We start from the raw sequence: 57,671 nt of genomic DNA, 5'->3' as shown, positions 1-57,671 counted from the left end.
AGCAGCAACCGATCGCTCATGACAGCGGCCTCTCCGAGAGGGTGGCCCAGAACGCCGGGATGCCGAGCTCGTGCAGGCGACCCTCTCCGAAGGTGTCCTCATAGCAGGCGATAAGGCGCAGACCCGCCTCGAGTTGACCGCCGATCTGCTCTTCAAGCGTGTGCGAGAACTGCACGCCATCGTCGGCGGCCATGAGCTCTGCCATCTGCCCGGGGTTTTTGAGCGGGTTGAATGGAAGGCCGTTGACGATCCGCTCCTCATCTTCGTCGACGATGTAGCTGATGCCGTTGTCAAGACCCGCCATCAACCGGCCTCCGGGCGCGAGCACGCGGGCGCATTCACGCCATAGCGGGCGGACCTCCTCGATATAGCAGTTCGAGACCGGATGGACGATGAGGTCGAAGCTCTCGTCGGCAAAGGGGAGCGGCCGCGTCATATCGGCGCGAACGATCTCGATCTCATATCCCTCACGGGCCGCCACCATGCGCTCGGACTCAAGCTGGCGCTGGGAGTAATCGAGCACGGTGCAGCAGGCCCCAGCTGCTGCGAGGATCGGCATCTGCTGGCCCCCTCCAGCGGCGAGGCCGAGCACGCGGACGCCATGCAAGTCCTCAGGGAACCATGATCGCGGAACCGGCTTCGTCGGTGTCAGCACGATCTCCCATGATCCGCGCCGTGCCCGGGCGACATCCCCCGCGCTCACAGGACGACCCCACTCCCAGCCGGCCTCGACCCAGAAATCGACCGTGGCCGCGTTCACATCCTGATACCTCATGCTATTGACATCCATCGGTTCCACTCTCTCATCTCGAAGCGTCTCCCAGCAGCCGCTCGAAGGCGATGCGCGTGCGGCTTCCCTCCCCATGCGTGCTGAGCTCGAAGCGTCCAAGTTCCTGAAAATCCCGGGACCTGAGAAAAGCGCGCATGGGCGCGTTGCCCGGATGCGTGTCCACACGGATGCTCGCGCACCCAAGCGCCGCGGCACGCGCAGCGGCATAGCCGAAAAGCCTTCTCATGACACCGTGGCCCTGCACGCGGGCCGCGGTGGCGACCCGGTGGATGGAAGCGTAGACCGCCCCTGCCTCGGTGAGCCAGGGGACCGGTGCCGGCTCGTAATCGGGGTCGGCGCCGACGACCAGGACGAGCGTACCCACCGGATGCCCTGCTGCATCAAAGGCGATGCAACAGGAGCCACGGGCCAGGTCGCCCTCGACGACAGCTTGATCGGGGTAGCCCGCCTGCCATTGATCGATGCCGAGACGGGCGATCGAACGGCGCCCGTCCTCAAGCACGCCAAGGACATCCATGATCTCATCGACGCGCGCCCGCCTGATCTCGAGCACGGGCCGATCGGCCTCAGTACTGGCTCTCATGCTTCCGGAAGAAATCGAAGCGCGGCGGCAGCGGGACCACCGCGTGCTCTCCTGGAACCTCGCCCGCCGCAGCGCTGAGCTCGTCCAGAGTCTCGAAGATATGCTTCCAGCTGAAGAAGAGATCCTCGTCGAAGGCGAAGTGCTCGGCGATGAGCTCGCATCCAGCCGGCACGATGCCGTGCATGAGCACGGTGCCCACGCGCAGCTCGTGGAAGGCATCGCGCAGGGCCACCGTCATGAGCTCGTCGGCGCGGTCGGGATCCTCCTCGCCTCGGGCGCGCTTGCTCGCATCGCTCCACCGCTTGTTGGCGGCGCGCAGGTACTCATCGCAGATCCCGAGGGCATGGTGGAGCTCGAAGGTGTGCATGGCCCGCTCGAAGGCGATGATCGCGTCCTCAGCTGCGGAGATGACCTCCGTTGTGGGCACGCCTGCGGGGATGCAGCCGGTCCTCGCGGATGAGAGGTCGCCTTCCTTCGGGGCGACTGCGTAAAAGCAGGATCGTGCCAGGCGGTTGAAGACGCCCGTGAGCATCGCGCCCTCTTTCAGGACCGGGTCGATCACGCGCTTGTCGTCGCGGGCGAGCAGCGGGGTGCCGTCGGCCGCCTTGCCGGTCTCGCGCAGGTCGAAGGCCTTCGGTGAGAAGCTCACCGGTTTCTCGCCAAGCCCGAGGGAGAGCCAGTGCGCGCGCAGCTGCTCGGCCGTGTAGTGGTCGAGCAGCTCCCTGGCGGGCGGTGGCGGGGTCTTTGAGCTCGAGCTTGCCTTCTTGCCCATGTAGAGGATGTGGTAGTTGGCGGCGATGGTGGTCTGGCGCAGCCCCCACCCGAGCGCCTCCCACAGCGCCGTCTGGGCGATGCCATAGAAGTAGATGTTGTCCTGGCCGATGAACTGGTAGACCCGCGCGTCCTCGGAGCACCACCAGTCGCGCCAATCGGAGGCGCTATGGTGCTCGCACGGGTGCGGCATGGGCTCCGTCGCACCAGAGAAGTCGGCGATCGCCGCATCGGCGCGCGCGGGCTCGGCGGCGCCGGGCGCGGACGCCTCGCGGGCGAGGGCCGTCCGCGAGAAGCTGATGGGCGCCCAGAGGCTCTCCGGCCACACCCAGCAGGTGAGGCCCTGCGTGCCCGCGAGGTCGGGCACGGGGACCCCCCACGAGATGTTCCCGGTGATACGGAACGGCACGAGCGCCTTGCCGGAGCGGAAGCGGACGCCGGCACGGTTGAGCGCCTCGTGCGCAGCATCCCGCTCCTCCCAGCTCGGGAAGGAGACGGTGAACGAGCCCTTGCCATCGGGAGACTCGGTGACGGAGTGCTCGGGGAGCTCCGGGCGGATGGACTCGAAGGCATCTCGGAACTTCACCTGGATATAGAGCTGGGCAGGGCGAAGCCACTCCTCCATGGTCTTCGTGACCACGGCCCGCACGGTCTCATCGGACGCCGTCTCGGCGACATGGGCCTTGACGGCGCCGAAGTAGGCAGGGAGAGTGAAGTAGAGGTTGTCCACCGGGACGAGTTCGGGCACCTCGCCGGTGAGCGCGCTTCGCGGAGCGATGAGCTCCTCTGGTTCGAACTGGTGGCCGAGATCGCACTCGTCGGCGTACGCCTTCTCAGATTTGCAACCCTGGATGGGGCAGCGCCCGAGAACTTGACGGCCGTTCAGGAACTGTCCAGCAACCGGGTCGAAGAACTGCTTGGATGAGCGCTTCTCAAGCGCACCCTGCTCATAGAGCCGGTTGATGACCTCGGCGGTCATGCGCTCGTGAATCCGAACCGCGGGCTCGAGCGCGGATCCGCCGTACAGGTCGCACGAGATCTCAAAATCGGCCAGGGTGGACGCCTGGCGATCGTGGTTCTCGCGGACGTAGTCGGTGATGGAGCCCGTGTACCCTTCCGTCTCCACGCGCTTGCGGAAACCCTCCATGATGGGTGAGCCGTAGCAATCCGTGCCGGAGACGAAGAGCACGTTCTCGGCCCCCAAGCGGTCGCGGAGGAACCGGGCGTAGCAATCAGCGGGAACGAAGACACCGCCCACGTGACCGAAATGCAGCCCTTTGTTGCCATAGGGCATGCCGGCGGTGACGACGGCGCGCCGGGGCCAGGTGGGACGGGATGCGCGCGAGGGATGAGAGGCCATGGGGCTCGTTCCTTTCCGCGAGGATGGTTTCATACTCAATCCTTTCATTATGGCACAGCGGCGCCAAGCGGCGGCGAGGTCGGGCTGCACGCGCGCGGCAGCAGACGCCTTGCGGACGAACCAGTCTCGGCTGCTTGGCGCGATGGGGTATGTCGAAGCGCAGGTGAGCGTAGACGACCCACCGGCGTCAGGAGCCGCGGCTGTTCCTCCAGATCTCGCGACCGAGCCCGAGGGCGAGGGCCAGGGCGCTGGCGTACCCGAGGAACCCGATCACGGGGATGCCGAAGATGACCGGCTCGATCTTGGCGTAGTACACCACCGACGACCCGATGAACAAGCCCGCGATGACGATGGCCATCGAGAGACGGTCGACGATGCCGCCGATGTTCTTGAGCACCTGCTCGCTGCCGAGGACCTGCGTGTTGATCTTCAGTTGGCCGCGGGTGAGCATGCGGCTCGCAAGCCCCAGGTGCTCGGCCGCCTCGAGGCTCCCCGTGAGGGCGCGGCGCGACTGACGGGCGACGGATTCCGCCGTCTCCTTAAGGTGACCCACGCCGGCACTCTCCCGACGCACGTGCGCCGAGATGATGTCGACCATGTTGACTTCGGGCATGTGCTCAGCGAGCAGGCCCTCCAGGGTGACCATGCCGCGGGCGAACATCGTGACCACGCTCGGCAGCTCGACGTTGTTCTTGCGCGCGAGAGTCACGAGCGAGGTCAGGAAGGCGCCGATGTCGAGGTCTTTGAGATCGGTGCTCGCAAAGTCCGCCACGATGAAGTCGAGGTCCGAGAGGAAGGTCGTGTGATCCAACTCGGAGACGTCGCCCCGGGACACCGCAAAGCGCATGAGGGCGTCTTTGAGCTTCGGGGTGTTCCCCTCCCCCACCGCGAAGATGATGTCCTTCAGGATCGCCCGGTCATGACTCGAGATGCGGCCCACCATGCCGAGGTCGATGAAGTAGATCACATCCCCGTGGCAGATGATGTTGCCGGCGTGCGGGTCAGCATGGAAGAAGCCGTCGTCGAGAACCTGGGTGGCGTAGTCCTCCACGATCTCAGACCCGATGCGGCGCATATCGAAGCCGGCGGCCGCCAGCCGATCGGGTGCGTCGATCGAGATGCCGTCGATATAGTCCATGACCACGACATGCTCGGTGCAGTACTCGATATGGGGCTGCGGACAGGAGATGTTCGGCACCTCCCGATGGAAGGCGTGGAACTCGGCGAGGTTGCGCGCCTCCATGAGGAAGTTCGTCTCCTCGCGGAAACTCTGCCACAGCTCCTCGACCACGTCTTTGAGGTCGATGAACTGACCACCCTTCATGAAGCGGGCGGCATGCCGCGCGATCGAGCGCATGATGTCGATATCCTGCGCCATGACCTGCTGGGCGCCTGGTCTCTGCACCTTCACGGCCACGTCCTCGCCGGTGACGAGACGGGCACGGTGCACCTGGGCGAGGGACGCCGAGCCGAGCGGCCTCTCCTCGAGCAAGGCGAAGACCCGCTCGACCGGTTTGCCGTACTCGGCCTCAAGGCAGTCCCGCACCACGGAGAACGGGACCGGCTCCACGTCGGTGCGCAGATGCCGCAGCTCATCGCAGTACGCCTGGGGCAGGAGCTCGGAGCGGTTGGCGAGAATCTGGCCCATCTTGACGAACATGGGGCCGAGGTCCTCCAGGAGGGAACGGAGGCGCTCGGGTGAGAGACCGCGCCAGACCTCATAGGTGCGTGCGAGATGGANCGCTGAGGGACCGGGGCGGGCGGCATCGGCCGGAGCGGTGCCCGGGTGCTCAGGTGCCCGATTGGGCTGCGTCCCGCCCGCCATGACGGGCGCTACTCGCCGTCCGCGTCAGAGACGGACTGGCCGCCGTCTGCAGCCTCATCCGCGGAGCCGGCCTCGGAGCGCCCCTCCGGCTCGACGGACTCAACCTTGACCCGAACCGTCTCAACATCGGCGTTCTGGACGATGTCGGTGAGATGGGCGATGAGCGCTGGACGGTCCTCAGGCTTCACGCCACGGGCGCGCAGGAGGACGAGCTCGTCGAGGACCTTCTCGGCGAAGGTCTCCCCCTTGGTGCTCAGGCGCTCGGTCACATCGCTGATGCGACCACCGGCTGCCGAGAAGGCGTCAGACACCGAGCGCGCGAAATCAGGCGCCTCGGCCTCGCCGCGCACCTGCTCACCGCGGGAGTTGAGGTCGTCGATGACCTCCTTGCCCTTCTCAGCGGCGAGCGAAGCCGCTCCGATGCCCACGTTGATCATGCCGTTGATGATGTCCTCGAATGTTGTTGCCATGGGTCCTCCCGTCATCGGTTTGTCGTATACCTCATATACCCGATCCCTCTCGTGAGCTGGCAGATGGCCAGCGGTCCCGCACGCAGCCGCCATCGCCCTGGCTTCGCGCAGGGTCTCAGCGCTCGTTGTCGCTCATCGAGAAGCCGTTCCCCATCGCGCAGCTTGTGGTGTAGAGCACCTTGGCGAGAAGGTCGTCGGTCGCGCGTTTGAGCGCCGCGACCATGCGCTCGTTCGCCGCCGCAAGACGGGCGGGAACCTCCGAAGCTCCCGCATCCGCAAGTGAGGCGTCCGTCTCCCGGAGGATCTGATGCCCGAGTGCCCCCATCTTCTGCTGGTAGGACTCGACGGCAGCGGAGCTATCGTGGAAACGGGCATCGGCGAGGGCGGCGATCAGGCGGTTCGCCCAGTAGAAGCTCTCGCTCGTCACACGGGCCGTGGTGTTGCACAGGTACTCCGGCAGCCCCTCGACGTTGCCGTACAGCGGAAACAGGGCGTTGAAGGGATTCGAGCCGAACGCCATCCACTGGACCGCGGCGTTCTGGGCCGGCACATCCGGACGCAGCTGCAGGACGGCGAGCTGCCCGGTGCGGTTGATGCCGATGGGGCGGTAGGCGCCACGCGACTCGCGCGTACCCTTCCAGCCATAGCAGTCGAAGGGGGTCCCCTGGTAGTGGGCTGAGAGCACGTATTTGACATCCTCGATGGTCAGCTTACGCTCCGGCACGCGGCACCACGGGATGTCATCCGACTCGGGGGTGAGGGCCGCGTCGGGGCCGTCCCATGATTCCGATGGATTCAGGCAACGCTGCATATACCAGGCACGCGGTGTGTTGTACACGTGATCTGCATCTGAGTGGGAACCGAAGGCCTCGCGGGGGTTGAAGGCGGACCCTCCCCCGTTCAACGTGAGATCAAGATGGTGCTCGGCCATCCAGCTCCTGAGGTCGGCGCTCGCCATGAACTCGCGGCGCTCGCCCTCGGCGTCGTCAAGATCGAAGCGATCGATGCCAAGCTGATTGGGCATCGTGACATAGGCATCATCGGGCACGCGCCGGGCGATCCAGTGATGACCGCCCACGGTCTCAAGCCACCAGATCTCGTTGACATCCGAGAAGGCGATGCCGTTCATCTCGTAGGTGCCGAACTCCTCGAGCAGGGCGCCGAGACGCTCGACGCCCTCACGGGCGCTGGTGATATAGGGCAGGGTGATGGTGACGAAGTCCTCCTCCCCCAAGCCGCCGCGACGCGCCGGGACATATCCCGGCTCGCCCTCGACGCCCTCAGCGGGCTCGTACTCGACGAGCGGATCGGCGCCGAGGACGCGCTCGTTCGAGGTGATGGTCTCCGTGGCGGACATGGCCACGTTCGCCTCGTTGAAGCCGGCTGCCGCCCAGATCCCGTGCCCCAAAACGGCATCGGGCACCGCGGTGTAGCGCATAGGGTTCGGCGGAAGCTTGAAGGAGAAGTGCGAGGCGGTGCTCGTGTACGTGCTCGGCTGCTCGCTCGGGTGCACCACCTCCATGCGTTTGGGCTCGAACTGGCCGTTGGGCGAGTCCTCGTTGCGGGCGATGATGGTGGAGCCGTCGTAACTGGCCGCTTTGCCGATCAAGATGGTGGTGCAGGGCATAGGTCCTCCTCGCCGCCGCCTCGTGTGGCCCGAGGCGGTCTCTTGTCCTCTTATCGGTAGTGTAGCGCCCCATGCGGACATTATGTGCTCAGACCGCTCCCGTCCATCATCCGGCCTCAACCTCGCCCCCATGCGCGGGGTGCGGCGGGCGCATTCCTGCCCGCCGACGAAACGATCCGGAAATCCCCCGTAAGGGCTTTGCCGCAAAGCCCATTTCTCGCCGGATATACGGGAATGAAGGGGTAACATAGCAAGTCGATGCGCTGGATTCTCAGCGCCCGGTGATCGTCGCCTCCTCGGGCGGCAGAAAGAAAGGGTTAGCATGGCAACCGGTACTCTCAAGAAATCGTTCTTCCGCGAGAAGGGCTTCGGCTTCATCACCCCGGATGAGCCCATCGAGGGCTCCAACGGTGACGTCTTCGTGCACTTCAGCGCCATCCAGATGGACGGCTTCAAGTCCCTCGACGAGGGCGACCGCGTCGAGTTCGAGGTCGGCCCCGGCAAGAAGCCCGGCGAGACCCAGGCGATCAACGTCGTCAAGATCGGCTAGGTTACAGTCGGCGTTCACCGTCGTCGAAAAAGGGCCCTGCGGGGCCCTTTTTCATCGGTGTTTCAACCAACCCGACCAGCCCATAGATCAGCCAGTCTAGGCCCCACAAGCGGACACAGAACACGATCCCCGCAGAGCTTCCCGCCACCGCGGGCACCGTGCCCATCAGCCTCAGCCATGGCCCCATGATAGGGTTTCATCTGCTGTGGATGCCCCGTACCAGGCTACCTGGTCCACGACAGTATGCCGCCCTGCGAAGCGTCCGCACGACATCCCCAAGCGCGCCCGGCCGCTACGACGTGGCGGGAGGCTCCATGCCCAGATGCTCGAAGGCGGCGACGGTACCCATGCGCCCCTGCGGGGTACGCACGATGAGGCCGCATTGCAGTAGGTAAGGCTCGTACACGTCCTCAAGGGTGGAGGGGTCCTCCCCCACCGCGCTGGCGAGGGTGGTGAGCCCCACGGCGCGGCCGCGGAACGTGCGGCACAGAGTCTCGAGGATGCGCTTGTCCATCCAATCGAGTCCGAGCTCATCGATCTCGAAGAACGTCAGGGCCTCCTGCGCGATCATGAGATTGATGGCGCCGCCGCCACGGACCTGGGCGTAATCGCGCACGCGTTTGAGCAGGCGGTTAGCGAGGCGCGGGGTGCCGCGCGATCGCGAGGCGATCTCCACGGCGGAGGCCCTGTCGATCTTCACACCGAGGATCGCCGAGGACCGGGATACGATCTCGGCCAGATCATCGACGGAGTAGTAATCCAAGCGGAACGAGATCCCGAAGCGGTCGCGCAACGGACCGGTGAGCATGCCCGAGCGCGTGGTGGCCCCCACCAGGGTGAACCGTGGGACATCCAAGCGGATGGATCGGGCAGCAGGCCCCTTCCCGATGACGATATCGAGAGAGAAATCCTCCATGGCGGGGTAGAGGATCTCCTCAACCGTACGATTCAAGCGGTGGATCTCATCGATGAACAGGACATCCCCCGGCTGCAGGTTGGTGAGGATGGCAGCGAGGTCTCCCGTGCGCGCGATTGCGGGACCGGATGTCGTCTTGATCTGGGCTCCCAGCTCGTTGGCGAGCACGGTGGCGAGCGTCGTCTTGCCGAGACCGGGAGGGCCCGAGAAGATCACGTGGTCCAAGCTCTCGTTGCGCGTCTGAGCCGCCTGGATGAGGATGCGCAGGCTCTGCTTGATATGCTCCTGGCCGCAGTAATCATCGAGGCGCTGCGGGCGCAGGCCGCGTTCAACGTCGAGGTCATCCGAGGTCAGGTCGCCCGTCACGAATCGGTTGGCGCCGTGATGGGAGCGCGCGGCGGCAGATCCCGCCCAAAGGTCCTCGTTCTCATCAGCTTCCCACATCATGCATCCATCCCCAGGCGTTTGAGGGCGGCCGCGAGGAGGTCCTCCACGCGCATATCCCGCCCATCATATCCGTTGAGCGCCAACTCGACCTCCTGGGGGGTGAAGCCCATGGAGAGCAAGGCCGTGCGCGCCTCGTCTACCGGTGTGATCATCTCAGCGGGCTTGAGCCCCTGTTGACCGGCAAGCACCTCAGGCGCGCCAAAGGCGACGCCGCCCTTGGCGAAGACGCTCTTGAGCTCCAGGATTAGGCGCTGGGCCGTCTTCTTGCCAACCCCGGGCACCGTGGACATCCCCTTGACGTCCTCGGCCATAATCGTGCTGTAAAGTTGCGAGGAGCTGAATTTAGAGAGCACGGCCAAGGCGAGCCGAGGACCGACGCCCGATACGGCGACCAGGCGATCGAACATCGCCCGCTCCTCCTTGGTTGCAAACCCGTAGAGGGTGAGCGCGTCCTCGCGCACCACCAGGCGGCAGAACAGTCGGCAGTCCGCCTCTACAGCGGGAAGCTGGGCAGCCGTCGAGGCGGAGATCCCAAGCTCAAAGCCAATGCCGGCCACATCAAGCACGGCGACGCTCGGCGTCGCCTCGACCAGGGTTCCACGAAGCTGGGAGATCATGCGTAGGGGTTTCCCTTCTCTTGGACGAAGGCGCCGGCGCTGAGCAGATCCGTCCTCCGCAGATGGGCATGGCAGATCGCGCACGCGAGGGCATCCGCCGCATGATCGGGCTTCGGATCGTGATCGAGGCGGAGCAGGTTGCGGACCATATAGGTAACCTGCGCCTTGTCGGCTGCACCGGTTCCCACGACAGCTTGCTTGATCTGCATCGGAGTGTACTCGCCCACCTCGACGCCCGCGAGCGAGCAGGCCACCAGGGCCGCGCCGCGCGCATGCGCCGTGGGGATAGCGGAGCGAACGTTCGCACCGAAATAGACGCTCTCGATAGAGGCCTCTCCCGGATGATACCTGGCCACGACCTGCGCGAGATCGTCCGCGATATGGCGGAGGCGCACGGAGAGCCCGCTTCCCGCCGAGGTCTGGATGCACCCGTAGGCACGGCAGCGCACCTCGCCGAAGCGCTCCTCAACGATCCCCCAGCCGGTGTTCGCGAGACCCGGATCGATACCCAGGATGACCATTGCCCTCCTCTCGCTGACGAACATCTGTTCTGATATCATAGCGCACCGTTCAAACGCTGTGAAGCCCGCGGCGCCCCGCGATCAGTTGCGTGAGAAGAACGGATACGTTGTGCGGGAGTCCATGATGCCGTCGAGCAGATCGGAAGCGTCCGTAGAACCCCCATCACGACGACGCTGCGAGCCTCGGAGACGTTCCTGCAGGTGCTGGAACTCCTGGACGATCCGCTCCTCCGAGCCCTCCGTCGCGATGGAGTCAACCTGCTCCGAGCTCATTCCCATCATCCCACCGATAAGCCCGATGATCTCCCGGCGCATCCTGCCCATCTCACCCTCGCTGGACTCCTGGTACCGCTCAACGGCGGCGTCCGCGAGTTCATCGGCCGTCAGCGCCTCGGCCCCACGCCGGCCCAAATCGGACCACGCCAGCTGCTCGGGCCAGAGGAGCTCCGAGAAGGAGCGCGCCGAGACGATCGGATAGCTTGGCATACGCCGACGCTTCGCCTCTCCACGGCGCACCAGGAGAAAAAGCATGGCGACGGGGGCGTTTCCGTCATCCGCATGGGGCACCTCCTCCAGAGCCAGGCCACGGTCGACGTGCCCTTCAAGAGCGGCGTCGACCTCGCTCGGCTCGAGGCTCCGCAGCAGACCGCCAACGCGATCCGCATATGCCGGATCACGATACGATCCCTCGACCGCGCGGTCGAGTAGCTCCCCCATGGCCTCGCGCACGGCCGCGAGACCGAGCACGAAGGGCGGGAGGACCGCCGAAATTCGATTGCGATACCGTGCGAGAAACTCAAGCTCTGTCAGGTAAACATCGCCGAAGGGGGCGATCATGCCGAACCCCGTGAGGGCGCCATTCCCCACAGCGAGGGCGTAGTCGGTCTTCGTGAGGGCGGAGATGGGAAAGGCCCCCAGCTCGGCTGCGGTGTCCTCGAGGCACAGGCCCTCGGTGCCCTCGCGCAGCCGCCGCGACGAGGCCCGCTGCTCCGGCGTATCGCGATCCGGAAGCTCCGCGGCCCCCTCAACGGTGCGCTCGACGAGGCGAATATGCAGGGTCGACGCGATCTCGCGAACGTGGGCGGACCGGCGGGACTCGGCAGCCTCCTCAGCCGGGGTCCTCGCGCCCTCGTTCCCCATATGGACTCCGATCACATTGCGTGGCCCCAGCGCATCGACAGCAAGCGCCGCGACAAGGGATGATGGCAGATCGCCGCGAAGATGGACGATGCTCCGATTCGCGCCGCTTGCGAGCACCGTGTCCCTCAGATGGAGCCGCAGGGCCTCCCAAAGCCACTCACGGCGATCAAAGTGCGGGAGCAGATGCTCATTGAGGGGCTCAGACGGAAGCCCGCGCTGAACCTCGTGAACGAGAAGACCCTCCTCGAAGCAGGGGGCGGCTGCGACCACCTGCCCCATCTCATCAAGGAGGAACGATCCCCCTGTGTAGGCAGCCCCGTCGAACCCGCCGATGGGCATCATATGGGCGATCCACACACGGTGCTCGCGCGCAAGATCCGGGAACCCGCTCTCAGACATCCCCGCAACGCCACTGCTCGTCGGATCTATGATGTTGAGGCCGCCCACTTGGAAGGACAGAATTAGATCGCAACCTGGTGGAATATCCTCGATATCGCGTGCGAGATCGAAGGTCACGGCGATCCGAATGTCCCCGATATCGAAGACGGGCGGAGTCCAGGGGGCGAAGGGCGACCCTTCCTTGAATTTCATGAAAGCCAGGCGCATCGGGCTGACATGACCATCGCGCAGCAGCGCAACCTCAAAGACCGAGCCCTCCCCCACGGGCACCACCATCGGAATGAGGCAGCTGATTCCATGCAGCGCACGCGAAACAGAAAGATCCTGCAGCGCGGAAAGCATCTGATGCTGAAAATTAGGTGCGTCGACGAGCGCGCCGGGCATGATCCCCATGAGCAGCGGGGCGGGGGTGATGAGCAGCGTCGCCCCTTGACGACGGGCGAGATGCGCCTGCTCCTCGATACGCGAGCAGATCCCCGGGATATCCCCGAGTCTCATATCGATCTGCGCCATGGCGAGTTTCATCAAACCCCTCCCTCGGTACTCATGTGAACCAGATCCCCATATGAAAAAGAGGGCCGTCCGCTTGCTGCGAACGGCCCTCGGATGCGTCTGTCGTTCGACTAGAACGTGGCCTTCCAGAGGCCGTGGAGGTTGCAGAACGCGTACACGGTACCCGACTTCGCACCACCGGCGAAGAAGGTTGCCGGCGTCTGCCCGGGCTTGAGGTAGTGGACCTCCAAGCGCCCCTCGGCCTCAAGCGCGATCCACTCGATGTAGTGCTCCTCGGTCATCGGGTGCTCGACCTCACCAACCGTGACATGGATGATGTGGCCGTCGCGCTGAAGGTCGACGACAGGGACGTGCTTCTCAACGGCGGCATCAACGGTATTCGCCTCAACAGCCTCATAACCCTGCGGAGCCTCGACATCCTCAGCGGAGATCAGGAACGCACCGGTCTCGGTGTTCTTCAGAAAGACAGACATACAGGCATCCTTTCGATTCAACGGTGTGCAGACACGAAATGATTATGCCCCCGCCAGGCGACGGCATACCGAGAATGCATTGAAATCAACAGGAGCCCAGGACCATGGATCTTCCACCCAGCTGAGCTTAAAAACAAGGAGTCAAAGATAAGAGAAAAGGGCNTACGCGCGCTTTACGCCCAATGAATCCGGATAACGCTCGCCCCCTACGTATTACCGCGGCTGCTGGCACGTAGTTAGCCGGGGCTTCTTCTGCAGGTACCGTCTTGTCTCATCCCTGCTGAAAGCGGTTTACGACCCTAGGGCCTCCATCCCGCACGCGGCGTCGCTGCGTCAGGGTTCCCCCCATTGCGCAAGATTCCCCACTGCTGCCTCCCGTAGGAGTCTGGGCCGTGTCTCAGTCCCAATCTGGCCGGTCGGTCTCTCAACCCGGCTACCCGTCGCGGGCACGGTGGGCCGTCACCCCGCCGTCTACCTGATGGGCCGCGGAGCCATCCCCTCCCGTCTGGGCTTTGCCCGCCCGGCCATGCGGCCGGGCGGGGTCATCGGGTATTACCCGCGGTTTCCCGCGGCTATCCCCGGGGTGGGGGCAGGTTCTCCACGTGTTACTCAGCCGTTCGCCACTCGCCTCCATCCGAAGATGGGTGCCGTTCGACTTGCATGTGTTAGGCGCGCCGCCAGCGTTCATCCTGAGCCAGGATCGAACTCTCCGTCCAAGAGGGGCCGCTCGGGGCGGCCCCTTAGTGGGCGCGGGAGCCCGTCCGGCCGGCGATGACGCCGATCGGATTCCATTCGTTGTAAAGATATCCGCCGTTCTGTCCTCAAGAAAGGAATATCACAGGGGGCCGCCCCGACGGGGCGTCCCTCGTCCATTCGCTTGACTTGGTCACATCACTGCTTATCTCTTCTGAAGTGGTATCTCTCCACCTGTTCCGTGTCCCGGGGGTCTCCCCCCGGGCCCTCGCAGTATCCGGTTCTGAAGGTGCCCGCCGCCGCGTCCCCGGACCCCCTTTCGGGCCCGCCCGGCTCCGCGCGGCAAGGAGACATAATGCCAGACCCCGGGCCCGCCGGGGTCGGGGATCGGGGTCTCCACGGGACCGACACAAAAGGGGGGTAGTTTAATTGAGGATTCTGACTCTGCTCCGTCTGCAATCGCGGCATTACCTCCCTTTGATTTCTCTAGGCGACCTTCTGTAACAACTTGCGACGAATGACTTGATTACCATGATTGACATTGGCGTCAATATGCAATGGAACTGTGCCATATCTCATGCGTAACTGATCCCTTCCCCGCCTACGGGGCAGTTTCACCTACGCGGGTCTCTATCTACACTTTCCCGACAGCCCTATCGATCAGCTACGACAAGATGTACCGCTGGCATTGGTTGATCACTAGGTGGATCGAGCCGCTGTGTCCTAAATCACTCAATCGACCCGACCTTTGCCCGCCTTTATGCTGTTTCAACGTCCCAGCATCTTTCTATCCCCCGCCATCCGCACCTGAAATCCCCGCGTGAGTCAAAACTAGAGGCCCACCATCAAGGCGGCGTGAAAAGCGGAGCGTCCTTTCGAACGCCCCGCTTAGGTGCAGACGGTAAACACCGAGCAGTTTTTATGCGCCCTGCTTGGCCTGCAATTTCGGAAGGAATGCCCTTATGCTTGCTAACGGTTGACCCATGCTAGTCTTTGCTGCAGCGCTTCCTTCTTCACATAGCGCTTCCTTCTGCACACATACGCACACGTTGCGTCCTCGCGATCTACGCTGCAAACACTCCGACGGCGCAGCCCAAAATGCAAACCGCAAATATGCCTAAGATGATCCAGATTGTCCTGACACCCCTCTTATATAACCAAAGGCAGATAAAGGTCGCCGCCAGAGGAAGTGCCCCTTGGAAGATTTCGTCGAGGATCCCTTGAATCGAAATCTCGGCTCCGCCAAGATTGAACACCAGTGATGTATTCAGCACGACCATGGTGGCGATCATGGCGCCAACAACTGTCATGCCCAACACGCCAGCAGCATCCGTCACCCTACCCATCAGATTATCCTGAGCAGATTTCTCGAGAAACTTAGTCCCCATATCATAGCCAAACCGTGCCGTTATCACGCGTGTTGCAATATTAATCACCGAGTAGATGAGAGCGTAGACAACCGGACCTAGGGGATTTCCGGTAGCAGCAAGTCCGATGCCGATGCCCGCAGCGACAACGCGAAACGTCCCCCAGTAAAACGAATCGCCAATGCCAGATAGTGGCCCCATCAAGCCCACCTTCACAGCATTAATGGTTGAAACATCGAACATAGGGTCTTTAGATGCCTGTTCTTCCATGGAAATTGACAGACCCGCCACAAATGGCAAAATATGAGGAGTCATGTTGAAGAATTCAGTATGGCGATCGAGAGCACTGTAATACTCATCATCGTTCGGATAGATTTTTCGCAACGGCTTCTCAAGGGTATACATGAAACCGTACGCCATCATCTTGTCGTATGACTGGGAGCATTGACTCGTGAACTGACGTAGGAATACACTTCGATACATATCAGACGTCATAATTGAGCCTGTATTTGCGTCCGAACCATCTACACCCTGAACTACATTCCTATTGTTGTCGATCATTAGAAATCATCCTCCTCAACAAGCTCGGCGGTTTCCGTGACCGGACCTTGCTTGAACATATTGAGCGCAGCGACACATGCAGCAAGGATGGCAACGCTAATCACATCCATCCCAAGGTAGGTCACAAGGATGAATCCAATAAACAGGTACGGGAGCAGTTTGTTGTTTGACATCGTACGAATTAGAAGTGCAAAGCCGACACAAGCCATCACACCTGAGGCAACGTTCAAGCCGTCCATCACAAACTGAGGAATCATCGATAAGGCGTTGTTGATGAGATCAGCTCCGAAGTAAAGCGAGCAAAACACCAAAAGCGCAGATGGAATGCCAATCGCAAGCGGAACAATAGTTAAATGGTATAGGTTAGCTCTACCGAGGTCATGCCTTGCAAGCGCGACGTCAATCTTCTTGCTCGCATATGCACCGGGTACGGCGTAACAGAAATTTCGCCAAACCTGAAGAAACACAGAAACAGGAAGCGCGAGCGCGACTGCAGCAGCTGCGCCAGCACCCGTTGTCACAGCAAAGGCGCAACCAAGAACTCCCGAGGCATATACCTCGGGCGGAACTGCAGCCCCAACCATCACAGAACCCATGAACATGGACTCAAGGACGGCGCCAACCATAACTGCTGACTGAACATCCCCCAGAATGAGTCCAACGAACAGACTCGTGAACAGGGGGCGCCCCAGCATGGTAATGCCGAGCAGCTGTTCGTCAAGCGAGGCCATGAACGCAACCAATGAAATCAAGATGAACTGGACAACCATGGTAGGTCACCTTCTCTTAAAACCGAAGCAAATCGATCTGAGCCACCTCGAACAACCGGTATATACAGTCCGAACCTAATAGTTCATCTGATGATAGTAGCGACGTGTGGTAAGCGGGTGATTGCGCACATTTGCGAGATGGCAGCTCAAACGTTCTGTGATGGTGTATATCACCATCGGAGACACGATTTTGCGAAACTCAGGATCGCTGAAGGGCAATTCAACCTCAGCGGTATCAAACTTGTTCACGCGAAGCTGAATGCCTTTCTCATCAGCAAGCAAATGTGTGAAGTTGTCAACGCGATCCATGAGATTGCGGGTGTCATCTTCGCCGTAAAGCATGATCAGGCTCGTACCTTCCTCACACAGCTCGATAGTGCCGTGAAAGAACTCGGCAGCGTGAATAGACTTGGTTTTAATCCACTGCATCTCTTCAAGGATACACATGGCGTAGTCGTAGGCCTCGCCCCACAACATGCCTGAGCCTAGAACCATGTGGTAGTCCAAATCCTTGAAATCCTCTGCCATGGCGGCGCAGCGCACATCCTGATCCTGTTTGGCCTTCAGAAGATACGGCTGAATCTGGCCAAACTCGTCCATGAATACGTCGTACTTGGGAAACGCGCCAGCGTTTTTAAGAAAGCGAGCAACCAGCGGGATCTGATAAGAGTAAATAGCTTCGCACAGCACGTCATCCTCAGCGAAGCTATAGAATTTGTAATCTGCAAACTCGGTGGCAGGGGTACCGTCGTTGGAAACATACATCATAGTGCGGGCACCGCTAGCCTGACAGTATTTTGCCGCTTCGATGATCTCGGGCGTTGTACCAGTGCGCGTGGAAAACACGCAGATGGACTCTTTTCCAAATGCTTTGGGCGGGCAGGCCAGGAACTCCGAAGCAATTTCGCAACGGACATCAACAGCTGCTGTTGTCGTATCGACCCAATACTTCATCGGAAGTGTGTGCGCCCACGTACCTCCGCAACCAATGAAGAAGATATTGGAGTAGCCCCGCTCACAAATTTCATCAACAGCCGTCTCAATCTGAGGTCGAAGCGCCAGCGCATCGCTGACAACCTTTGCGTAACGAGGTTCGTCGAAATTGAACATTGTCTTTCCTCCTTGGGTCGTTCCCCTTATTGAATCCCTATCTAATTTATTCTGATAGGTATTTCATATTTGTATATTATGTTCTATAACATTATATGTCTAGAAAAGATTTCCCGTACCGGTGAACGGTAGAGATTAGCAATCGATAGTGCTATTTACCTGATATTTTGATTACGTGGTGTGGCCGGTGAACGGTACTATGGATATAAACGAGTTCTGCGCTATCTTCATTTTCCATCTCAAAATCTAAGCGGGTAGGTACGGACACAGAAAAGCCGCAGGCATCTAAGCAATGTCTGCGGCTAACGCTGCGAGTGCACATCAGGAGGACGCTCAGCTTCTCTACAGTAGCTTACTCACGTTGATTTTTTCATCACCTGGAACCTGTCTAATTTCAATCTCAATTCCCTCATTTACAAGCTCTTTGAGGAGCTGCATGTCACACTCGGAAACAGGGGTGGTCACAGAGAGTTTGCGCGTGCAATCCTTCTGCGGCTTTGCACCCCCAAAATTGATGCTTCGTATGTTTCGATATCCCTTCGCGAGTCTGTAGGCATCTTCAACAGACTCAACAATGATGAATAGGTTATACGGATCAGTCACGCCGCTGTTAAGAGCCGTAATTGAATCCTCGACACTTTTGATCACAAGCTTACAGCCAGCTGGGCGCGCCAATTTCAGGGTCGTTATACGCATGCTGTCCTTGCTAACCGCATCGTTTGCCACCAAAAGGCAATTGGCGCCAATTGCTGACGTCCAGGCCATTGCAACCTGGCCGTGAATGAGACGATAGTCAATTCTCATAAGTTTAATCATGACAGTGGCCTTCCCTCGCCTTTGCCCAGTTTTGCTACGCGAAATGAAAGAAACGGATAGCCTGCAATCAGAACTCCTCATCCTCCCCACCTGCTGTGGCAAGGTTGTTGCAGAATACGATGCCCGCACGAGACTGCTCCACAGACTGTTCAACGTTTTCGAGGCTAAGTCTGTCTAGCCCACACGCCAACTCGATGACCAATCCCAAATTCATACCGGCGATGAGCATGAAGCCGCCATCCGCCATTCGAACCATGAATTCATTGTTCACCGATCCACCAAAAATATCCGTGATCACAACCCATCGGTCGTTTACGTGGCGCGACGCCAACCAAGCATCAATGAGCACGCCTACATCCATAGACGCCTCATCAACATAGGCGCATATGCTTTCGATCCTATCTGTCGGTCCAGTAAAAAGCTCTGCCGCCGCTTTCATTGCAGTCGCAAGAGGACCATGGCTCGCAAGCAGTATTTTATTCACTGTCTATCTCCTAACATAATGTTATGGTTTGTATTGTTAGAAGTAGTATCAGATTAAATGCATTATGTAGCGCTGAGATCGCTGTACCATCGGCAAACGGTAGAAGATAAGCGGACAACGGCGCCCATGTCGCCAGAAGACTGTGCGTCCAAAACTCTCTGCCTTATGGCCGCATAACCGTCAGTCTGACTTTTACAGGTAAAACTTGAGGCGCTCAGTGCAGTATACCTGTCTCGATATAAATAGCGGCTCACCGTACTCGTCATGCCATCTATCGACAAACAGCAATAGCGCTGAGCCCTCCTTGACTCCAAGATGTGTCGACTCAAGTTTAGTTGCATAGCAGACCTCAACGGTTCGCAGATTACTACCCAATGCAACGCATCGTGCGTTCAAGATTTCAAATATTGACCCCTCTAGGTTCTCGTGCTCTAAAAATGCGAGAGAAGCCCCGTAGCTATTTGTCTCCAGCATCGTTGGCTCGCCATCAACGAAACGTAAGCGTCTGCTTTTAAGAATACTCTCGTCTTCTTCGATATGAAAAAACTTACGGTCGCGTAGATTTGGATACACCCACTCAAGAGATAGCAGCCTTGTGGAAGGCTCTTTTCCCGCCATCCGGCACGAACAGCTGAAGCTTTCGCGATCGTCCGCGGCATACATATCCCGATCCGATGACACAAAGGTACCCTTTGCTCGAACTCGAACAACAATTCCAGCGTCTTCTAGCTCCTTTACAGCGGATCGAACTGTGATCCGACTCACCCCAAACTTCTCCATTAACTCATTCTCCGTGGGAAGTTTATCTCCCGGCCCATAGATACCTGCTTTTATCTGGGTATCCAAGTACCTTACGATCTGCTTATATAGTGGGATTGCGCTATTGGCGTTCACAGTATTCCTCCTTTTACAAACTAATGCACATCAGTTTTTGTCTTGAACAAGTTCGGCCAGGATGCTCAGCTGGTTTGCCCGATTCGAAAAATAGTACTTTGAGCAATCACCTCGTAAGATACGGCGGGTGAAGAGTATCGGCGATCCCGTTGTCGAATTGACGATTTCATCCGCAACAAACACGGCAGCAGGCATGGCAAGTTGCAACAACTCGGCATCATCTGCCAACGCAAGCTCCGACTTCAAGACAATGGAGGGAGAGATGTTACCCCGAATATGGATGTCTGTATGTTGCTCGATCATCTCATATAGCGAGTCAATCTCAAGCCCCGTATTCAGGAGAAACGAGAACCTCTCAAACGGTAGCCAAGTCTGTTCGAGTGCCACCGGAACGTTTTTGAGAGTTCTGAGGCGCTTGAGGAATACAGCGGCATCCCCTTGAGCGAGTTGGAGCCGTCGCGCAACATAAGGAGTTGGAATAGACCGGCAAAGGACAAGGATTTGAGTGGCTATCGGAATATCATGCTCAATGCAGTATTGGGTAAACCCCTGAGGAAACGCAAGGCTATCGGGCAGTTTGGGCTCCTGAAGATATATACCTTTACCTTGGTGCGGCGAGATTACGTTATATTCCTCCATTAGACTCAATGCACGCCTAACCGTCGTACGACTCACACAATATGTCACACAAAGATCCTGTTCAGACGGAAGCATGGAAGACGAGGCGAATTCACCCGATTCGATGCGAGTCTGCAGATCTTGCGCAACCTGGAGATACAGAGGGCACGAACTGTTCCTACACAACACAGCAATTCCCTCCACTATTCTCGATCCACTAAGGTATGTTTATAACATACTATTTCGTATTGTTTATAAACACGTGAACGCACTTTCACATTGGAACCAAATGGGAATATGGGTAACAACCGCACGCCATAATACGGAGCGGTAACAAAACTGCACATAGATATGTGGCATCGGTAAACTGCAAGGTTGATCCCAACAAAAGGAAGCCCGACACGCGGGGCAAAAGAAAAGGGCACTATACAGTGCCCTTTCTACATCGCAAATAGCTGAACGAGAGTTAGCCCTCGAGGGCCTTCTTGGCGATGGTGGCGAGCTCGTTGAAGGACTCGATGTCCTCATAGGCCATCTGCGAGAGGACCTTGCGGTCGAGCTCGATGCCAGCGAGCTTGAGGCCGTGCATGAACTGAGAATAGGAGATCTCGTTCATGCGAGCGGCGGCGTTGATGCGGGTGATCCACAGGCTGCGGATCTCGCGCTTCTTGTTGCGACGGTCGCGGTACTGATACTGGAGCGAGTGCTGCACCTGCTCCTTGGCGTACTTGTAGCTGCGCGACGCCTGACCGTAATAGCCCTTGGCGCGGTTGAGGATTGTGCGGCGCTTCTTCTTGGCGCTCACTGCGCGCTTGACACGTGCCATATCTGATCAACTCCTAGTCGTGAAAAGGTGGGTTTGGAAGACGGCTTAGCGGCCGGCGAGGCGGGCGGTGACGACCTTCTTATCGGCTGCGGCGATCTCGCCCTCCTGACGGAAATTGCGCTTGCGCTTCGTGGTCTTCTTGGTGAGGATATGGCTCTTGAACGCCTTGGCACGCATGAGCTTGCCGGTGCCGGTGCGGCGGAAACGCTTCTTGGTGCCGCTGTGCGACTTCATCTTGGGCATGAAACTCTCCTTCAATTCCTGTATTTACTTCGTGCTATCGCTGTCCTCATCGCCGGCGTCATCCGTATCGAACGCGCCCTTGATGGGGGCGAGGAGCATCAGCATGTTACGGCCCTCAAGCTTCGGGGCGCTCTCGACCGTGGCGAAGGGCTTGAGATCCTCCGCGAGGCGCTCAAGCACGTTGAGACCCTGCTCCGGATGGGCCATCTCGCGGCCGCGGAACATGATGGTGATCTTCACGCGCGCGCCCTTCTTGAGGAAGCGCAGCACGTGGCCCTTCTTGGTCTCATAGTCGCCGACGTCGATCTTGGGACGGAACTTCATCTCCTTGACCTCGACGCGCGACTGGTTCTTGCGTGCCTGCTTGGCCTTCATGGCCTGCTGGTACTTGAACTTGCCGTAATCCATGACCCTGCAAACCGGGGGGTCCGCATTCGGCGCGATCTCCACCAGGTCAAGACCCTGATCGTCGGCGATGCGCTGGGCATCGCGGATCGAGAAGAGGCCGAGCTGGGAGCCGTCGACGCCGATCAGGCGGCAACGCGTCGCCGTGATCTCGTCATTAATGCGGGTGTCGTCAGACTTAGCTATGTCCATACCTCCGTTCAAAACACCCTGTACAACAAAACCCGGAGCCACAGGCGGCATCCGGGTTCACAGACTGGGAAGCTGCAAGGATGATTGCCTTGCGAGATCTTCTGTTGTGTGACCAGACAGCTACCGTGTGGCGCCGAAAGGTGGGGATCCGCAGATCCCGCTTGGCCGCTGCAGAAGCAGCGCGGTATATATGATAACACAAATAAGAGGGGCTCCATGGCTTCTGCATGGTTTTGGTTCACATCGGTATGGCCAATGCTGTGAAGCGCTGTGGGAGGACCGCATGCGGTCCGGCGCGCGGCGCAGGTCCCCTTGGGAACGCGCAAGGAGCGCGCTAAGTGCCGTGGTGCCCGAGGTGAGATTCGAACTCACACGCCGTCGCCGGCGGAGGATTTTGAGTCCCCTGCGTCTGCCATTCCGCCACTCGGGCATGGGACGTATAGTACCACGACCGCCGCCGGGCACATGGGACGTATAGCCGGTGCCTCCCGTGCGGGCGGAATCTGCTCGCAGGCACCCTGTCGAACTGAAAGCTCCTCCTGAGGACCTAGCGGCTGACCCTTCCCGACAAAAAGCCCGCCGGCTGCGCTTCCCCTGGGTGCAAGGGAGGCGCCGCCGACGGGCCGGGGCACAAACGTGCGGAATACAGGCGCTCTTACGCCTTGTTGACGGAGCCGAACTCCTCCATGAGCTCCTTCGTGCGGGCGACGATGGCGTCGCGGCCCGGCTTCAGGAGCTTGCGGGGGTCGAAGCCCTTGCCCTGCTGGTCCTTGCCGGCCTCGACGTACTCACGCGTGGCGGCCGCGAAGACGAGCTGGAGATCGGTGTTCACGTTGATCTTCGACACGCCCAGGCTGATGGCCTTCTGGATCTGGTCCACCGGGATGCCCGAGCCGCCATGGAGCACGAGCGGGAGATCACCCGTCAGGGCCTTGATCTCGCCGAGGCGCTCGAAGGAGAGGCCGGCCCAATCCTCGGGGTACACGCCGTGGATGTTGCCGATGCCGCAAGCCAGGAAGTCAACGCCCAGCTCGGCGATCTGACGGCACTGCTCGGGATCTGCGAGCTCACCGTTGGAGGTGACGCCATCCTCGGTGCCGCCGATGCCGCCGACCTCGGCCTCGACCGAGATGCCCTTGGCGTGGGCGAGCTTGACGATCTCAGCGGTGCGCTCGAGGTTGAGATCGAAGGTCTCCTCGTGGGAGCCGTCGTACATGACCGAGGTGAAACCGGCCTCGATAGCGGTATGGCAATCCTCGAAGTTGCCGTGATCGAGGTGGAGCGCCACGGGCACGGAGAGCCCGGTGGCCTCAGCGGCGGCCTTCACCATATCGGCGCAGACCTTGAAACCGCCCATCCACTTGGCGGCACCGGCGGTGCACTGGATGATGAGCGGGGACTTGGCTTCCTCAGCGGCCTGGAAGATGGCGAGCGTCCACTCCAGGTTGTTGGTGTTGAACGCACCGAGGGCGTACTTGCCGGCCTCGGCCTGCTTGAGCATGTCAGCTGCGTTTACGAGCATCGTGAACCTCCATGTTCACCCGTTTATGAAAACGGCCTTATCTTAGCACGATGGTATATACCCGCTGGCCCGATAGCGCCATCGTGGGAAAACGTCAGGAACAGATCAGCTTTCAGGATCTGATCGAGAGCGCGGGCTCGCATCGGACCGGACCGGCCCTCAGCGTGAATCTCATAACCTCTGCGCAAAGACTCCCCGTTCTCCCCTCCCGCGACATCAGCGCAGCAGGTGGATCGCAGGCCTCTTGCAGTGCGCCGTCAGCGCTCGAAGTGCCTCAGACCCCGTATCATGAAGAGGTTCTCCGCGCGCTCCTGGCCGATGGTCGTCGTGGGGCCATGTCCGATCAGGCAGAGGGTGTCGTCCGGCATCAGATGGGCCATCTTGCCGAGGGAGCGCATGATCTCCGCGTCGCTGCCGCCTTCAAGATCGGTTCGGCCGTGACCTCCCGGGAAGAGGGTGTCGCCCACGAACGCCACGTTGCCCGTGGTGGCCGCGCAGAACAGCACGATGCCGCCGGCCGTGTGACCGGGGACGTTGAGGACCTGGAGACGCACGTCGCCGAAGGCGATCTCGTCGCCCTCGCCCAGGAGGCGTGTGGGCTCGCCGGGATCCTCGGTCTCGTAGCCCCAATTCTCCTTCATGTGTTGAATCGCCGCGGAAACGAAGGCGGCATCCGTGCGCGAGATCAGGTAAGGGGTGTCCGCACCGAGCACTCGGCGCATGCCCGCAACCCCGCCCACATGGTCGGCATGGCCGTGCGTGCAGATGAGCGCGCGAATGGGAACACCGGGATGGCGCAGGGCGAACTGCCGGGCGAGCTCCGCCCCATCCCAGGCGGGATCGATGACGACCGCCTCACCGCCTGATAGGGCGAAATAGGTGTTCGTCTGGATAGGGCCGTTCTCGATGCACTCGATCTGCATCGAGCCGACCGGCGTGAGGTCGAGTGAGGCCGGCTGATCATCCATGGGGGCTCCTCTCAGGCGGCAGGGTCGCCGCCGGGATGCGGTTCGGTTTAACTCGTCACCTTATACCCATGAGGATGCCGGCATGCGCCAGGCCATGCACGCTCACCCGATGCCCAACCGGCCCTTCACCTCCGTCGCTCGGCGGCGGGACACCGGCACGCTCGCGTCGACGCGGTCGAGCCTGAGCTCGATGAGGCCACCGCGCGAGACCTCGACGTCGTGGACGTCGTCCACGTTGACGATGTAGCTGCGGTGCACCCGTATGAAACCGTCCTCGGTGAGGCGGCGCTCGAGCTCGGAGATCGACTCGTTGACCAGGTACTCCCCTCCCGGGCAAATCACCTGCGAATAGTCGGCGCGGGCCTCGATGTAGCAGATGTCGCTCACCGGGATGAAGGCACGCGAGCCACCGCGCTCGACCGCAAGGCGGTGTGTGCGCTCGACACCGGTGCCAGGCCTGCCGCTCGAGAGCTTCGCGGTGATCTTGTCGAGCGCCTTGGACAGGCGGTTCGTCTCGACGGGCTTCATCACGTAGTCGACCGCGTCCAGCTCGAACGCCGTGGCGGCGTGCTCGGAGAAGGCCGTCACGAAGACGACGGCCGGGGGCGTCTTCAGGTTCTTCAGGGTCTCCGCAAGCTTGATGCCGCTCATCCCGGGCATCTGGATGTCGAGGAAGATCGCATCCGGGCGATCGGCGAGGATGCGCTCGACAGCCTCAGTTCCGTTTCCGGCCTCGGAAACCGTGCCGACGCGGCTGTCTTGCTCGAGCAGGTAGCGGAGCTCCGCGCGGATAGGCGGCTCGTCATCGACGATGAGCGCGCTCAGAAGTTGTTGGGTCACGTGATCCCTCCCCCTCGGGCCGGTATGCACCGGCGCATGCATCCCTCTCGATTCCCGGATGTCGGAGGCTTCCGGGAACCTCTTCACGCTTTAGAGCCGCCGCACCCCTCAGGCCGCCTGGGTCAACGGCGGGGCGGTCTGCGTCGGTTCGTGCGGTTCCCCCACGAGCTCGACGGTCACACAGGTCCCAACGCCCTCGACGGACTCGATGCGAATGCCCGACTCCACACCGAAGAAGAGGTGAATCCGCATGAGGACGTTGGAGAGCGCGAGGCCGGCGCCGCGCTTGATCGACCCGTCGGCCGTGACGGTCTCGGGTTCGTCGATGGCGGCCTCGCGCGGCTCGAGCGCCCGCTCGAGCACCTCCTTGCTCATCCCGATGCCGTCGTCTGCGACCTTGATCTCGACACCGCGGTCCGTCACGCGCGAGGAGATGTCGATCGTCAGCGGATCAGCCTCGCGCATCGCGTGCTTGATGCAGTTCTCGAGCAGCGGCTGGAGGATGAAGGGCGGCACCAGGCGGGCCATAGCCTCCTCGTCCATCTCTGCTCGCACGCGCAGGCGCGCCTCCCCGTAGCGGGCCTGCATGAGGTTGATGTAGCGGACCCCCTGCTCGATCTCGTGCTCCAAGGTGGTGAGGTCCTCGGAGCTCGAGAGGGTCTGCCGATAATAGTTCGAGAAGTCGATCAGCAGCGAGCGCGCCTTCTCGGGCTCCGTGCGCACGAGCGAGACGATGGTGCCGATGGTGTTGAACAGGAAGTGGGGGTCGACCTGGGACTGCAGGGCGCGCAGCTCGACGCGGGCGGACGCCTCCGACTGGCGCTCGAGCTCGAAGCTAGCCAACTGGGTTGAGATCAGGTCGGCGAAACCGGTGGCGAGCGCCGTCTGCCGCATGTCGATGTTGCTGAAGCGTGGATAGTACAGCTCCATGGTGCCCATGCAGGTGCCCCGGACGATGAGCGGTGCGGCGATCCCGGCTCCCAGGTGCGGGAAGAACCGGCGGTCCTCGGTGCCCTCGCGGGAGAAGACGCTCACCTGCTGTGTGCGGATCACGCGCAGCGTGTTCTCCAGGACGACCGGCTGCCCCGGTTTGCAGCGATCGGAGCCCTCGCCCCAGCTCGCGAGGACCTGGCTACCGTCTGTGATGCACATGGCCGAGGCCATGGTCTCGGGGAGGATGATCTGGCAGGTGTCGAGCGCGACCGCCGGTGACATGCCGTTGCGGGTATGGACGAAGATCTTCGAGGCGATGGCCAGGGTGCGGTCCGTGGCGCTCGAGGTGAGGTCGTCGGGGATGACGAAGACGTACGAGAAGAAGAAGCACAGGAGCACGAGGCCGGCGATGGTCACCACGGCGGGCACGGGGTTGGGGACCTCGGCGACGATATCCCATGCGAGGAGGGCGAAGAGCATGGGGACGCAGAGGCCCAGGAGCACCGTCATCACGAACTGAGCGGACCCGAGCACCTTCGTGGGGTTCATGTGCTGAGAGAACCGTATGGGATTTGGGAAACGGGGCACGGGTCCTCCTTGTGGACGCAGGCTCTGCACACATTATATCAAGCGGCCGCTCACGAAGACGGGGCAGGTCCGTGAGCGGCCCCACTTCCTCGGTGAGCAAAATACCCCCTGCTCCGAGAGGAGCAGGGGGCGGAGAGGAGAGATCTCTCTGGTGCTGCGCTACGCCGAGTACTTGTTGCCCTCGCCGAAGGTGCCGGAGTCCACGATCCAGCCGTCCTTCATGATGACGTCCATGTTCTCGGGCGTGAGATCGTGGATGTCCTTCGAGGGGTCTCCGTTGACCACGAGGAGATCGGCGAACTTGCCGGCCTCGATCGAACCGGTCTCATCCTCGCAATGGGCCATCTTGGCGCCGTTGAGCGTGGCGCAGGTGATGGTCTCGAGCGGCGAGAAGCCCACCTTGTCGACGAAGTCGTACATCTCCTCGATGGTGCAGTTGCCGTATGGGGTCACGAAGCTGAACGAGTCGGAGCCGATGGTCATGACCACGCCGCGCTTCTTGGCCTCGCGCAGGCAGTCGTAGTTGCGCTGGAGCTCCTTCTCGACGAGGGTGCCCTCGTACTTGTCGTGCAGCTCGGGCACGTAGACGGGCGGATAGGTGGAGTACCAGGTGGGCAAGAAGGCGATGGTGGGCGTGAAGAAGGTGCCCTGCTCGGCCATCAGGTCCATCGTGCGCTCGTCGATGTCGAAGCCGTGGATCAGCTGCTCGCAGCCGAAGCGGACGGAGTCGTATGCGGCGGCGTGGTTGTTGTAGGAGTGGCTCCACACGGGGATGCCCACCATCTTGGCCTCATCGACCACGGCCTTGATCTCCTCGGAGCTGTAGTGCTGGTCGCGACCGGAGTCCCAGCGCCAGATGCCGCCGCCGGTGGCCCAGATCTTGATGGCATCGGGGTTCTCGCGCAGGCGCTGGCGGACGGCCTTGCGCAGATCCCAGGGGCCGTCGACCTGATCGCCCCACGGATGGCTCTGCTTGTTCTCGAGCTGGCTGCAGTGATGCGAGTCACCGTGGCCGGCGACGCGGCAGAAGCCGAGGCCGGTGGCGTAGACGCGCGGGCCCTTGAAGACGCCCTTGTTGATGCAGTCGCGGACGTGGATGCCGAAGCGGCCGATCTCGCATACCGTGGTCAGACCGTGGGTCAGGCAGTCGTAGGACTGCTTGACGGCGACGGCCTGCTTCTCGAGGAGCGGCTGCATGACCCAGTCGGTGTCGTCGTCGGTGAGGTTGCCGGAGAAGTGCAGGTGGGTGTCGATCAGGCCGGGCATGACCGTCTTGCCGGAGGCGTCGATGACCTCGTAGCCGCCGTCGGCCGGGACATCCTTGTGCGCGCCGGCGTACTCGATCTTGCCGTTCTCGTCGACCAGGACGAGCGAGTTCTCTACGGGCTCGACGCCGGTGCCGTCAACGAGCTTGCCGCCTACGATCGCATACTTCTTTCCCATGGTTCCTCCTTTGGATCCATTTTCCTCACGTGACCTCCGCGCCGTGCGGCAGGCCCCGCGATTTCCCGAATACGTGAGCGGATGCGGATCGGTGGGCATCCGCCCGGTTGCGTGTCCCTAGGCCCTGCCCTTGTTGACGGCCTGGGTCACGAACATCAGCACGAGGCCCACGGCGAGCCAGCCCAGGACGATCGCCCAGCCGGCGAAGTCAAGCGACTCGGCGGTGATGGGGAGCACGATGAGGGCGATGATGATCAGGCCTGCGGCGACCGCGAGGGCGATGCCGAACTTGCCGCCCGGAACCTTGTAGGGCCGGGGCAGGTCGGGCTCGGTAAAGCGCATCTTCAGGCAGGCGAGCGCGACCATGGTGCAGGAGAAGATGAACGCGAGGGCCGAGACCTTCGTGAGCGGGATGAGCATGTTCTTGCCCATGAACGGGCCCACGAGGGTGATGACCGCAAGCACCACGCAGGCGAGCTTCGGCGCACCGGACTTCTCATCGACCACGGCGAACTGCTCGGGCAGCTGGCCCTTGCGGCCCATGGCGAGCATGATGCGGCTCGTCGCCCCGTAGAAGGAGTTCATGGGACCCATGGGGCCGAGCGTGGCGATGGAGAGCATGATGATGTAGAAGATGAAGTTGATGTTCTTCAGGCAGGCGAGCGCCGGGACGGGCGACTCGACGAAGGTGTGCCAGTTGAGGATCGTGCCGAACGAGTAGATGCAGACCACGTAGAAGCCGCCGGAGGCGAGCAAGGCAAGCGAGATGATCTTGCCGAACTTGTTCCAGTTCAGACCCTCTGCGGCCTCCTCGGCCTGCTGCGGGATAGTGTCGAAACCGGCGTAGAAGAACGGGGTGAGCAGCAGCACGGACATGATGCCGCTGAAGATGTTGTCGGCACCCGTCGCCGCGACGCCGCCGCCCGCGTTCGTGACCTGAGAGAACACCTGGCCTTCAAAGAGCGCGTTGCCGGGAGCGCCGGTGAAGATCGAGATGCCCATGGCGAGCAGCATGCCGCAGAGCAGGGCCTTGGTGAGGAAGGCCTGGAGCTTCGCCGCCGAGCTGGCACCGCGGAAATTCAGGAAGATCACGTAGGCCGCGAACCCGAGCGAGATGATCGTCGGGAAGAGGTAGACCTTCGCACCGAGGATCTCATAGAGCTCGACCGCCCGCAGCCACTCGAGGCCGGGGATGGTGCCGAACATGTCCGAGAGCAGCGTGGAGATGGCGATCGCCTCCCACGGGCACAGGATGCCGTTCCCCAGCGCGAGGAACCACCCTGTGATGTAGGACGGCACGCGTCCGAAGGTCCGGTCGACGTACTCGACGATGCCGCCCGAGATTGGGATGGCCGCCGTGAGCTCGCCGAACACCGCTCCGATGGGGACCAGGAAGATGGCCCCGATGAGGAATGCGATCATCGCGGGGACCGGACCGCCGCCGACGACCATCCAGTCGCCGACCTGGAGCACCCATCCCGTTCCGATGATGGCGCCAAAGCCGATGGTGAAGAAGTTCCACAACGAGAGCGTCTTCTTCATACCGCCTTGGTCGGCTGCGACCGCAGCCGCCTGTGTATCCGCCATACCGCTCCTCCTTTCCCAACTGTGGGCGCGCGAGCGCGCCTCCCCTCTTCGCCGTCGGCGTCACGGCCGCGGCCTTCTCTGGTGATCACCATAGGGAGGAAACTTGGGTTGTGCGGTCTGGTATCGACCGGGGGTGGGAGGACCCAGGCAGGCGGTCGTGATTCGCCGACGAACGGGACGGCAAGCGGAATCGGGGCCGGGCAAGCGGTATCAAGGCGCGGGATGAGCGGTCAAGGCGGACGCCTGTTGCGGGAGCGGTGCGTCGGGACGGCCGCATACGCGGCCTATCAGGTGGCGCCGCAGGCAGTGCCCCAGGTTTCGGCGATCTGTCAAAGAGATCGAGCAGCGGGCGCGATGCGCCGGCGGAGCCCTATCCCCGACGGCGCATCTGCCGGGCACCCTCGCCGGGCATGATGCGTCGCGCGTCGTAGACGGAGTCCACGCGGCTGATGCTCGCGAGCAGCGGGTCGAGCCCGCTCGCGTCCGAGATCTCAACCAGGAAGCGCAGCGTCGCGATCCCCTCGCGGTTCGTCGATGTGGCCGCCGAGAGGATGTTGCCGCCTGCATCGCCGATGGCGATCGTGACGTCCTTCAGAAGACCCATGCGGTCGAGGCACTCCACGACGATCTCGACCTGGAAGAGGGCATCGGCGCCGCCATCCCAGCCCACCTCGATCATCCGCTCGGGATGGGCCTGCAGCCCCTTGACGTTGGGGCAGTTCGCACGGTGCACGGAGACGCCGCGGCCGCGGGTGATGAAGCCCACGATGTCATCGCCGGCCACCGGGTTGCAGCAGTGAGCGAGGCGCACGAGCATATCGGTTCCGCCGCCTTGGACGATGACGCCGGAGCTCCCGGGTCGCGTGGTGCGCTGCGGGCGGCGGTTGCTCCCCCGCGCCTGCTGCCTCGCCTCGGTGACGACCTCATCGACCGACGGGTCGTTTCGTGGGGCCTTGGACTTGGGGTCGAGGATGGCCTCCACCTTGTTGGCGACGGCCTTGAGGGCCAGTTTGTTCGCGCCGATCGCGGCGAACAGGTCCTCGGTCTGCCGGTAGTTGAGCTGCTCGGCGATGGCGGCGAGGGCCCGCGTGGTGCGCTGGGTCGAGATGCCGTAACCGCGGCGGCGCAGCACCTTCGCGAGGGCGTCGCGGCCCTGGGCGGCATCGTCGTCCTTGGTGGCGGCAGCGAAGTACCTGCGGATCTTCGACCGGGCGGACGGCGTGCGCACGATCGAGAGCCAGTCGCGCGAGGGCTTCGATGCCTTGTTCGTGAGGATCTCCACGCGGTCGCCCATGTTGAGCTCATGGGAGAGCGGGGCCACGACGCCGTTCACCTTGGCTCCCACGCAGTGGTTGCCGACCTCGGTGTGGACGGCGTAGGCGAAATCGAGGGGCGTGGAGCCCGCTCGCAGGCTCATGACCTCGCCCTTGGGCGTGAAGACGAAGATCTCCTGGTCGAAGAGGTCCACCTTGAGGGAGTGCAGGAACTCCTTGGGGTCGTCGATATCGTCTGAGACCGCCCAGTCGAGGGAGCGCTTGAGCAAGTTGATCTGATCGTCCAGGCGTTGGGCGTCGCCCGTCTTGGAGGCCGTGGACCCCCCTGAGCTCTTGTAGAGCCAGTGGGCCGCGATGCCGTACTCGGCCTGCTCGTGCATCTCGTAGGTCCGGATCTGGATCTCGAGCGGGCGCGCCGTGGGCCCGATGACCGTGGTATGGAGGCTCTGGTAGTTGTTGAACTTCGGCATCGCGATGTAGTCCTTGAAGCGCCCGGGCATGGGGTGCCAGAGCGAGTGGACCGCTCCGAGGACCGAATAGCAGTCCCCCACCGAGTTGGTGATGACGCGCAGGGCCACGAGGTCGTAGATCTCGGAGAACTCCTTGCCCTTGCGCTTCATCTTCTGGTAGATGGACCAGTAGTGCTTGGACCGGCCGTGGATCTGAAATCCTGTGAGCCCGGCTTGGCAGAGCTCGTCGTCGAGCGTCCTGATGGTCTCGGCCAGGAAGCGCTCGCGGGCCTCACGGCTCTCCGAGACCATGCGCGCGATGCGCTGGTAGGCCACGGGCTCGAGGTAGAAGAACGAGAGGTCCTCGAGCTCCCACTTCATGGAGGAGATGCCCAGGCGGTCGGCGAGCGGGGCGTAGACGTCCATGGTCTCGCGGGCCTTGAAGAGGCGGCGGTCCTCGCGCAGCGCCGCCAGGGTGCGCATGTTGTGCAGGCGGTCGGCGAGCTTCACAATCACGACGCGGATGTCGCGGCTCATGGCGAGGAACATCTTGCGCAGGTTCAGCGCCTGCTTGGCGTCCATGCTGTCGACTTCGATGTTGGTGAGCTTGGTGACGCCGTCGACGAGCTCGGCCACCGTGGGCCCGAAGATCTCCTCGACATCGGCGAGCGATGTCTCGGTGTCCTCCACCGTGTCATGCAGAAGGGCCGCGCAGACCACGTCGCAATCCATCTTGAGATCGGCCAGGATGATGCCGACCTCGACGGGATGGTTGATGTAGAGCTCGCCGGAACGCCGTTTCTGGTCGACGTGCTTCTCCGCGGCGAAGCAGTAGGCGTGCTCGACCTTGGCCGCGTCCGCCTCGCTCATATACTTGCGGCAGAGGGCCGCGAGCTTGCCCCAGTGGTCCGCGCCGATCTCGGGCGGCAGGTCATCGGCACTCGCATAGTGCACCATGCGATCCGTGGGGAGGAGTGGAGCGTCCTCGGCGATGTAGTCGCGCGTGCCCGCAGGGGCCTCAGAAGTCTCGGCGTCCATGGCGAACCTCACTCACTCCGCACCGGGGACGATGGGCCTGTTGACGCGTGCAAGCATATCACGTGGGGATGCGGAGAGCGCCCAGCTGCGGAACGCCGCGAAGGCCATGCGCGCGCGGATTCCCTCGAGGTACCGGATGCTCTGCGTGAGGTCCACACGGCCGGGGCTCTCCACGACCTCGATGCCGCGGACGGCGCCGGGTCGAATGCGGATGAAGCCAAGCTCCTCGAAGATGCCGAGGGCGCAGGGGACGGCGCGCTCGGGCAGGGCAGCGCCCGCGTCGATGGCCGTGCACAGAGAGGCGATCTCGGCGTCCGTAGCCGTGAGCTGCCCTCCCGCACGGTCATCCCGCGAGCGCCACAAGGTCTGCAGGACGCGGTAGAGGACCACGAGCTCCGAGCGCTCGGGTGCGAGGTCGGTGAGCAGGCGCTCGTTGATGCGCGCGTCGCGGGCCGAGAAGAGCAGGTGAATGCTCGCGGGGTCGCCGTCGCGGCCCGCCCGCCCGCTCATCTGATTGAACTCGGTGTCGGAGAAGGGCATGTGGTAGAGAACCACATGCCGGATGCCGGGGAGGTTGACCCCCTCTCCAAACGCCGAGGTTGAGACGATGCAGCTGAGCCCGTCATCGCGGAACGCAGACTCGACCCGCCCCCGGTCGGCACGGGAGAGGCCGGCATTGTAGAAGGCGATGGCCGGGGCGCGGTCAGGCACGCGGCGGCGGAGGGTGCGGGCGAGCGCGACGGACTGCTCGCGCGAGTTGACGTAGACCACGCACTTCTCCCCCGTTGCCACGATCGACACGAGGCGGTTCTCACGGGCGGCGCTGTCACGGTCGTCATCGACACCGAGGTTCTCCCTGACGGCGTCATCGGTGACGGTGAGGGCGCCGGGTATGACCGCGCGGATGGCGCGGTCGGCCGCCGGCGTGGGGGTTGCCGTGCAGGCGAGGACACGGGGGTGGCCGAGGGTGGCGAACGCCTTGGGCAGGTCGAGGTAGGCTGCGCGATCCCCCCGGGCGGCCTCGGCGATGTGATGAGCCTCATCGAGGGCGATGAAGCCGATCCGATGCCCGACGGCGAAGCGTCGGGCATGGATCGTGAGGAACTCGGGCGTGGTGAGCACGATGTCGAGGCTGCCGTCTGCGAGCCCCCCGAAGGTGCGGTCTCGCAGCGCGGCCGGGGTCTCGCCCGTGAGCACGGCGATCCTCAAACCCAGCGGTGCCAGAGCGGCCTCCAGTTGAACGGCCTGGTCGGACACGAGGGCGCGCAACGGGTAGACGAAGACGCTCGCGCGGCCGGAGAGGATGGCCTCGCGGGCGGCGTGGATCTGGAAGATGAGCGACTTGCCGCGGCCGGTTCCCATGATCGCGAGGACGTCGCTGCCCGCAGCCAGGCCCGCGAGGGCCCGTGCCTGCGCGTCATGCAGGCTGGCCGAGCCGATGAGGGCGTGCGCGAGGGCGCGGGTGAGCTCCGTATACGGCAGGCGGGCGAGGCTCTCGCGGCGGGCGGCTGGCGCGGGGGCGGACACGGCGGGTGCATCCCCCGTGCCCGCGCAGCAGCAGGGCACCTCAGCGTCCGGTTCCGCGTTGGCGGCGGGGGCGGCACCTCCGTCATGGCGGAGGATGTCCTTGATCATGAGCTTGGTCTTGGTGCGCCCCGCCCAGGTCTCGGCAACCGCCTCAAAAACCAGATCGACCACGGTGTCGCACGCTGCAAGCGCGGACGGGTCGGGCGCGCGGAACATGATGGCCGGGATGCTCGCGGCGCCGTCAGTGGCGCAGAACCTCAGATGGTCCCCGGTGCGCCCGACGGTGGCCCGGTCTGTCATCGTGACGCCGGTGGCGGCGAAGACGGGCGTGCGGTTCCCCTGGCCGAAGGGTTCGAGCAGCGACAGCTGGCGCACGGTGTCGATATCGAGCTCCGAGAGCGACACCGCGGCTGAAATCTCCCCGGTGTCCACGAAGTCCTCGCAGGGAAGTTCGGCGAGGACCTCGCCCAGGCGCTCGCGCAGGGCGTCCAGGTTCTCGACCTTGCAGGTCACACCCACAGCCCCCGCATGGCCCCCGAATCGGATGAGGAGGTCCGAGCAGCGCTCGACGGCGTCGAAGAGGTTGATCGAGCCCACCGAGCGGCCGGAACCGCGGGCGATGCCGTCCTCGATGGAGAAGAGCAGCGAGGGGACGTGGTAGCGATTGGTGAGCCTGCTCGCGACGATGCCCTTCACGCCCTCGTGCCAGCCCGCGCCCCCCACCACGATGACGCGGCCGCCGTCGTAGGTCTCCTCGGCGCGCGCAAGGGCCTGGCAGGTGAGCTCCGCCTCGATATCGCGGCGCTCCTGGTTGATGCGCTCGAGCTCGCTCGCAAGCCGTCCGGCCTCGATGGGATCCTCGGCCATGAGGAGGTCGAGGGCGAGGGCCGGGTCGGCCATGCGCCCGGCGGCGTTCAGGCGCGGGATCAGCGAGAACGAGAGGGAGTCCGTGGTGACGGTCGAGAGGTCGGTGCGGGTCAGCGCCGCGAGCGCGATGTAGCCCGGACGCGTGGTGGCCCGCAGGCGGGCGATGCCGTCGGCCACGAGGGCGCGGTTCTCCGGGGTGAGGGTCATCATATCGGCCACGGTACCGAGGGCGGCGACCTCGGTATAGCGCCGCCAGAGCCCTGGGCGACCGAGGCGCTCGCCTAAGACCTGCACGAGCTTGAGCGCCACGCCGGCGCCGGCGAGCTCGCGCGAGGGGCCCTCGTCTGCGAGCTTGGGGTCGGTGAGCGGAACGCCTTCCGGCACGAGATCGGCCGGCTCGTGGTGATCGGTCACCACGAGGTCTATCCCGCGCTCGGCAAGGTAGGGAACCTCATCGCGGGCGGCGATGCCGTTGTCGACCGTGACGACGAGATCGGGGGCGCAGGCCTCGATCACCCGGTCGAGGGCCTCGCGGCTGATGCCGTACCCCTCACCGAACCGACGCGGGATGAAGGGGCATACGCGGGCCCCGAGCGCGCGGAGCCCCTCGGTGAGCAGGCAGGTCGAGGTGATGCCGTCCACGTCGAAATCGCCGAAGACGGCGATGGCCTCCCCATCCCGGACAGCACGGCAGACGCGATCGGCGACCGCAGCCATGCCGGGGATGGCGAGGGGATCCGCCCAGTCGCGGTCAAGGGACGGCGTGAGGAAGCGCCGCCCCTCCTCCACCGAGGCGATGCCATGGGAGGCCATGACCCGCGCGACAAGAGGCGCGATCTTGAGCGTTCGGGAGAGCTCGGCTTCAAGCTCGGAATGGGACGCGGCAACCGTCCAGCGGCGCGTCGACTGGAGCGTAGACATATGTATCAGATCCTACGGGCGTGCCCGCTTCGGCGGGCTTCTTGTTTGTACGGATCTGAGTATACGCTCTTGTGCGGACATACGGCACAGGGGTGACGGAACGCACCCGTGAACGGCGTTCGGGATCAAGCCGCTCAAAAGGCCCTTGTCTGGCACCGGCCGATTCAGCGGCAGCTCATGCGCCGCGACCGTATGAAAGATCGACACCGCAAGATCGGCCCCAGCAGCGCACCGCGGCCGCGGCTAGAAGCGGTAGATCGTGTCCTCACACCTCGAGGTGCGCCCTCAGCTCCTCGGCATCCGATGCGAGCTTCTCGCGGCAGTCCACTTGGGCGAGCCGGTAGCCGATATAATACGGCGAGGCCACCCAGCGGGGCGCGACCTTGCAAACGGTGCGGCCCTCCACGTGATAGAAGAAGAGGTTGTACGAGGTGCAGCGGCCGCCGTGATGGCGTTCGAGCACATAGGCCGCCGTCGCTCGGATCGCGTCGGCGAAGGCATCGCGCGCAACCGGCCCGGCATCGCATCGCATGCCGATGTTAACCTCGAAGAAGCCCATCACCGGGTCGTCTGAGACGCGTACGTCGACGCCTGCGCGCTCGCTCACGAGCATGCCGCCCAGGTTCTCGGGCCCGACGTTCGCATAGCCGTCCTCATGCAAGAGACCCACCACCTGCAGATGAGGGTGGTGCAGGCTCCCGCCCGAGAGCGGGCCGAAGTTCTTGTACATGAGCACGCTGCGAAACGACCCCGTGGCGATCATCGCATCCCAGCAGGCGAGCGCGAAGCGGATCACCGCACGGGCCTGCTCCCGCGGATAATTTGAGAGGTCCCCATCGTGATCTGCGGATTCGATGATGACAGTCTGGACCGTGTCGCGCAGGGTCCGGTACTTGTTCATGAGCCAGATGCGGTCCCCTTCGCGCAGGAGCACATCCGTGAGGGCGTCGGTGTCGCAAAATGGACAGTGGCCGGTCGGTCGCCTGTTGTCATCGGGCTTCCCCTGCGACGCCATGCTCTCGAAGATGAGGGGCATGGGCGATCATCCCTTGCGACGGCGCTTAAGGATGGCGAGGCCGCCGGAGACCTCGCGGTCCTGCCGTCGGGTCTCCTCATCCCCCAGCCACTGCATGGCACGGCCGGCGAATGAGGCGAGAACCTGTTGGAACAGGGTGCCGCACATCACCGGGAAGACCACCTCGCCAGGGAAGTACTGCGTGGCGATGACGGCGCCCGACGAGATGTTGCGCAGGCCGCAGTCGAAGCTCATGGTGACGAACGTCGCGAAGGGGCGGTTCAAGATCCGCGCGGCAAGCATGCCCCAGATGAAGCCCGTGGTGGCGAACAGGAGGATGAACACGGCGACCCCGACGCGCTCCCAGGTCAGATGCAGCACATGCTCGCTCATGGCTGTGGAGTTCGCGGTGATGATCACGAGCATGAGCACGCGGCAGGCGGGGGTGATGAGCGGGGAAAGCCTCTCGCGCCCCCATCCATGGGTGAGCTCGTTCAGGACCATGCCGGCAAGCGCCGGCAGCGCGATCATGAAGATCATGGAGCTCATCATGCCGACGGCGTCGATGGCCACGGCCTCGCCGAGCAGGAGGCTCAGCGTGAGGGGGATGCTGAACGGCGAGATCAGCGTTGAGACGAGGATGGTCGCAAGCGCAAGCGAGCCGTTGCCCCCGAAGATGCCGACCCACATGAAGCTCACGATACCGACGGGCACCGAGTATTCGAGGACGATGCCGGTGACGAGGTTGGTGTTGTCGGCGAAGAAGATCTGGGCTAAGGCGAAGGCGCCGAGCGGCATGAGAACGAGGGTGATCACGATGATGACGAGAAGGTCGACGGGATGCCGGAAGGTCTCGATGAGCTGGCCGAGGGTGTTGTTGAGCGAGCCTTGGAAGGTCATGAACGCGAAGATCGCGGGGACAAAGGGGCCTGCGGCGCCAAAGAACCGTGGGAAAAACACGCCGAGCAGCACGCACAGCGGGACGATGACGGGCATGCGCCCTGCGATCGCCTTGCCGAATTTCGTCCACTGCTCCATGGTCAAGCCCGCTCTCCTCGTCTTGCTCTGAATGCACGCGGCACCTATGGTCTGCCTGCGGGCGGTGCTCGTCAATGGCCAGCGGGCCGCGATACGGGCGTGAAACAGGGCGCGGGGCGCGGCGGCGGCACGCGAGCGAGGATGTCCTCTGTATGCAAGAGGTAGAGGGCTTTCAGCAGGATGTCCTCTGAATGCACGGTTTTTGAAGAGGTGCGACTCGGCCGATGCGCATACGCTCAGAGGTGGTCTGCGCTTTTGCTGACTAGCTAGCCATGAATAGCATGATGTCCCCTGAATGACCGTGCATCCAGAGGACATCTTGTTTTTCAGCACAAAAAACCGTGCATCCAGCGGACATCTTGTTCTTCATCGCCGAAAACCGTGCATCCAGGGGACATCGCGCTTTTCAGGCGCCGCGGGCGCTCTACTCCCCCAATCTGGCCGCCATAGGGCGCCCCACCCGCGGCGCCCCAACCGTTAAGGGAGGCCCTCGGCTGTCAAAGGAAGCCCCTTACCCGCCGAGGTAGGCGCGGCGGACGTCGTCGTTCACGAGGAGCTCGGCCCCGGTACCAGTGAGCGTGACCTTGCCGGTCTCCATCACGTAGGCGCGGGTAGCGATGGAGAGCGCCATCTGCGCGTTCTGCTCCACCAGCAGGATCGTCGAACCCGAGCGATGCAGGTCCTCGATGATCTGGAAGATCTGCTCAATCAGGATGGGCGCCAGCCCCATCGAGGGCTCGTCGAGCATCAGGAGCTTCGGATTGCTCATGAGCGCGCGTCCCATGGCGAGCATCTGCTGCTCACCGCCAGAGAGCGTTCCCGCCACTTGGCGGCGGCGCTCCTTCAGGCGCGGAAACGCGTCGTACACCCGCGCGATGCCCGGAGCCACGCTGGTCTTGGGCTGCGTGTAGGCCCCCATCTCGAGGTTCTCCTCAACGGACATCTCAAGGAAGACGCGGCGCCCCTCGGGCACCTGCGCGAGCCCGCGGCCTACGAGCTTGTCGGCCGGGGTGTGCATGATGTCGTCGCCCAAAAACGTGATGGAGCCGGTCTGACTGCGGAGGAGTCCGGACACGGTCTTCAGCGTCGTCGACTTGCCGGCGCCGTTCGCCCCGATCAGAGCCACGATCTCGCCCTCCCGCACGTCGAAGGAGACGCTCTTGATGGCGTGGATCGCCCCGTACCAGACGTTGATGTTGTAGACGGAGAGCATGGCCTCCGCGTTCGTCGCACGGTCCTCGTTACTCATCGGTGCCCGCCTCCTTCTGCTTGCCGAGGTACGCCTCGATGACGGTCTCGTTGCTCTGGATCTCCTCCGGTGTGCCCTTCGCGATGACGCGGCCGAAATTCAGCACGCAGATGCCCTCGCAGATGTTCATCACGAGGCTCATATCATGCTCGATGAGCATGATCGCGATCTGGAAGGTGTCGCGGATCTTGACGATGTTCTCCATGAGCTCCGCAGTCTCGGACGGGTTCATGCCCGCCGCGGGCTCGTCCAAGAGGAGGAGCCGCGGGTTCGTCGCGAGGGCGCGGACGATCTCGAGCCGGCGCTGGGCGCCGTAGGGCAGCGAGCCGGCCCGCTCCGAAGCAAGGCCTCCCATGTCGAAGATGTCGAGCAGCTCGTGGGCCCGCTCCTCGAACTCGCGCTCGCGGGCCCAGAACCGTGGGGCGCGGATGACGCCCTCGAAGGCGGAGTATGGCTCCTGGTTGTGCAGACCGACCTTGACGTTGTCGAGCACGCTCATGGAATCGAACAGGCGGATGTTCTGGAAGGTGCGGGCCACGCCCATGCGGTTCACCTGCGCCACGGATTTGCCGCTTGTATCCTGACCGTTGATGAGGATGGTGCCGTGCGTGGGCTGGTAGACCTTGGTGAGCAGGTTGAAGACGGTCGTCTTGCCGGCGCCGTTCGGGCCGATGAGGCCGGCGATCTCGGTCTTGCCGATGGTCAGGTTGAAATCGTCCACGGCCTTGAGACCGCCGAACTCGATCCCCAGGTGGATGCACTCGAGCGCGGGCGTGTGCTCAAGGTCGCGATCGGGCACGATGGCGCGGCTCGGGACCGGCACCATCCGCGCCCGCTGGAAGTTGAACTTATTCGCCATGGGCGACCGCCCCCTCTCGTTTCGGAAGCAGCTTGCCCAGGGTGAGCTTCAGCTGCGGGTTGTTGGTGAAGAGCATGACGAGAATCAGCACGATCGCGTAGACGAGCATGCGGTAGTCCGAGAACCCGCGCAGGGCCTCGGGCAGGATCGTCAGGAGCACGGCGGCGATGATGGAGCCGCGCATGTTGCCGAGGCCGCCGAGGACGACGAAGACCAGCACCAAAATCGAGGTGTTGAAATCGAACTTGGCGGGTGAGAGCTGCGAGAAGTTAGCTCCGTAGAGCGCACCCGCGGCACCGGCCAGGGCCGCCGAGACCACGAAGGCGATAAGGCGGTACTTGGTGATGGAGAGGCCGACGCTCTCCGCGGCGATCCGGTTGTCGCGCACGGCCATGATGGCGCGGCCGGCGCGGCTGCGCACCAGGTTGAGCACGACGGCGAGCGCGATCATCACGAGCACGAACCCGGCGGCGAAGGTCGCGATCTTCTCGGTGCCCGAAGCGCCCTGGGCGCCCTTGATGATGGCCACCCCGCCCTCAAGCAGGTGCAGGTCGTCGACGGTCTTGTCGCCGGCGACGTTGAAGATCACGTGCAGTCCGATCGCATCGGTGCCCACGATCAGGCAGTTCACGACCTCCTTGATGATCTCGCCGAAGGCGAGCGTCACAATGGCCAGGTAGTCGCCGCGCAGGCGCAGGACTGGGATGCCGATGAGGAAGCCCGCGACGGCCGCGAAGAGCGCGCCGACGACCATGGAAACCGCCAAGCGGATCCCGTCATCGGGGATGGCCGCGGAGAGGCTCATCGCGCAGACGACCCCGGAGAAGGCCCCTACGCTCATGAAGCCGGCATGGCCGAGCGAGAGGTCTCCGGCGACGCCGACCACGAGGTTCAGCGAGATCGCCATGACGACGTAGCAGGTGACGGGCACGAGCTGACCACTGAGCGACCGCGGGATCACGCCCTGGGAGGCGAGGAGTGACACGACGATGAAGGCTGCGACCACCAGGCCGTAGGTGAGGAAGTCGCGGCGCGTGACCTTATCGTTCAAGAATTTCATGGCTGCCACCTACACCTTCTCCGGCACGTACTTGCCAAGGAGCCCCGCGGGCTTCACCAGGAGCACGACGATCAGGACGGCGAAGACGATGGAGTTCGCCAGGCTCGAGGAGATGTACGCCTGCGCCATAGCCTCGATGATGCCGAGCAGGATGCCGCCGATGAAGGCGCCCGGGATCGACCCGATGCCGCCGAAGACGGCCGCGGTGAAGGCCTTGATACCGGGCATGGCGCCCGTGGTGGGCTGGAGCACCGGGGCGTAGCTGCACATGAGCACGCCGGCGAGCGCGGCCAGGGCCGAGCCGATCGCGAAGGTCATCGAGATCGTCCGGTTCACGTTGATACCCATGAGGCGGGCGGCGTCCTTGTCCTCGGAGACCGCGCGCATGGCCTTGCCCATCTTCGTGTGGCCAGTGAACCACATGAGGGCCGCCATGATCACCAGGCAGACGATGATGGTCGTGATGCTCACCGCCGAGACGTTGAGCGAGGCCAAGGGCTCGGGCACCGGGAAGCTCACGATGGCCGTGAAGTTCTTGGGCGTGGCGCCCCAGATGAGCTGCGCGGCGTTCTGCAGCAGGTAGGACACGCCGATGGCGGTGATGAGGACCGCGAGCGGGCCCGCCTGGCGCAGCGGCTTGTAGGCGAGCCCCTCGATGAGGACACCCAGGGCCGTGCAGGCGAGGATGGAGATGAGGACGGCGACCGGGGCCGGCAGCCCCAGGTAGCTCGTCGCGCAGAAGGAGACGTACGCGCCGACCATGATCACGTCGCCGTGGGCGAAGTTCAGCATCTTGGCGATGCCGTAGACCATGGTGTATCCGAGCGCGATGATGGCGTAGACGCTTCCCATCGAGAGGCCGTTGGCCAGGTACTGGAGGAAGACCGTCATGTATGCACCCCGCAATCTTGAAACCGTGTGTACATGCGAACGCAGGCAGGGGCGGAGCTCCGTCCCTGCCTGCTTGGAGTACGTCTGTGCAGGTGATTCACCTACGCCTTGACGTACTTGCCGTCCGTGATTACGTATGCCGTCGGGTCCTTCTCGACCTGGCCCTTGTCATTCCAGGAGAGCGTGCCCGTGAGGCCCTCCACCGTGATCTCGAGCATGGCGGCGGCCAGCTTGTCGCACGCGTCCTCGCGCGCGGTGTCCGCGGTGACGCCGACCTTCTTGATGGCCTCGGCCACCGCGTGGACGCCGTCGTAGGCATCGGCCGCGAACTGGTCGGGCGTCTCGCCGTAGGCGTCCTGGTAGGCCTTGACGAAATCGGCGCTCGCCGGGTCGTCGGCTGAGAACGGGGTCATGAGCAGCAGGCCCTCGGCATAGCTGGTGTCGAAGTTCTCCACGCCGAGGATACCGTCCATGCCGTCGCAGCCCATGAGGGTGACCTCGTAGCCCATGTCGTGCGCGTTGGTGAGGAGCACGGAGGCCGGAGTGTAGTAGATGGGCGCGAAGATGAAGGTCGCGCCGGCGGCCTGGGCCTTGGTGAGCTGGTTGTTGAAGCTCGAGGCGGAATCGTCCTTGAAGGCCTCCTCGCTCACGATCTGGAGCTTGGACGCCGAGGCCTGCTCCTTGAACGCGTTGTAGATGCCCGAGGAGTAGGCGTCACCGGAGTTGTAGATGACGGCGATCTTCTCGTCGGCGTATTTGTCGGCGAGGAAGAGGGCCGCGTTCTTGCCCTGGTTGGGGTCGGTGAAGCAGACCTGGAAGACGCAGTCCTTGCCGCTCGTGACGTCCTCGGAGGACGCGGACGGGGTGATCATGAAAGTGCGGTCGTCGTTGCAGGAGGCGGCCACGGAGACCGAGGGACCGGTCAGCGTGGGGCCGACGAGGGCCTGCATACCCCAGTCGACGAGCGTGTTGTAGGCGTTCACCGCAGTCTCGGCGTTGCCCGTTGAGTCCTCGCTGCGGTACTCGAACGAGAGGCCGTCGACCGAGAACTCCTTACAGCCGAGCTCGGCGCCGTTGGTGACGGAGAGGCCGTAGGATGCGGTGGCCCCCGTCTTCGGTCCGATGCTGCCGATCTTGATGGCCGAGCCCGAGCCCGCCGCGGATCCGCCGTCTGACGAGGCGCCGCCGCCGGAGCACCCGGCGAGAATGCCCGCAGCCCCCAGCCCGGCTACGCCCGCTACCAGGCTCCTGCGATTCATGGCAGGGTTCATGTTCAAAGACATACGGCTCTCCTTCCGTGTGCGCGCCGGGCATGAGCCCGGCTCCGAATATGGCAGCGCCCCATTCCATTTCGCACGTCTACGTGCGAAGAATTGATGCGGAGCGTTCGCACCAGCCTACTCGCTTTGCCATGGCAAAGCGAGGGCTTTTCGACAGGCAGGGGCGATATGCACGTCAAACGACGCGCCTTGACTGCGGCACCGGGGCGAGGCCACGCGCTCCACCAGCAGGTTTACCGCCTTTGACCACGTGTTACATCTCTGTTTCAGCGCGTTCCAGCCCTTCGTTACAATGAGGCCGGCAATGCAGCTACCCACACGGAAGGGGCCTCCTCATGAGCGGTGCGAAGCGGACGATCGGCATCGGAATCATCGGACTTGGCACGGTTGGGGGCGGCGTGGTGAGGCTCGTCCTCTCCCACCGCGACGAATACCGAGCCGCATACGGCATCGATCTCGATGTGGTCCGCGGTTGCTCCCGATCCTCCGCGCAGGCCGAGGCCACAGGGCTCGCGCCCGAGCGGTTTACAGCCGACTGGCGGGAGATCGTGAGCGACCCGGCCGTCGACATCGTCGTGGAGCTCATCGGCGGCGAGCATCCGGCGACCGAGATCTTCGAGGCGGCCTTCGCGGCCGGCAAGCACGTGGTGACGGCCAACAAGGCCCTCCTCGGCCGCCATATGGAGCGTCTTGCCGGGATCGCGGAAGCCGCGGGTGTCCAGCTCAAGTGCGAGGCAGCGGCGGGTGGCGGCATCCCCGTGGTGAACGCCCTCGAGCACGCGCTCACCGGCAACCGCATCCTCACGATCGCCGGCATCCTGAACGGGACCACCAACTACATCCTCTCGCGCATGGAGCGCGAGGGGGCGGGTTTTGAGGAGGTCCTCGCCGATGCCCAACGCCTGGGCTACGCCGAGGCGGACCCCACGGCCGATGTGGACGGTTTCGACGCCGCGAGCAAGACCGCGCTCCTCGCAAGCATCGGCTTCCATACGCGCGTGACCACCGATGACGTCTTCCAGGAGGGCATTCGCCGAATCAGCACCGACGATATCGCAGCCGCCCGCGAACTCGGCTATACGATCAAGCTGCTGGGGATCGCACGCGACACCGAGGCGGGTATCGAGGCTCGCGTGCACCCGGCCATGATTCCGGCCACCCACCAGCTGGCCGCCGTCTCAGATGCGATGAACGCCGTGTACGTGGTGGGCGACGCCGTGGGCGAGACGATGTTCTACGGGGCCGGCGCGGGGTCCTTCCCCACTGCGAGCGCCGTGGTGGGCGACATCCTCTCGCTCGCCGAACCGCTTGCCCGCGGTGAACAACCCCTGCCTGAGCCCACGCCCTACCGCGCTGTGCGCCCCGTGTTTCCGATCGATGTGCTCGAGAACAGCTTCTTCCTGCGGATCACGGCGAATGAGGAGGCAGGTGCCCTCGTACGCGCCGTGGAGATCCTCGCCCGCCATGACATCGGGATCACCTCGGCGCGAAGCCTGCCGGGAGCCGAAGACGAGGGCGGCACCATCGCGATCGTCACCAAACGGGCGCCGGAGCGTGCGTTGGCCGCCGCCGTTGAGGAGCTCTCTGGGGACGAAGCCGTTCGGGAGGTGGCGAACGTCATCCGCATCGAGGATGTGGACGCCTGGACCCAGGAGGTTGAGGAGAACTAGCTGGGTTTTGCCGGTGTCGCTCTTGCCGGACTGCTTTGACCAGAGTCGGTTATGCGCGCCCGCAGATGTTCCCTGGATGCACGGTCATTCAGAAGACATCCTGCAATACAGCCTCTCGTCCGAAATAAAACCGCAGGAATTTGAGGTAACCAACGCGCTCGGGAGACCAATGGCGGGCCGATTTCCATGCACTCAGGGGACATCCTGTATAACAACCCCCCTAAAACCGCGCATGCAGAGGACTTCCCGTAGGCGCCCGACAGATCCAGCCCACGAGGCCGCCCTCAAAGAACGAGAACGGTGCACGCGGAGGCTTTCGTCCTCCCCAACCCCACCGCCTGTGGTCGCGAAACATAAAACAGTGCACGTAGAGGACATCCTGCAGATGCCCAACAGGACCACGGGGCCGCCCTCAAAACCAGTGCATTCAGAGGACTTCCTGCGAACCGTGGGGCCCGTTCCTGCTAAGAGATCTTCGAGGTGTCCGCCTTTCCGGTTGTGAACCAGGAGTAGATGGCGCGGGAGTAATAGGCCCCGCCCAGATCTGACGGATGTGAATAATCACGCAGGAAGAAAGGGTCGTATTCGCGATCGGAGAAATCCGCGAACGAGACGCCCGCCTCGCTCATGGCCCCACGGATCATGTCGTAGTACTGTCGGCGCACGTCACAGGTGTAGATGGTCTGATCGTAGGCCGCGCCCTTGACGGGCTGGATCACCACGAGCGGCGTGATGCCCGCCTCATGGCAGACCTCGAGGAGCATCTTGAAGTCATCGAGCTCCTGCCGGCTGAAATACTCCCCATCGGCCTGTCGCCGCCAGCTCTTCTTCGCGCCCTTCTCCCAAGTCTTGAACTTCTTTTTATACCAATCGTCATAGAACCCAAGGTTGTTCCCTCCTGAGCGTGAGCGTGCATCTGCGAGGGCGGCGGCGAAAATGAAGGGCCAGTCAGGGTCCCCGGCAACGGTTTTGGGCTGAGCGGCCTCCTCTTCAGCCGTGAGGGGCGCGGTCACCGCGCGAAGCGGGGTCGTCTGCGCCCCCGGTGCCGCCGCAGGATCGGCTCCGGCCTCCTCGCGAAGGTCGGAGGAGAGACTCGCCGCGTAGCCGTCGACAGCCTCGACGAGGGCCCGTATCGGGGAGGAGCCGCTGCGGCGATCGATGCCGTACTCCGCCATGCGGTCTGTGATCCAGCCTTTGAGCTCGGTGGAGATATAGGGGTTCGTCATGAACGCCTGGTACGCGCCCTCGGAGAAAACGCCGGGAAACTCCTTTCCGGGGTTGCGGTACGAAAGGAACCACTGCATGCTCACGAAGAACACCATGCGGCGGTCGCGCACCTGGGGCGCCATCGCGCCCATCTCTATGGCAGCCCATAGATCAGCCGTGCCCGCGCGGCCCATGGTCATCATGTCGATGGCGTAGCGGCCGTTCGTGAGCAGAAGAGCCGGATGGGCTGGTCCCGCGAGATCAGGCGCGAGCTCCGAGGACCCGTAGATCAGCTTGGGATGCTCGCCGTTGCGCGTGCGGAACGCGAGGGTGTCCAGCATGTAGTCGAAGCTCGTCAGCTGCACCGCAGCGGGATAGGTCACGATGGACGTCTGGGAGCTGCGCGTCTGCTGGCTGGCGTGACGCGTGAAGAACCCGAGCGCCCCGGTCGAGAGCGCGAGGGCGGCCCCGACCACGACGGCTCGGCGGCCGATGCACGGAGAGGCGCCGATCTTGTCCACCTGCATCTCACCCATCCTAGAACTCCGCGGACACGGGGGCGGCGGGGGCCCCGTAGGGAGAGAGGATGAAGAACCAGGCGAGCACCGCCACCAGCGCGAGCGCGGCAGCGCCCCAGGCGAGGTCGGCTCCCCAGCTGCCCCCGAGAAACCAGGCGCGCACCCGGGCGGGAGCATCCGTGAGGCGCCGCACCCTATCTGATCTCAGGCCGCTCACAGGCGGATCTCGATCTGATGAATGATCTTGTTCACGGTGTTCATCTCATCGCGCTCGACCGCCGTCGGCGCGATGTCGACGCCGAAACGCTCCTCGATTGCAACGAGAACCTCGATCGCCGCCATCGAGTCGAGCAGCCCCGCCTCGAAGAGGTCGATGTCGCGCTCCTCGCGCACCGCCTCGTCGTCGCAGATCTCCTCGAGCATGGTGAGCACCTGCTCCTCGAGCTCTTCCCTATCCATCTATGGCTCCTTTCATGAGGTTGATGACGATGGTCTGGGCCTGCCCTGAGAACAGGGCGAATCCGATGAGCACCAGGTTCAGCGTGATGAACCAGCTGAGCACCAGATACCAGCGATCCTTCTTGTGCCGCTTGTGGAACGCCGAGCGCTTCTGGTAGACCTCGGTCGCCGCGAGCAGGATACCATGGTAGAGGCCGTAGGCGAGATAGCTCGCGGTGAGACCGTGCCAGGCCCCCATGAGCGTCATGTTCACCAGGTACCCCGCGCATGCAGTGGTGAGCCGGCTTTTGAACAGGCGCCGTTTGGTGGCCATGCGCACGAAGCGCATGAACACGAAGTCGCGCAGCCAGGTGGAGAGCGTGATATGCCACCTGTTCCAGAAGTCCTTGATATCGGTGGCCACGAAGGGGGCCCGGAAGTTCGCCGGGGTCCTCACACCGAAGCAGTAGCTCGCGCCCATCGCCATGTACGAGTACCCAGCGAAATCGAAGAAGAGGTAGAGGCCGTAGAGGTAGGCGCGGGCGACACCGCGCAGGCCGTGCGGCATCGCGATCGTGCTCACGTTCGGCAGGCCCGCATCGGGGGCCACCTGGTTCAGGCTGAGCAGGATGGTCGCAATCACCAGCTGCATCACCGCGCCCACAAGGAGCAGGATGATGCCGCGGGTCAGCAGGTCCAGGTACTCGCGGCGCTCAAGGCGCGCAGTCGCATCGGCGAGGAACCGGCGCGAGCGGTCGATGGGGCCTGAGGTGATGGTCGGAAAGAAGATCAGGAAGTAGAGGAAGTCGACGATACCGAGGTCCTCGATGAGGCCGTCGCGGATCTCTATCAGGACCTGCACCGAACGGAAGGTGAGGTACGAGATGCCGATGAAGCCGAGGATGCCCGGACCTGCGGCGACGCTCACCTTGTAGATGACCAGGGGCGCGAGGGTCGCGGCGAGACAGATGCGGTAGAGGGCGATGCTTTTCCGCCCGCTTCTCCATGAGGCGAGGGTGAACTGGACGCAGACGGTCGACACCGCGAGGAAGAGCAGGAAGGCGCCGAGAGCCCGCATCGAGCTCGAGTACAGGAAGGCGAGCATGACCACGGAGGCAGCGATGCCGTAGGGCTTGATGCGGTGCCCCGTGAGGCCGAGGGCCGCGGCGGGGACGATGGCGACGACGAGGGCGATGAAGAACGACGCGGACGAGTAGAACCCCATCGAGCCTACCCCCGGGTTTCCGCGAGGGCGCGGCGGTCGACCTTACCGTTGCCCGTCATGGGAAGAGCGTCGAGGAAGACGATCTTCTTGGGGATCATGTAATGCGGGAGCGAGGCCTTGAGCTCCTCTTTCAGGCGAAGGCCGAGGCGGAAGTCGGATTCGCCTGCAAGGCGCTCACCGTTGAAGACGATGTGCGCCACCAGGTGGTTGACGCGGCCGTCACGCATCGGCGCGGTGAGGGCCGCGGCATCGATGCCGGGCAGGCGACGCAGCTGCTCCTCGATCTCTCCGAGCTCGATGCGGAAGCCGTTGAGCTTGACCTGCAGGTCGAGCCTGCCGTGGTAATGGAGGAGCCCCTCATCGTCGAGGTAGCCCTCGTCACCGGTGCGGTATGCGCGCACGGTCGTGCCATCCTCCCATGTGACCCGTGAGAAGGAGTGGGCGGTGAGGTCGCTGCGGCCGAAGTACCCCCGGGCCACGGTGTCGCCCTCGATGACGATCTCGCCCGGTGCTCCGGCGGCGAGTGCGGTGCCGTCTCCATCCACAATGCGCAGGCGGGTCCCGGGACGCGGTCGGCCCACCGGCAGGGGTGCGGGTGCGGCGGCCATCTCGGGTGTGATCTCGATCTCGGTGACGGCGACCGTCGACTCCGTGGGTCCGTAGGTGTTCAAGATACGAGCGCCTGGGAAGCGCTCGTGCAGCCGCCGCGCCGTGGTGTTCGCCAAAGTCTCTCCGCAGAACAGGAAGAGTTTGACGCCGGTGAGCAGCGAGGAGGAGAACTCGGGGGCGGAGAGCATGAGGTCGGCGTATGAGGGGGTTGAGACCCACACGTCTATGTCGGATGCGGCGAGGGCGGCGAGCTGGCCCGCCATGCTCTGCTGGGTGCCGTGGGTGAGGCTCGCCAAGGTGCCGCCGGAGGCGAGCGCGCCGGCGATCTCGAAGACCGAGAGGTCGAAGGAGAACGGCGCCTGGTCAAGATAGACGAGGCCGGTCTTGTCGATACCACCGAGCGTGAGGTCCCAGGCGAGGAAGTTATCCAGGCAGGCGGCCGTGACCTCAACCCCTTTGGGCGCACCGGTGGATCCGGAGGTGAATAGGATGTAGCAGGTGTCCTCACCCGCTATGGCGCGATTGGCGGAAACGGATCCCCCGGCCTCGATCAGCGTTCGCAGGACCTCCCGCGAGAGCACGGTGCCGGATGTGGCGGCCGCGGCGGCCGGAAAGTCCTCCGTCGCGAGGACCGTGGGGCGGGGCAGCTGCGCGGCGATGCCGGCGGCGCGATCGGCGGGCACCGAATGACAGTCGATGGGCACGTACGGACGGCCGGCGCGCATGCAGGCGAGGAAGCCCGTGATCATGAGCGGGGACTTATGGCCGTACACGATCACCGGGGCCGTGCGGGCGCACGACGCGGGGACTTCGGACGCCAGGTGCCGGGCGATAGCGCCTGAGCGCTCCCACAACTCCCCGTAGGTGATCTCCTCGCCATCCGAAGTGCGCTGCGCCGCAGCAGCAGGGGTTGCGGCGGCGTGGGTGGCGACGAGGTCGATGAATCTCATAAAAGGGTCCTCCGGAAGCGTGCAGGTGAAAACACGGCTCCCTATGGTATGCGTTCCTGCTCTGGCCGCAGCCCGTAAACGGGCACCCTGACATAAGCGTAAGAAAAGCGTAAGGATACCTTCAGAATGCTGGATGCGCTGACGCCCCCCGCGGGCGCAGAAGCGCTCCGGAGGTATAGGTTGCGGCATGGCGATCAAGCTGCTCACCGCCGGTGCCCCGCCCGATCTCCCCTCCGTGTGCTCAGAAGACGGAAAGACGGGGATGGCACGGGGACTATGGAGGGTCTGCGGGGAGCGTGTGCTCGGATCATGATCGAGGCCCACGCGGACACCGTGGCGGTGGCGACGCAGTCCATGGGCAGCGTCTCCCCTGATGTGTCTCGATAGCGCCGAGCGATGACGCCGCCCTGCCACCCCTTGCCGACGGTGCGGGCAGCGGCGCCGACACCCGCTCACATACGGTAGGTGACCACCTCGGGCTGCGTGGGATCGTCCCGGTCCGGAACTTCGACGCGCACGAACTTGAGGGTGACCTTCGAGACGCCGGCGCGCCGCAGGACACCGGCGTAGATCTCGGCCTGGAGGCGGTGCTTCTCCCTGAGCTCATCGGGCGCTTCCCCAGATGAACCACCTGTTTTGTAATCGACCACGAGCGCATGCGTGGGGTCAGCCGGATCGGTGGCCAGCAGGTCTATGGCCCCTTCGACGAAGGACCCGAAACGGGAGAGCGACTCGGAGCCCTGTGTGTAGAAGGGGACCTCGGCACGCAGGCGAGGCCAGGCACGAGCCTCGGCGCGCACAGAGGACGCCTCCCACCGCGTGATCGCACCTTGCAGGCGCTGGCGTTGACCCGNCCTCGCCGGTGAGATCCCGATCGGGATTGAACGCGAGTTTGGCCGCCGACCCCGTTGGCGACCCCTCCAGGGCGAGTATGCAGACCTCTCGCGCGCGCGTCATGGCGACGTAGAGCAGGCGGGCGCGCTCTTCAAGCGCAAGGCGATCCTCCTCGGCGCGCATCTCGAGCCATGCGGCCGCCGCCGAACCGGTTGCGGAGACCTCATCGACCTGCTCCGCTGAGAGCCAGGGGGTCTGTCCGCCGAGGAACTTGGCGAAGCGCTTCTTGACCTCCTCTCCCGGGAGCATCTCCCCCTCTGCCAGCGGCACATCGGGGTAGGTTGCGGGCAGCGCCGCGATCATGACGCCGTCCTCCCCGCGCTTCGCCTGGAGCCTGTCGGCCGTGGCCCGGATCCGGTAGCACTCGGCGACGGCGACCACGGGGAACTCCAGGCCCTTGCTCATGTGGACCGTCATGATGCGCACGGCACCGGAGCCCTCCTCGTTCAAGGCACCCGGAGCCTGCTTCGACCTGAGGAAGCGCTCGAAGGCCAGGGCTATGAGGCGGGGGGACCGGCCGCACTCTGCCTCGGCCTCCTCGAGGGCGTCAAGCGCCTTCAGCACGTTTGCCGCCTGAGCGCGCCCCTCGGCGCCGCGGGCGGCGAGGCGAACGAACAGACCCGACTCGTTCACCACGTCGCGGGCGATCTCGGCGAAGGGATCGCGACCGACGCGCGCGAGGGCCCGCCTCAGGACGGTACGGGCCCGATCCAGCAGGGGCAGAGGTCCGAAGCCCGGTGCGTCCTCATCTGCCATGAGGCCGATCTCGATGCGTCGGCGGCTCGTCTCCCCCGTCTCGGGATCGTAGGTGGTGGCGAGGGCGAGGAGCTCCTCGGCACCGAGGGCGAACAGTGGAGACGCAAGCAGGGGCGCCAAACCGGACGCCGCATCGGCCGGATTCGCGAGCGTGCGGGCGAGGGCGAGGATGGCTTTGGTCTCGGGGAGGCTCGCGAAGACGGAGCCACCCGCGATCACGCAGTCAAGTCCCTGGGCTCGTATGGCGTCGGCGTAGACGTCGGCATTGCTCATGCGCCCGAGCAGCACCACCATGCCGCCGACCGGCTGTCCGGCGTCGGCGAGCGAGCGGAACCGGCGGGCGATCCCCTCCGCCGCCGCCCTTGTGCGGTCCTCCGACCCTCCCACCGCGAGGATTGCCTGTCGGCGCGAGGCCGTGGCGGCAACGAGGCCGTCGCGGCGCCCCTCGTGCGGATCGAGGTTCAGGAAGCCCGGCATGATGCCGCCGTCCGCATCATCGAAGACCCGGGCGACGTACTCGAGGATCTGGGCGTGGCTGCGGAAGTTCTTGACGAGCTTGACGACGCGCCCCGCCCCCGCGTCCGCGGTCTCTATGCGTCGCTGCTGGCGGCGGAAGACCTCGACCTCGGCGCCGCGGAACCGGTAGATGGACTGCTGGGCGTCGCCGACGGTGCAGAGCGCGCGGCCGCCGGCACCGGTGAGGAAGCCGATGAGATCGACCTGCTGCTGGTCGGTGTCTTGAAACTCGTCGATCATGACAAGCTTGAACCGGCCCGCGTACGCCGCGCGGATCTCGCTGTGGTCGCGCAGGGCCTCGTAGGCGAGGCGGAGGAGGTCGTCGTTGTCGAGCAGGGACTGCTCGCGTTTGAGCGCGGCATAGCGTGAGACGACGCGTTGGGTGAGCTCCATGAGCTGCTCGAGCGCAGGCGAGGCGGCGAGATAGGCGTTGACGGAGGCGTCGGCGACCTCGGCCTTGAGCCAGGCCACGCTCTCCGCCGGGAAGCCCTTGCTCGCCCGCGGGGCGTCGAGGGCCATCAGGCAGGTCAGGAGATCGGCCTGGGTGCGGGAAGACCCCTGTTCGTAGGCATCGATCGCCGCAAGCGCGGCCTGCGCGATGCCCACCCCCTTTCCGTTGCCGTTCTCGAGCAGGGCCTGATAGGCATCGCGGACGCCCGAGAGATCGATGGAGCCCCGATGGAGCTTGAGGTCCGCAAGGCCGTGGGGAGCCGACGAGGCCAGCGTGAGCAGCCGTTCCACCAGGGAGCGCACGCTCGTGCCGCGCGACATTTCGCCTGAGGAGAGGCGGTACCAGGAGAGGAGCTCGCCGTAGTCCTCCCCCGCCTCGGCCAGGGCCGCGTCCACCGCGGCGGCGCGGAGATCGTCGGTGTCGGTGAGCACGCCGAACTCGGGGTCCAGGCCGAGCTCCAGCGCATGGGCCCGCAGAATGCGCGCGCACATGCCGTGGATCGTGGAGATCCACGCGTCATCGACCGAGAGGGCCTCGCGGTCCATACCCTCCGCGATAAGGGCCGCCCGAACACGCTCTCGAATCTCAGCGGCGGCGTCACGGGTGAAGGTGATGGCCATGACCTCGTCCATGCCGGCGGCGAAGGGGCCCGACTCCTCGGAGAGGGCCCAGAGGATGCGCCGTGTGAGGGTGAAGGTCTTGCCTGAGCCCGCTCCGGCCGAGACGAACAGGGGCCGGTCAAGGGTCTTGACGATATCGCGCTGCTGGGGCATGAGGGTCGAGAGGTCCATTTACGCATCCCTCCGGGTGAATCCGAGCTCATGGTTGTAGGCGCATGACCGGGCCTCGTCCGCAACTGCATGGATGTCCCCGGCTTCGAGCGCGTCAAGACGCTGCGAGATGACGGCCTCCACGCGATCGAGCAGGTCGTCGAAGGTGAGGGTGCCGCCCGCCTCCTCATCGGGGAAGCCGGCCTTGATGCCGGGGGCGTGCCCATCGCCCTGCTCGAACTCGACGAGCTCGGCGGAGACGGCCCCTTGGAACGCGGGGGATGCGTCCTTGGTGATGAAATAGAGGGCGGCGCGTGGGTTGATGCCGAGATCCGCATGGCGAAGCGCCTGGGCGTAAATGAGCGTCTGCGTGTGCGCTGGCAGCCAATCGGGATCGTCAGCGGGCACCAACCCCGTCCGGCGATCGGGCACCGTGGGATCGATGAGCCTGAACGCGCCCGCGCCGGAGCGGTGTTTGTAGTCGATCACAACGCCCCGACCGGCCTCGTCGACATCGACGCGGTCGATGCGTCCGCCGAGCGGGCGGCCCGCGTAGCGCACCCCGAGCTCGTTGAAGGAGAACTCGAGGCGGCTCGGGGAGAAGGCGGTGAGCGCCGGGGCCTCCGCGCGCACGACGCGCCTGATCTGCGGCAGAAGCCTGTCCCGCTCGAGGCGCTCGGCGGCGGAGAGCGGCACGAGAGCCGCGGAGCTCGCCGTCTTGCCTCGGGCGTGCTCGTCGGCAACTACGCGGAAGACCTTCTCGAGCGTCTCCAGCGCCACCCCGAGATTTTGAGGCGTCACGCGTTTGAGGCCGTTCTCGATGAGGGCGGTATGCAGACGGTAGAGGACATCGTGCACGAAGTTGCCCATCTCGATGCCGCCGAATCCGGCGTCGATGCCGGCCGGCCGGATGCGGTTCGAGACGAACCAGCACAGGGGGCAGGTGAGATAGGCCTCGATCTGGGACGCCGAGAGCTGACGGGGCTCGAGCGGGGCATCGGGGTTCTCCGGATCGCGCTGGCGAAGCACAAGGTAGGGCAGGGAGCCGGAGGAGAGGGCCTGGGGCGGCAGGCAGGTGACCCGATTGGTTTCGAGCCCCCGCGCGGCCGCCGGGTCGAGATCGGCTGCGATATCGCCCTCCCCCACCGCGGCCGTTGGCGGGTCGGCGAGACGAGCGCGGAGCTCCGTCCAGATGGNCGAGTGCGGTGCCGTCTCCATCCACAATGCGCAGGCGGGTCCCGGGACGCGGTCGGCCCACCGGCAGGGGTGCGGGTGCGGCGGCCATCTCGGGTGTGATCTCGATCTCGGTGACGGCGACCGTCGACTCCGTGGGTCCGTAGGTGTTCAAGATACGAGCGCCTGGGAAGCGCTCGTGCAGCCGCCGCGCCGTGGTGTTCGCCAAAGTCTCTCCGCAGAACAGGAAGAGTTTGACGCCGGTGAGCAGCGAGGAGGAGAACTCGGGGGCGGAGAGCATGAGGTCGGCGTATGAGGGGGTTGAGACCCACACGTCTATGTCGGATGCGGCGAGGGCGGCGAGCTGGCCCGCCATGCTCTGCTGGGTGCCGTGGGTGAGGCTCGCCAAGGTGCCGCCGGAGGCGAGCGCGCCGGCGATCTCGAAGACCGAGAGGTCGAAGGAGAACGGCGCCTGGTCAAGATAGACGAGGCCGGTCTTGTCGATACCACCGAGCGTGAGGTCCCAGGCGAGGAAGTTATCCAGGCAGGCGGCCGTGACCTCAACCCCTTTGGGCGCACCGGTGGATCCGGAGGTGAATAGGATGTAGCAGNTCGGCGTTTTCAGCCGCGATGCGGTCGGACATCCTGGCCTCATCGCGCTCAAGCCGATCCTCGCCCGCAGCGGCATACGCCGCAGCGACCGAGGTGTAGCTGTAGGAGTCCCGGACACGGGTGGCGGGGACGAGGAAGACCGCAACAGAGGCGGGCCGAACAAGGGTGAGGCTGTCTGGGGGCTCCTCCTGCGGGGTGCCAGCACCTGAGGCGGCGGTCATCCCCGCCGGCGCGGGCTCCGTCGCGTTCGCCTGGTATACCTGGTCCCCATAGGTGAAATCTGAGAGGGAGATGAGCTCGAAGTCCCCGGGGACGGAGCTGTCGAAGCAGAGGCGATCGACGTCGAGCGACGCTCCCCCGCCGGGCAGGATGCGGCGCAGAACCTCGCCGGTGAGATCCCGATCGGGATTGAACGCGAGTTTGGCCGCCGACCCCGTTGGCGACCCCTCCAGGGCGAGTATGCAGACCTCTCGCGCGCGCGTCATGGCGACGTAGAGCAGGCGGGCGCGCTCTTCAAGCGCAAGGCGATCCTCCTCGGCGCGCATCTCGAGCCATGCGGCCGCCGCCGAACCGGTTGCGGAGACCTCATCGACCTGCTCCGCTGAGAGCCAGGGGGTCTGTCCGCCGAGGAACTTGGCGAAGCGCTTCTTGACCTCCTCTCCCGGGAGCATCTCCCCCTCTGCCAGCGGCACATCGGGGTAGGTTGCGGGCAGCGCCGCGATCATGACGCCGTCCTCCCCGCGCTTCGCCTGGAGCCTGTCGGCCGTGGCCCGGATCCGGTAGCACTCGGCGACGGCGACCACGGGGAACTCCAGGCCCTTGCTCATGTGGACCGTCATGATGCGCACGGCACCGGAGCCCTCCTCGTTCAAGGCACCCGGAGCCTGCTTCGACCTGAGGAAGCGCTCGAAGGCCAGGGCTATGAGGCGGGGGGACCGGCCGCACTCTGCCTCGGCCTCCTCGAGGGCGTCAAGCGCCTTCAGCACGTTTGCCGCCTGAGCGCGCCCCTCGGCGCCGCGGGCGGCGAGGCGAACGAACAGACCCGACTCGTTCACCACGTCGCGGGCGATCTCGGCGAAGGGATCGCGACCGACGCGCGCGAGGGCCCGCCTCAGGACGGTACGGGCCCGATCCAGCAGGGGCAGAGGTCCGAAGCCCGGTGCGTCCTCATCTGCCATGAGGCCGATCTCGATGCGTCGGCGGCTCGTCTCCCCCGTCTCGGGATCGTAGGTGGTGGCGAGGGCGAGGAGCTCCTCGGCACCGAGGGCGAACAGTGGAGACGCAAGCAGGGGCGCCAAACCGGACGCCGCATCGGCCGGATTCGCGAGCGTGCGGGCGAGGGCGAGGATGGCTTTGGTCTCGGGGAGGCTCGCGAAGACGGAGCCACCCGCGATCACGCAGTCAAGTCCCTGGGCTCGTATGGCGTCGGCGTAGACGTCGGCATTGCTCATGCGCCCGAGCAGCACCACCATGCCGCCGACCGGCTGTCCGGCGTCGGCGAGCGAGCGGAACCGGCGGGCGATCCCCTCCGCCGCCGCCCTTGTGCGGTCCTCCGACCCTCCCACCGCGAGGATTGCCTGTCGGCGCGAGGCCGTGGCGGCAACGAGGCCGTCGCGGCGCCCCTCGTGCGGATCGAGGTTCAGGAAGCCCGGCATGATGCCGCCGTCCGCATCATCGAAGACCCGGGCGACGTACTCGAGGATCTGGGCGTGGCTGCGGAAGTTCTTGACGAGCTTGACGACGCGCCCCGCCCCCGCGTCCGCGGTCTCTATGCGTCGCTGCTGGCGGCGGAAGACCTCGACCTCGGCGCCGCGGAACCGGTAGATGGACTGCTGGGCGTCGCCGACGGTGCAGAGCGCGCGGCCGCCGGCACCGGTGAGGAAGCCGATGAGATCGACCTGCTGCTGGTCGGTGTCTTGAAACTCGTCGATCATGACAAGCTTGAACCGGCCCGCGTACGCCGCGCGGATCTCGCTGTGGTCGCGCAGGGCCTCGTAGGCGAGGCGGAGGAGGTCGTCGTTGTCGAGCAGGGACTGCTCGCGTTTGAGCGCGGCATAGCGTGAGACGACGCGTTGGGTGAGCTCCATGAGCTGCTCGAGCGCAGGCGAGGCGGCGAGATAGGCGTTGACGGAGGCGTCGGCGACCTCGGCCTTGAGCCAGGCCACGCTCTCCGCCGGGAAGCCCTTGCTCGCCCGCGGGGCGTCGAGGGCCATCAGGCAGGTCAGGAGATCGGCCTGGGTGCGGGAAGACCCCTGTTCGTAGGCATCGATCGCCGCAAGCGCGGCCTGCGCGATGCCCACCCCCTTTCCGTTGCCGTTCTCGAGCAGGGCCTGATAGGCATCGCGGACGCCCGAGAGATCGATGGAGCCCCGATGGAGCTTGAGGTCCGCAAGGCCGTGGGGAGCCGACGAGGCCAGCGTGAGCAGCCGTTCCACCAGGGAGCGCACGCTCGTGCCGCGCGACATTTCGCCTGAGGAGAGGCGGTACCAGGAGAGGAGCTCGCCGTAGTCCTCCCCCGCCTCGGCCAGGGCCGCGTCCACCGCGGCGGCGCGG

General features: G+C 64.1%; 48 protein-coding genes, 1 tRNA gene, 1 pseudogene and 1 other annotated feature (1 of these 51 cut by a window edge). Of the genes and pseudogenes, 2 read left to right on the top strand and 48 right to left on the bottom strand.

What is annotated here, in order from left to right; all coding sequences use genetic code 11:
- The 7 genes from CAP13_RS06105 to CAP13_RS06075 all read right to left on the bottom strand — a co-directional run.
- Positions 1-20, bottom strand: the 5' portion of a protein-coding gene (locus CAP13_RS06105) for an epoxyqueuosine reductase QueH (protein WP_085830677.1). It extends 562 nt beyond the left edge of the window; only the first 20 of its 582 coding nucleotides appear in the window; it begins with the start codon at positions 18-20; its stop codon lies beyond the left edge, outside the window.
- Positions 17-775, bottom strand: a complete 759-nt coding sequence (locus CAP13_RS06100; RefSeq protein ID WP_085830776.1) for a class I SAM-dependent methyltransferase — start codon at positions 773-775, stop codon at positions 17-19. The genes CAP13_RS06105 and CAP13_RS06100 overlap by 4 nt, the downstream gene beginning before the upstream one ends.
- 28 nt (positions 776-803) lie before the next feature.
- Complete coding sequence (locus CAP13_RS06095) at positions 804-1,373, bottom strand: GNAT family N-acetyltransferase (protein WP_085830676.1); 570 nt, start codon at positions 1,371-1,373, stop codon at positions 804-806.
- Positions 1,357-3,504: a class I tRNA ligase family protein gene (locus CAP13_RS06090; protein WP_085830675.1), complete on the bottom strand. Its 2,148-nt coding sequence runs from the start codon at positions 3,502-3,504 to the stop codon at positions 1,357-1,359. Before CAP13_RS06090 ends, CAP13_RS06095 begins: the two co-directional genes overlap by 17 nt.
- A gap of 187 nt (positions 3,505-3,691) precedes the next feature.
- Positions 3,692-5,164, bottom strand: coding sequence for an ABC1 kinase family protein (locus tag CAP13_RS06085; protein WP_245798922.1), 1,473 nt, complete (start codon positions 5,162-5,164; stop codon positions 3,692-3,694).
- 173 nt (positions 5,165-5,337) lie between these two features.
- Positions 5,338-5,799, bottom strand: a complete 462-nt coding sequence (locus tag CAP13_RS06080; RefSeq protein WP_085830673.1) for a hypothetical protein — start codon at positions 5,797-5,799, stop codon at positions 5,338-5,340.
- A gap of 115 nt (positions 5,800-5,914) precedes the next feature.
- Complete coding sequence (locus tag CAP13_RS06075) at positions 5,915-7,426, bottom strand: C69 family dipeptidase (protein ID WP_085830672.1); 1,512 nt, start codon at positions 7,424-7,426, stop codon at positions 5,915-5,917.
- A 322-nt stretch (positions 7,427-7,748) separates the two neighbouring features.
- On the opposite strand from CAP13_RS06075, the gene CAP13_RS06070 reads away from it, so the two are divergent.
- Entirely contained in the window at positions 7,749-7,976 is a 228-nt protein-coding gene (locus CAP13_RS06070; RefSeq protein WP_085830671.1) for a cold-shock protein, read from the top strand.
- A 292-nt stretch (positions 7,977-8,268) separates the two neighbouring features.
- Here the strand turns inward: CAP13_RS06070 and ruvB are convergent, their stop codons facing one another.
- The 31 genes from ruvB to CAP13_RS05910 all read right to left on the bottom strand — a co-directional run bounded on the left by ruvB (position 8,269) and on the right by CAP13_RS05910 (position 43,333).
- A complete protein-coding gene (gene ruvB / locus CAP13_RS06060; protein WP_085830669.1) occupies positions 8,269-9,336 on the bottom strand; it encodes a Holliday junction branch migration DNA helicase RuvB in 1,068 nt (355 codons plus the stop codon).
- Entirely contained in the window at positions 9,336-9,956 is a 621-nt protein-coding gene (gene ruvA / locus CAP13_RS06055; protein WP_085830668.1) for a Holliday junction branch migration protein RuvA, read from the bottom strand. The genes ruvB and ruvA overlap by 1 nt, the downstream gene beginning before the upstream one ends.
- Entirely contained in the window at positions 9,953-10,477 is a 525-nt protein-coding gene (ruvC, locus tag CAP13_RS06050) for a crossover junction endodeoxyribonuclease RuvC (protein WP_085830667.1), read from the bottom strand. The genes ruvA and ruvC overlap by 4 nt, the downstream gene beginning before the upstream one ends.
- A gap of 81 nt (positions 10,478-10,558) precedes the next feature.
- On the bottom strand, positions 10,559-12,541 hold the full coding sequence (locus CAP13_RS06045; protein WP_085830666.1) for an NAD(+) synthetase: 1,983 nt from the start codon (positions 12,539-12,541) through the stop codon (positions 10,559-10,561).
- A 98-nt stretch (positions 12,542-12,639) separates the two neighbouring features.
- The gene (locus tag CAP13_RS06040; RefSeq protein ID WP_085830665.1) at positions 12,640-13,002 is read right to left on the bottom strand and encodes a desulfoferrodoxin family protein; all 363 of its coding nucleotides are present in this window, start codon (positions 13,000-13,002) and stop codon (positions 12,640-12,642) included.
- 130 nt (positions 13,003-13,132) lie between these two features.
- Positions 13,133-13,712, bottom strand: a sequence feature (16S ribosomal RNA rRNA prediction is too short).
- Between the two features lie 1,047 nt (positions 13,713-14,759).
- Positions 14,760-15,545, bottom strand: coding sequence for a PTS system mannose/fructose/sorbose family transporter subunit IID (locus tag CAP13_RS06035; protein ID WP_425429839.1), 786 nt, complete (start codon positions 15,543-15,545; stop codon positions 14,760-14,762).
- A 77-nt stretch (positions 15,546-15,622) separates the two neighbouring features.
- Complete coding sequence (locus CAP13_RS06030) at positions 15,623-16,393, bottom strand: PTS mannose/fructose/sorbose/N-acetylgalactosamine transporter subunit IIC (protein WP_085830663.1); 771 nt, start codon at positions 16,391-16,393, stop codon at positions 15,623-15,625.
- Positions 16,394-16,468: 75 nt separating this feature from the next.
- Positions 16,469-17,503, bottom strand: a complete 1,035-nt coding sequence (locus tag CAP13_RS06025; RefSeq protein WP_085830662.1) for an SIS domain-containing protein — start codon at positions 17,501-17,503, stop codon at positions 16,469-16,471.
- 342 nt (positions 17,504-17,845) lie between these two features.
- Positions 17,846-18,319 (bottom strand): PTS sugar transporter subunit IIB, encoded by a 474-nt coding sequence (locus CAP13_RS06020; protein ID WP_085830661.1) that lies wholly within the window; start codon positions 18,317-18,319, stop codon positions 17,846-17,848.
- Positions 18,320-18,386: 67 nt separating this feature from the next.
- The gene (locus CAP13_RS06015) at positions 18,387-18,803 is read right to left on the bottom strand and encodes a PTS sugar transporter subunit IIA (RefSeq protein ID WP_085830660.1); all 417 of its coding nucleotides are present in this window, start codon (positions 18,801-18,803) and stop codon (positions 18,387-18,389) included.
- A 192-nt stretch (positions 18,804-18,995) separates the two neighbouring features.
- Positions 18,996-19,697, bottom strand: a complete 702-nt coding sequence (locus CAP13_RS06010; RefSeq protein WP_085830659.1) for a GntR family transcriptional regulator — start codon at positions 19,695-19,697, stop codon at positions 18,996-18,998.
- Between the two features lie 30 nt (positions 19,698-19,727).
- A complete protein-coding gene (locus CAP13_RS06005; RefSeq protein WP_179184958.1) occupies positions 19,728-20,504 on the bottom strand; it encodes a GntR family transcriptional regulator in 777 nt (258 codons plus the stop codon).
- A gap of 277 nt (positions 20,505-20,781) precedes the next feature.
- A complete protein-coding gene (gene rplT / locus CAP13_RS06000) occupies positions 20,782-21,141 on the bottom strand; it encodes a 50S ribosomal protein L20 (protein ID WP_085830657.1) in 360 nt (119 codons plus the stop codon).
- Positions 21,142-21,186: 45 nt separating this feature from the next.
- Positions 21,187-21,384 (bottom strand): 50S ribosomal protein L35, encoded by a 198-nt coding sequence (gene rpmI / locus CAP13_RS05995; protein WP_085830656.1) that lies wholly within the window; start codon positions 21,382-21,384, stop codon positions 21,187-21,189.
- Between the two features lie 24 nt (positions 21,385-21,408).
- Positions 21,409-21,981 (bottom strand): translation initiation factor IF-3, encoded by a 573-nt coding sequence (infC, locus tag CAP13_RS05990; protein ID WP_179184957.1) that lies wholly within the window; start codon positions 21,979-21,981, stop codon positions 21,409-21,411.
- 344 nt (positions 21,982-22,325) lie between these two features.
- Positions 22,326-22,411: transfer RNA gene (locus tag CAP13_RS05985), tRNA-Leu, on the bottom strand.
- 225 nt (positions 22,412-22,636) lie between these two features.
- Entirely contained in the window at positions 22,637-23,503 is an 867-nt protein-coding gene (gene fba / locus CAP13_RS05980) for a class II fructose-1,6-bisphosphate aldolase (protein ID WP_085830654.1), read from the bottom strand.
- A gap of 257 nt (positions 23,504-23,760) precedes the next feature.
- Positions 23,761-24,471, bottom strand: a complete 711-nt coding sequence (locus CAP13_RS05975; RefSeq protein WP_085830653.1) for an MBL fold metallo-hydrolase — start codon at positions 24,469-24,471, stop codon at positions 23,761-23,763.
- A gap of 102 nt (positions 24,472-24,573) precedes the next feature.
- A complete protein-coding gene (locus tag CAP13_RS05970; protein ID WP_245798921.1) occupies positions 24,574-25,311 on the bottom strand; it encodes a LytR/AlgR family response regulator transcription factor in 738 nt (245 codons plus the stop codon).
- A 108-nt stretch (positions 25,312-25,419) separates the two neighbouring features.
- On the bottom strand, positions 25,420-26,793 hold the full coding sequence (locus CAP13_RS05965; RefSeq protein WP_085830775.1) for a sensor histidine kinase: 1,374 nt from the start codon (positions 26,791-26,793) through the stop codon (positions 25,420-25,422).
- 198 nt (positions 26,794-26,991) lie between these two features.
- Positions 26,992-28,275 (bottom strand): metal-dependent hydrolase family protein, encoded by a 1,284-nt coding sequence (locus CAP13_RS05960; RefSeq protein ID WP_085830651.1) that lies wholly within the window; start codon positions 28,273-28,275, stop codon positions 26,992-26,994.
- Between the two features lie 117 nt (positions 28,276-28,392).
- Positions 28,393-29,862, bottom strand: coding sequence for an APC family permease (locus CAP13_RS05955; protein ID WP_085830650.1), 1,470 nt, complete (start codon positions 29,860-29,862; stop codon positions 28,393-28,395).
- A gap of 370 nt (positions 29,863-30,232) precedes the next feature.
- Complete coding sequence (locus CAP13_RS05950) at positions 30,233-32,623, bottom strand: RelA/SpoT family protein (RefSeq protein ID WP_085830774.1); 2,391 nt, start codon at positions 32,621-32,623, stop codon at positions 30,233-30,235.
- A gap of 12 nt (positions 32,624-32,635) precedes the next feature.
- Positions 32,636-35,938 (bottom strand): single-stranded-DNA-specific exonuclease RecJ, encoded by a 3,303-nt coding sequence (recJ, locus tag CAP13_RS05945; RefSeq protein WP_085830649.1) that lies wholly within the window; start codon positions 35,936-35,938, stop codon positions 32,636-32,638.
- A gap of 265 nt (positions 35,939-36,203) precedes the next feature.
- Positions 36,204-36,974 (bottom strand): DUF4931 domain-containing protein, encoded by a 771-nt coding sequence (locus CAP13_RS05940; RefSeq protein WP_085830648.1) that lies wholly within the window; start codon positions 36,972-36,974, stop codon positions 36,204-36,206.
- 6 nt (positions 36,975-36,980) lie between these two features.
- Complete coding sequence (locus CAP13_RS05935; RefSeq protein WP_085830647.1) at positions 36,981-37,991, bottom strand: bile acid:sodium symporter family protein; 1,011 nt, start codon at positions 37,989-37,991, stop codon at positions 36,981-36,983.
- Between the two features lie 511 nt (positions 37,992-38,502).
- Complete coding sequence (locus tag CAP13_RS05930) at positions 38,503-39,204, bottom strand: ABC transporter ATP-binding protein (protein WP_085830773.1); 702 nt, start codon at positions 39,202-39,204, stop codon at positions 38,503-38,505.
- Between the two features lie 28 nt (positions 39,205-39,232).
- Positions 39,233-40,099: an ABC transporter ATP-binding protein gene (locus tag CAP13_RS05925; protein WP_085830646.1), complete on the bottom strand. Its 867-nt coding sequence runs from the start codon at positions 40,097-40,099 to the stop codon at positions 39,233-39,235.
- Positions 40,089-41,159 (bottom strand): branched-chain amino acid ABC transporter permease, encoded by a 1,071-nt coding sequence (locus CAP13_RS05920; RefSeq protein WP_085830772.1) that lies wholly within the window; start codon positions 41,157-41,159, stop codon positions 40,089-40,091. The genes CAP13_RS05925 and CAP13_RS05920 overlap by 11 nt, the downstream gene beginning before the upstream one ends.
- A 9-nt stretch (positions 41,160-41,168) precedes the next feature.
- A complete protein-coding gene (locus tag CAP13_RS05915; RefSeq protein WP_085830645.1) occupies positions 41,169-42,050 on the bottom strand; it encodes a branched-chain amino acid ABC transporter permease in 882 nt (293 codons plus the stop codon).
- 101 nt (positions 42,051-42,151) lie between these two features.
- Complete coding sequence (locus CAP13_RS05910) at positions 42,152-43,333, bottom strand: ABC transporter substrate-binding protein (RefSeq protein ID WP_085830644.1); 1,182 nt, start codon at positions 43,331-43,333, stop codon at positions 42,152-42,154.
- A 332-nt stretch (positions 43,334-43,665) separates the two neighbouring features.
- Between CAP13_RS05910 and CAP13_RS05905 the strand changes: the two genes are divergently transcribed.
- A complete protein-coding gene (locus tag CAP13_RS05905) occupies positions 43,666-45,000 on the top strand; it encodes a homoserine dehydrogenase (RefSeq protein WP_085830643.1) in 1,335 nt (444 codons plus the stop codon).
- Positions 45,001-45,464: 464 nt separating this feature from the next.
- Here CAP13_RS05905 and dltD read toward each other — a convergent pair whose 3' ends face one another.
- The 10 genes and pseudogenes from dltD to CAP13_RS05860 all read right to left on the bottom strand — a co-directional run bounded on the left by dltD (position 45,465) and on the right by CAP13_RS05860 (position 57,331).
- Positions 45,465-46,742, bottom strand: a complete 1,278-nt coding sequence (gene dltD / locus CAP13_RS05900) for a D-alanyl-lipoteichoic acid biosynthesis protein DltD (protein ID WP_085830642.1) — start codon at positions 46,740-46,742, stop codon at positions 45,465-45,467.
- Position 46,743: 1 nt separating this feature from the next.
- Positions 46,744-46,941 carry a hypothetical protein gene (locus CAP13_RS09935; protein WP_179184956.1) on the bottom strand — a complete coding sequence of 66 codons (198 nt, stop codon included), beginning with the start codon at positions 46,939-46,941 and terminating at the stop codon, positions 46,744-46,746.
- Positions 46,938-47,183 (bottom strand): D-alanine--poly(phosphoribitol) ligase subunit DltC, encoded by a 246-nt coding sequence (dltC, locus tag CAP13_RS05895; protein WP_085830641.1) that lies wholly within the window; start codon positions 47,181-47,183, stop codon positions 46,938-46,940. The genes CAP13_RS09935 and dltC overlap by 4 nt, the downstream gene beginning before the upstream one ends.
- Positions 47,176-48,387, bottom strand: coding sequence for a D-alanyl-lipoteichoic acid biosynthesis protein DltB (gene dltB / locus CAP13_RS05890; protein ID WP_085830640.1), 1,212 nt, complete (start codon positions 48,385-48,387; stop codon positions 47,176-47,178). Before dltB ends, dltC begins: the two co-directional genes overlap by 8 nt.
- A gap of 5 nt (positions 48,388-48,392) precedes the next feature.
- Positions 48,393-49,946, bottom strand: coding sequence for a D-alanine--poly(phosphoribitol) ligase subunit DltA (dltA, locus tag CAP13_RS05885; RefSeq protein WP_085830639.1), 1,554 nt, complete (start codon positions 49,944-49,946; stop codon positions 48,393-48,395).
- Between the two features lie 452 nt (positions 49,947-50,398).
- The gene (locus CAP13_RS10285) at positions 50,399-50,716 is read right to left on the bottom strand and encodes a PD-(D/E)XK nuclease family protein (protein WP_245798936.1); all 318 of its coding nucleotides are present in this window, start codon (positions 50,714-50,716) and stop codon (positions 50,399-50,401) included.
- Complete coding sequence (locus CAP13_RS05875) at positions 50,613-53,336, bottom strand: UvrD-helicase domain-containing protein (protein ID WP_425429838.1); 2,724 nt, start codon at positions 53,334-53,336, stop codon at positions 50,613-50,615. Before CAP13_RS05875 ends, CAP13_RS10285 begins: the two co-directional genes overlap by 104 nt.
- Before the next feature lie 18 nt (positions 53,337-53,354).
- Complete coding sequence (locus CAP13_RS05870) at positions 53,355-54,551, bottom strand: PD-(D/E)XK nuclease family protein (RefSeq protein ID WP_085830637.1); 1,197 nt, start codon at positions 54,549-54,551, stop codon at positions 53,355-53,357.
- A 49-nt stretch (positions 54,552-54,600) separates the two neighbouring features.
- Positions 54,601-55,161: pseudogene (locus CAP13_RS10280) on the bottom strand (AMP-binding protein); the annotation flags it as partial.
- On the bottom strand, positions 55,067-57,331 hold the full coding sequence (locus CAP13_RS05860) for a UvrD-helicase domain-containing protein (protein WP_425429837.1): 2,265 nt from the start codon (positions 57,329-57,331) through the stop codon (positions 55,067-55,069). The pseudogene CAP13_RS10280 and the gene CAP13_RS05860, both read right to left, overlap by 95 nt.
- Positions 57,332-57,671: the final 340 nt, after the last annotated feature.

The sequence above is a fragment of the Collinsella vaginalis genome (assembly GCF_900176655.1).
Taxonomy (GTDB): Bacteria; Actinomycetota; Coriobacteriia; order Coriobacteriales; family Coriobacteriaceae; genus Collinsella; species Collinsella vaginalis.
The sequence above is the reverse complement of the archived record's forward strand: the minus strand, read 5'-3'. Positions and strand labels throughout refer to the sequence as shown.

Bases quoted from the DNA above. Each gene is read 5' to 3' on its own strand.
- CAP13_RS06100 (WP_085830776.1), bottom strand. From the start codon at position 775: ATGAGGTATCAGGATGTGAACGCGGCCACGGTCGATTTCTGGGTCGAG.
- CAP13_RS06095 (WP_085830676.1), bottom strand. From the start codon at position 1,373: ATGAGAGCCAGTACTGAGGCCGATCGGCCCGTGCTCGAGATCAGGCGG.
- CAP13_RS06090 (WP_085830675.1), bottom strand. From the start codon at position 3,504: ATGGCCTCTCATCCCTCGCGCGCATCCCGTCCCACCTGGCCCCGGCGC.
- CAP13_RS06085 (WP_245798922.1), bottom strand. From the start codon at position 5,164: ATGTTCGTCAAGATGGGCCAGATTCTCGCCAACCGCTCCGAGCTCCTG.
- CAP13_RS06080 (WP_085830673.1), bottom strand. From the start codon at position 5,799: ATGGCAACAACATTCGAGGACATCATCAACGGCATGATCAACGTGGGC.
- CAP13_RS06075 (WP_085830672.1), bottom strand. From the start codon at position 7,426: ATGCCCTGCACCACCATCTTGATCGGCAAAGCGGCCAGTTACGACGGC.
- CAP13_RS06070 (WP_085830671.1), top strand. From the start codon at position 7,749: ATGGCAACCGGTACTCTCAAGAAATCGTTCTTCCGCGAGAAGGGCTTC.
- ruvB (WP_085830669.1), bottom strand. From the start codon at position 9,336: ATGTGGGAAGCTGATGAGAACGAGGACCTTTGGGCGGGATCTGCCGCC.
- ruvA (WP_085830668.1), bottom strand. From the start codon at position 9,956: ATGATCTCCCAGCTTCGTGGAACCCTGGTCGAGGCGACGCCGAGCGTC.
- ruvC (WP_085830667.1), bottom strand. From the start codon at position 10,477: ATGGTCATCCTGGGTATCGATCCGGGTCTCGCGAACACCGGCTGGGGG.
- CAP13_RS06045 (WP_085830666.1), bottom strand. From the start codon at position 12,541: ATGAAACTCGCCATGGCGCAGATCGATATGAGACTCGGGGATATCCCG.
- CAP13_RS06040 (WP_085830665.1), bottom strand. From the start codon at position 13,002: ATGTCTGTCTTTCTGAAGAACACCGAGACCGGTGCGTTCCTGATCTCC.
- CAP13_RS06035 (WP_425429839.1), bottom strand. From the start codon at position 15,545: ATGTATCGAAGTGTATTCCTACGTCAGTTCACGAGTCAATGCTCCCAG.
- CAP13_RS06030 (WP_085830663.1), bottom strand. From the start codon at position 16,393: ATGGTTGTCCAGTTCATCTTGATTTCATTGGTTGCGTTCATGGCCTCG.
- CAP13_RS06025 (WP_085830662.1), bottom strand. From the start codon at position 17,503: ATGTTCAATTTCGACGAACCTCGTTACGCAAAGGTTGTCAGCGATGCG.
- CAP13_RS06020 (WP_085830661.1), bottom strand. From the start codon at position 18,319: ATGATTAAACTTATGAGAATTGACTATCGTCTCATTCACGGCCAGGTT.
- rplT (WP_085830657.1), bottom strand. From the start codon at position 21,141: ATGGCACGTGTCAAGCGCGCAGTGAGCGCCAAGAAGAAGCGCCGCACA.
- rpmI (WP_085830656.1), bottom strand. From the start codon at position 21,384: ATGCCCAAGATGAAGTCGCACAGCGGCACCAAGAAGCGTTTCCGCCGC.
- infC (WP_179184957.1), bottom strand. From the start codon at position 21,981: ATGGACATAGCTAAGTCTGACGACACCCGCATTAATGACGAGATCACG.
- fba (WP_085830654.1), bottom strand. From the start codon at position 23,503: ATGCTCGTAAACGCAGCTGACATGCTCAAGCAGGCCGAGGCCGGCAAG.
- CAP13_RS05975 (WP_085830653.1), bottom strand. From the start codon at position 24,471: ATGGATGATCAGCCGGCCTCACTCGACCTCACGCCGGTCGGCTCGATG.
- CAP13_RS05965 (WP_085830775.1), bottom strand. From the start codon at position 26,793: ATGAACCCCACGAAGGTGCTCGGGTCCGCTCAGTTCGTGATGACGGTG.
- CAP13_RS05960 (WP_085830651.1), bottom strand. From the start codon at position 28,275: ATGGGAAAGAAGTATGCGATCGTAGGCGGCAAGCTCGTTGACGGCACC.
- CAP13_RS05955 (WP_085830650.1), bottom strand. From the start codon at position 29,862: ATGGCGGATACACAGGCGGCTGCGGTCGCAGCCGACCAAGGCGGTATG.
- CAP13_RS05950 (WP_085830774.1), bottom strand. From the start codon at position 32,623: ATGGACGCCGAGACTTCTGAGGCCCCTGCGGGCACGCGCGACTACATC.
- recJ (WP_085830649.1), bottom strand. From the start codon at position 35,938: ATGTCTACGCTCCAGTCGACGCGCCGCTGGACGGTTGCCGCGTCCCAT.
- CAP13_RS05940 (WP_085830648.1), bottom strand. From the start codon at position 36,974: ATGCCCCTCATCTTCGAGAGCATGGCGTCGCAGGGGAAGCCCGATGAC.
- CAP13_RS05935 (WP_085830647.1), bottom strand. From the start codon at position 37,991: ATGGAGCAGTGGACGAAATTCGGCAAGGCGATCGCAGGGCGCATGCCC.
- CAP13_RS05930 (WP_085830773.1), bottom strand. From the start codon at position 39,204: ATGCTCTCCGTCTACAACATCAACGTCTGGTACGGGGCGATCCACGCC.
- CAP13_RS05925 (WP_085830646.1), bottom strand. From the start codon at position 40,099: ATGGCGAATAAGTTCAACTTCCAGCGGGCGCGGATGGTGCCGGTCCCG.
- CAP13_RS05920 (WP_085830772.1), bottom strand. From the start codon at position 41,159: ATGAAATTCTTGAACGATAAGGTCACGCGCCGCGACTTCCTCACCTAC.
- CAP13_RS05915 (WP_085830645.1), bottom strand. From the start codon at position 42,050: ATGACGGTCTTCCTCCAGTACCTGGCCAACGGCCTCTCGATGGGAAGC.
- CAP13_RS05910 (WP_085830644.1), bottom strand. From the start codon at position 43,333: ATGTCTTTGAACATGAACCCTGCCATGAATCGCAGGAGCCTGGTAGCG.
- CAP13_RS05905 (WP_085830643.1), top strand. From the start codon at position 43,666: ATGAGCGGTGCGAAGCGGACGATCGGCATCGGAATCATCGGACTTGGC.
- dltD (WP_085830642.1), bottom strand. From the start codon at position 46,742: ATGGGTGAGATGCAGGTGGACAAGATCGGCGCCTCTCCGTGCATCGGC.
- dltC (WP_085830641.1), bottom strand. From the start codon at position 47,183: ATGGATAGGGAAGAGCTCGAGGAGCAGGTGCTCACCATGCTCGAGGAG.
- dltB (WP_085830640.1), bottom strand. From the start codon at position 48,387: ATGGGGTTCTACTCGTCCGCGTCGTTCTTCATCGCCCTCGTCGTCGCC.
- dltA (WP_085830639.1), bottom strand. From the start codon at position 49,946: ATGAGATTCATCGACCTCGTCGCCACCCACGCCGCCGCAACCCCTGCT.